The 55,595-nt window shown below is 67.5% G+C and carries 57 protein-coding genes and 1 tRNA gene (1 of these 58 running past the window's edge); 20 read left to right on the forward strand and 38 right to left on the reverse strand.

Features of this window, described 5'->3' with window-relative positions:
* Nucleotides 1–214 precede the first annotated feature (214 nt).
* From H7F49_RS10035 to H7F49_RS10075, 9 genes are all read right to left on the reverse strand, one after another.
* Entirely contained in the window at nt 215–400 is a 186-nt protein-coding gene (locus H7F49_RS10035; protein ID WP_185683465.1) for a hypothetical protein, read from the reverse strand.
* A complete protein-coding gene (locus H7F49_RS10040) occupies nt 397–1,179 on the reverse strand; it encodes an MBL fold metallo-hydrolase (RefSeq protein WP_185683466.1) in 783 nt (260 codons plus the stop codon). The genes H7F49_RS10035 and H7F49_RS10040 overlap by 4 nt, the downstream gene beginning before the upstream one ends.
* Nucleotides 1,176–1,973, reverse strand: a complete 798-nt coding sequence (locus tag H7F49_RS10045) for a TatD family hydrolase (RefSeq protein WP_185683467.1) — start codon at nt 1,971–1,973, stop codon at nt 1,176–1,178. The genes H7F49_RS10040 and H7F49_RS10045 overlap by 4 nt, the downstream gene beginning before the upstream one ends.
* Complete coding sequence (gene metG, locus H7F49_RS10050; RefSeq protein ID WP_185683468.1) at nt 1,973–3,538, reverse strand: methionine--tRNA ligase; 1,566 nt, start codon at nt 3,536–3,538, stop codon at nt 1,973–1,975. Before metG ends, H7F49_RS10045 begins: the two co-directional genes overlap by 1 nt.
* Before the next feature lie 62 nt (nt 3,539–3,600).
* Nucleotides 3,601–4,557 carry an AAA family ATPase gene (locus H7F49_RS10055; RefSeq protein WP_185683469.1) on the reverse strand — a complete coding sequence of 319 codons (957 nt, stop codon included), beginning with the start codon at nt 4,555–4,557 and terminating at the stop codon, nt 3,601–3,603.
* Between the two features lie 13 nt (nt 4,558–4,570).
* Entirely contained in the window at nt 4,571–5,200 is a 630-nt protein-coding gene (tmk, locus tag H7F49_RS10060; RefSeq protein WP_185683470.1) for a dTMP kinase, read from the reverse strand.
* Entirely contained in the window at nt 5,197–6,417 is a 1,221-nt protein-coding gene (locus H7F49_RS10065; RefSeq protein WP_235982073.1) for a D-alanyl-D-alanine carboxypeptidase family protein, read from the reverse strand. Before H7F49_RS10065 ends, tmk begins: the two co-directional genes overlap by 4 nt.
* A gap of 48 nt (nt 6,418–6,465) precedes the next feature.
* Entirely contained in the window at nt 6,466–7,416 is a 951-nt protein-coding gene (locus H7F49_RS10070) for a septal ring lytic transglycosylase RlpA family protein (protein ID WP_235982074.1), read from the reverse strand.
* A complete protein-coding gene (locus tag H7F49_RS10075; protein WP_185683529.1) occupies nt 7,400–8,356 on the reverse strand; it encodes a lytic murein transglycosylase in 957 nt (318 codons plus the stop codon). Before H7F49_RS10075 ends, H7F49_RS10070 begins: the two co-directional genes overlap by 17 nt.
* A gap of 263 nt (nt 8,357–8,619) precedes the next feature.
* Here H7F49_RS10075 and H7F49_RS10080 point away from each other — a divergent pair.
* Nucleotides 8,620–8,709, forward strand: a tRNA-Ser gene (locus H7F49_RS10080).
* Between the two features lie 175 nt (nt 8,710–8,884).
* Complete coding sequence (locus tag H7F49_RS10085; protein WP_185683471.1) at nt 8,885–9,382, forward strand: hypothetical protein; 498 nt, start codon at nt 8,885–8,887, stop codon at nt 9,380–9,382.
* A 15-nt stretch (nt 9,383–9,397) separates the two neighbouring features.
* Here H7F49_RS10085 and H7F49_RS10090 read toward each other — a convergent pair whose 3' ends face one another.
* The 4 genes from H7F49_RS10090 to H7F49_RS10100 form a co-directional block, all read right to left on the reverse strand.
* The gene (locus tag H7F49_RS10090; protein ID WP_185683472.1) at nt 9,398–9,640 is read right to left on the reverse strand and encodes a hypothetical protein; all 243 of its coding nucleotides are present in this window, start codon (nt 9,638–9,640) and stop codon (nt 9,398–9,400) included.
* 77 nt (nt 9,641–9,717) lie between these two features.
* Nucleotides 9,718–10,554, reverse strand: coding sequence for a PEP-CTERM sorting domain-containing protein (locus H7F49_RS10095; protein WP_185683473.1), 837 nt, complete (start codon nt 10,552–10,554; stop codon nt 9,718–9,720).
* Between the two features lie 79 nt (nt 10,555–10,633).
* Nucleotides 10,634–10,795: a hypothetical protein gene (locus H7F49_RS19965; RefSeq protein ID WP_407940303.1), complete on the reverse strand. Its 162-nt coding sequence runs from the start codon at nt 10,793–10,795 to the stop codon at nt 10,634–10,636.
* Nucleotides 10,752–11,345: a hypothetical protein gene (locus H7F49_RS10100; protein WP_185685414.1), complete on the reverse strand. Its 594-nt coding sequence runs from the start codon at nt 11,343–11,345 to the stop codon at nt 10,752–10,754. The genes H7F49_RS19965 and H7F49_RS10100 overlap by 44 nt, the downstream gene beginning before the upstream one ends.
* Between H7F49_RS10100 and H7F49_RS10105 the strand changes: the two genes are divergently transcribed.
* Nucleotides 11,344–11,607, forward strand: coding sequence for a hypothetical protein (locus tag H7F49_RS10105; RefSeq protein ID WP_185685415.1), 264 nt, complete (start codon nt 11,344–11,346; stop codon nt 11,605–11,607). The two genes, H7F49_RS10100 and H7F49_RS10105, sit on opposite strands and share 2 nt — an antisense overlap.
* A 205-nt stretch (nt 11,608–11,812) precedes the next feature.
* On the opposite strand, the gene H7F49_RS19335 is transcribed toward H7F49_RS10105, so the two are convergent.
* The 4 genes from H7F49_RS19335 to H7F49_RS10130 all read right to left on the reverse strand — a co-directional run bounded on the left by H7F49_RS19335 (nt 11,813) and on the right by H7F49_RS10130 (nt 16,566).
* Nucleotides 11,813–13,315: a class I SAM-dependent methyltransferase gene (locus H7F49_RS19335; RefSeq protein WP_214647754.1), complete on the reverse strand. Its 1,503-nt coding sequence runs from the start codon at nt 13,313–13,315 to the stop codon at nt 11,813–11,815.
* A 116-nt stretch (nt 13,316–13,431) separates the two neighbouring features.
* On the reverse strand, nt 13,432–14,847 hold the full coding sequence (gene lpdA, locus H7F49_RS10120; protein WP_185683476.1) for a dihydrolipoyl dehydrogenase: 1,416 nt from the start codon (nt 14,845–14,847) through the stop codon (nt 13,432–13,434).
* Between the two features lie 7 nt (nt 14,848–14,854).
* On the reverse strand, nt 14,855–15,235 hold the full coding sequence (locus H7F49_RS10125; RefSeq protein ID WP_185683477.1) for an acyl-CoA thioesterase: 381 nt from the start codon (nt 15,233–15,235) through the stop codon (nt 14,855–14,857).
* 23 nt (nt 15,236–15,258) lie between these two features.
* Nucleotides 15,259–16,566: a pyruvate dehydrogenase complex dihydrolipoamide acetyltransferase gene (locus tag H7F49_RS10130; RefSeq protein WP_185683478.1), complete on the reverse strand. Its 1,308-nt coding sequence runs from the start codon at nt 16,564–16,566 to the stop codon at nt 15,259–15,261.
* A gap of 125 nt (nt 16,567–16,691) precedes the next feature.
* On the opposite strand from H7F49_RS10130, the gene H7F49_RS10135 reads away from it, so the two are divergent.
* Entirely contained in the window at nt 16,692–17,147 is a 456-nt protein-coding gene (locus H7F49_RS10135) for a universal stress protein (protein WP_185683479.1), read from the forward strand.
* A gap of 17 nt (nt 17,148–17,164) precedes the next feature.
* Here H7F49_RS10135 and H7F49_RS10140 read toward each other — a convergent pair whose 3' ends face one another.
* From H7F49_RS10140 to radA, 9 genes are all read right to left on the reverse strand, one after another.
* Complete coding sequence (locus H7F49_RS10140) at nt 17,165–19,459, reverse strand: ribonuclease R family protein (protein ID WP_185683480.1); 2,295 nt, start codon at nt 19,457–19,459, stop codon at nt 17,165–17,167.
* Nucleotides 19,460–19,550: 91 nt separating this feature from the next.
* Nucleotides 19,551–20,897: a M28 family peptidase gene (locus tag H7F49_RS10145; protein WP_185683481.1), complete on the reverse strand. Its 1,347-nt coding sequence runs from the start codon at nt 20,895–20,897 to the stop codon at nt 19,551–19,553.
* 93 nt (nt 20,898–20,990) lie between these two features.
* Nucleotides 20,991–22,553 (reverse strand): aminoacyl--tRNA ligase-related protein, encoded by a 1,563-nt coding sequence (locus tag H7F49_RS10150; protein WP_185683482.1) that lies wholly within the window; start codon nt 22,551–22,553, stop codon nt 20,991–20,993.
* A gap of 66 nt (nt 22,554–22,619) precedes the next feature.
* The gene (gene phaR, locus H7F49_RS10155) at nt 22,620–23,195 is read right to left on the reverse strand and encodes a polyhydroxyalkanoate synthesis repressor PhaR (protein WP_185683483.1); all 576 of its coding nucleotides are present in this window, start codon (nt 23,193–23,195) and stop codon (nt 22,620–22,622) included.
* Between the two features lie 128 nt (nt 23,196–23,323).
* Nucleotides 23,324–24,388, reverse strand: a complete 1,065-nt coding sequence (gene alr, locus H7F49_RS10160; protein ID WP_185683484.1) for an alanine racemase — start codon at nt 24,386–24,388, stop codon at nt 23,324–23,326.
* Nucleotides 24,378–26,057, reverse strand: coding sequence for an MFS transporter (locus H7F49_RS10165; RefSeq protein ID WP_185683485.1), 1,680 nt, complete (start codon nt 26,055–26,057; stop codon nt 24,378–24,380). The genes alr and H7F49_RS10165 overlap by 11 nt, the downstream gene beginning before the upstream one ends.
* 34 nt (nt 26,058–26,091) lie before the next feature.
* Entirely contained in the window at nt 26,092–26,526 is a 435-nt protein-coding gene (locus H7F49_RS10170; RefSeq protein ID WP_185683486.1) for an iron-sulfur cluster assembly scaffold protein, read from the reverse strand.
* Complete coding sequence (locus H7F49_RS10175; protein ID WP_185683487.1) at nt 26,527–27,150, reverse strand: CvpA family protein; 624 nt, start codon at nt 27,148–27,150, stop codon at nt 26,527–26,529.
* Nucleotides 27,151–27,160: 10 nt separating this feature from the next.
* Entirely contained in the window at nt 27,161–28,528 is a 1,368-nt protein-coding gene (radA, locus tag H7F49_RS10180) for a DNA repair protein RadA (protein WP_185683488.1), read from the reverse strand.
* A gap of 70 nt (nt 28,529–28,598) precedes the next feature.
* Here radA and H7F49_RS10185 point away from each other — a divergent pair, with 70 nt between their 5' ends.
* Nucleotides 28,599–30,911 (forward strand): patatin-like protein, encoded by a 2,313-nt coding sequence (locus H7F49_RS10185; RefSeq protein WP_185683489.1) that lies wholly within the window; start codon nt 28,599–28,601, stop codon nt 30,909–30,911.
* Between the two features lie 51 nt (nt 30,912–30,962).
* Here the strand turns inward: H7F49_RS10185 and dnaJ are convergent, their stop codons facing one another.
* Entirely contained in the window at nt 30,963–32,096 is a 1,134-nt protein-coding gene (gene dnaJ / locus H7F49_RS10190) for a molecular chaperone DnaJ (protein WP_185683490.1), read from the reverse strand.
* A gap of 70 nt (nt 32,097–32,166) precedes the next feature.
* Complete coding sequence (gene dnaK / locus H7F49_RS10195; RefSeq protein WP_185683491.1) at nt 32,167–34,077, reverse strand: molecular chaperone DnaK; 1,911 nt, start codon at nt 34,075–34,077, stop codon at nt 32,167–32,169.
* Nucleotides 34,078–34,249: 172 nt separating this feature from the next.
* On the opposite strand from dnaK, the gene H7F49_RS10200 reads away from it, so the two are divergent.
* A complete protein-coding gene (locus H7F49_RS10200) occupies nt 34,250–34,741 on the forward strand; it encodes a copper chaperone PCu(A)C (RefSeq protein WP_185683492.1) in 492 nt (163 codons plus the stop codon).
* Nucleotides 34,731–35,246, forward strand: coding sequence for a vgr related protein (locus tag H7F49_RS10205; RefSeq protein WP_185683493.1), 516 nt, complete (start codon nt 34,731–34,733; stop codon nt 35,244–35,246). Before H7F49_RS10200 ends, H7F49_RS10205 begins: the two co-directional genes overlap by 11 nt.
* On the opposite strand, the gene H7F49_RS10210 is transcribed toward H7F49_RS10205, so the two are convergent.
* From H7F49_RS10210 to hrcA, 3 genes are all read right to left on the reverse strand, one after another.
* The gene (locus H7F49_RS10210; protein WP_185683494.1) at nt 35,222–35,479 is read right to left on the reverse strand and encodes a glycine zipper domain-containing protein; all 258 of its coding nucleotides are present in this window, start codon (nt 35,477–35,479) and stop codon (nt 35,222–35,224) included. The genes H7F49_RS10205 and H7F49_RS10210 overlap by 25 nt on opposite strands.
* Nucleotides 35,480–35,565: 86 nt before the next feature.
* Complete coding sequence (gene grpE, locus H7F49_RS10215; protein ID WP_185683495.1) at nt 35,566–36,120, reverse strand: nucleotide exchange factor GrpE; 555 nt, start codon at nt 36,118–36,120, stop codon at nt 35,566–35,568.
* Nucleotides 36,121–36,137: 17 nt separating this feature from the next.
* On the reverse strand, nt 36,138–37,181 hold the full coding sequence (hrcA, locus tag H7F49_RS10220; RefSeq protein WP_185683496.1) for a heat-inducible transcriptional repressor HrcA: 1,044 nt from the start codon (nt 37,179–37,181) through the stop codon (nt 36,138–36,140).
* A 101-nt stretch (nt 37,182–37,282) separates the two neighbouring features.
* Between hrcA and rph the strand changes: the two genes are divergently transcribed.
* From rph to H7F49_RS10240, 4 genes are all read left to right on the forward strand, one after another.
* Complete coding sequence (gene rph / locus H7F49_RS10225) at nt 37,283–38,008, forward strand: ribonuclease PH (protein WP_185683497.1); 726 nt, start codon at nt 37,283–37,285, stop codon at nt 38,006–38,008.
* A 3-nt stretch (nt 38,009–38,011) separates the two neighbouring features.
* Nucleotides 38,012–38,665, forward strand: a complete 654-nt coding sequence (gene rdgB, locus H7F49_RS10230) for an RdgB/HAM1 family non-canonical purine NTP pyrophosphatase (RefSeq protein WP_185683498.1) — start codon at nt 38,012–38,014, stop codon at nt 38,663–38,665.
* 386 nt (nt 38,666–39,051) lie between these two features.
* Nucleotides 39,052–40,203, forward strand: a complete 1,152-nt coding sequence (gene hemW / locus H7F49_RS10235; protein WP_185683499.1) for a radical SAM family heme chaperone HemW — start codon at nt 39,052–39,054, stop codon at nt 40,201–40,203.
* Nucleotides 40,200–41,096, forward strand: coding sequence for a tyrosine recombinase XerC (locus H7F49_RS10240; protein ID WP_185683500.1), 897 nt, complete (start codon nt 40,200–40,202; stop codon nt 41,094–41,096). Before hemW ends, H7F49_RS10240 begins: the two co-directional genes overlap by 4 nt.
* Nucleotides 41,097–41,110: 14 nt before the next feature.
* Here the strand turns inward: H7F49_RS10240 and H7F49_RS10245 are convergent, their stop codons facing one another.
* From H7F49_RS10245 to rsmI, 4 genes are all read right to left on the reverse strand, one after another.
* Nucleotides 41,111–41,710, reverse strand: coding sequence for a DedA family protein (locus H7F49_RS10245; protein ID WP_185683501.1), 600 nt, complete (start codon nt 41,708–41,710; stop codon nt 41,111–41,113).
* A gap of 90 nt (nt 41,711–41,800) precedes the next feature.
* Nucleotides 41,801–42,796, reverse strand: a complete 996-nt coding sequence (gshB, locus tag H7F49_RS10250; RefSeq protein ID WP_185683502.1) for a glutathione synthase — start codon at nt 42,794–42,796, stop codon at nt 41,801–41,803.
* Nucleotides 42,797–42,823: 27 nt separating this feature from the next.
* A complete protein-coding gene (locus tag H7F49_RS10255; RefSeq protein WP_185683503.1) occupies nt 42,824–43,174 on the reverse strand; it encodes a YraN family protein in 351 nt (116 codons plus the stop codon).
* The gene (gene rsmI / locus H7F49_RS10260) at nt 43,171–44,001 is read right to left on the reverse strand and encodes a 16S rRNA (cytidine(1402)-2'-O)-methyltransferase (protein ID WP_185683531.1); all 831 of its coding nucleotides are present in this window, start codon (nt 43,999–44,001) and stop codon (nt 43,171–43,173) included. Before rsmI ends, H7F49_RS10255 begins: the two co-directional genes overlap by 4 nt.
* Before the next feature lie 39 nt (nt 44,002–44,040).
* On the opposite strand from rsmI, the gene H7F49_RS10265 reads away from it, so the two are divergent.
* The 7 genes from H7F49_RS10265 (at nt 44,041) to H7F49_RS10295 (ending at nt 51,386) form a co-directional block, all read left to right on the forward strand.
* A complete protein-coding gene (locus H7F49_RS10265; RefSeq protein ID WP_185683504.1) occupies nt 44,041–45,189 on the forward strand; it encodes a penicillin-binding protein activator in 1,149 nt (382 codons plus the stop codon).
* A 95-nt stretch (nt 45,190–45,284) separates the two neighbouring features.
* Nucleotides 45,285–47,282 (forward strand): DNA topoisomerase IV subunit B, encoded by a 1,998-nt coding sequence (parE, locus tag H7F49_RS10270; protein ID WP_185683505.1) that lies wholly within the window; start codon nt 45,285–45,287, stop codon nt 47,280–47,282.
* A 328-nt stretch (nt 47,283–47,610) separates the two neighbouring features.
* Nucleotides 47,611–48,456 (forward strand): AAA family ATPase, encoded by an 846-nt coding sequence (locus H7F49_RS10275; RefSeq protein ID WP_185683532.1) that lies wholly within the window; start codon nt 47,611–47,613, stop codon nt 48,454–48,456.
* A gap of 2 nt (nt 48,457–48,458) precedes the next feature.
* Entirely contained in the window at nt 48,459–48,899 is a 441-nt protein-coding gene (locus H7F49_RS10280) for a GFA family protein (RefSeq protein ID WP_185683533.1), read from the forward strand.
* The gene (locus H7F49_RS10285; protein ID WP_214647755.1) at nt 48,889–49,323 is read left to right on the forward strand and encodes a GFA family protein; all 435 of its coding nucleotides are present in this window, start codon (nt 48,889–48,891) and stop codon (nt 49,321–49,323) included. Before H7F49_RS10280 ends, H7F49_RS10285 begins: the two co-directional genes overlap by 11 nt.
* A complete protein-coding gene (locus H7F49_RS10290) occupies nt 49,323–50,201 on the forward strand; it encodes a DUF817 domain-containing protein (RefSeq protein ID WP_185683506.1) in 879 nt (292 codons plus the stop codon). The genes H7F49_RS10285 and H7F49_RS10290 overlap by 1 nt, the downstream gene beginning before the upstream one ends.
* A 3-nt stretch (nt 50,202–50,204) precedes the next feature.
* Nucleotides 50,205–51,386, forward strand: a complete 1,182-nt coding sequence (locus H7F49_RS10295) for a vWA domain-containing protein (RefSeq protein WP_185683507.1) — start codon at nt 50,205–50,207, stop codon at nt 51,384–51,386.
* Nucleotides 51,387–51,433: 47 nt separating this feature from the next.
* Here the strand turns inward: H7F49_RS10295 and H7F49_RS10300 are convergent, their stop codons facing one another.
* The 3 genes from H7F49_RS10300 to H7F49_RS10310 all read right to left on the reverse strand — a co-directional run bounded on the left by H7F49_RS10300 (nt 51,434) and on the right by H7F49_RS10310 (nt 54,160).
* Nucleotides 51,434–52,303: a class I SAM-dependent methyltransferase gene (locus tag H7F49_RS10300; protein ID WP_185683508.1), complete on the reverse strand. Its 870-nt coding sequence runs from the start codon at nt 52,301–52,303 to the stop codon at nt 51,434–51,436.
* A 76-nt stretch (nt 52,304–52,379) separates the two neighbouring features.
* Complete coding sequence (locus tag H7F49_RS10305; protein ID WP_185683509.1) at nt 52,380–53,582, reverse strand: exo-beta-N-acetylmuramidase NamZ family protein; 1,203 nt, start codon at nt 53,580–53,582, stop codon at nt 52,380–52,382.
* Nucleotides 53,579–54,160 (reverse strand): DOMON-like domain-containing protein, encoded by a 582-nt coding sequence (locus H7F49_RS10310; RefSeq protein ID WP_214647756.1) that lies wholly within the window; start codon nt 54,158–54,160, stop codon nt 53,579–53,581. The genes H7F49_RS10305 and H7F49_RS10310 overlap by 4 nt, the downstream gene beginning before the upstream one ends.
* 45 nt (nt 54,161–54,205) lie before the next feature.
* On the opposite strand from H7F49_RS10310, the gene tyrS reads away from it, so the two are divergent.
* Together tyrS and H7F49_RS10320 are read left to right on the forward strand one after the other, a co-directional pair.
* Nucleotides 54,206–55,429, forward strand: a complete 1,224-nt coding sequence (gene tyrS, locus H7F49_RS10315; protein ID WP_185683510.1) for a tyrosine--tRNA ligase — start codon at nt 54,206–54,208, stop codon at nt 55,427–55,429.
* A 94-nt stretch (nt 55,430–55,523) separates the two neighbouring features.
* Nucleotides 55,524–55,595 carry the start of a PilZ domain-containing protein gene (locus tag H7F49_RS10320; protein ID WP_185683511.1) on the forward strand. 270 nt of this gene lie beyond the right edge of the window, so the window shows 72 of its 342 coding nt (coding positions 1–72); its start codon is at nt 55,524–55,526; its stop codon lies beyond the right edge, outside the window.

A 55,595-nucleotide genomic window follows, 5' to 3' on the forward strand; every position in this document is an offset into this window, starting at 1 on the left:
GCTCATCGCCAGCACCGTCATAGCCATGTCCTCCCGACCGACGGGAGAACCATGCCACCGTTGCTCCGCCAACCACGCCAGAGAGTGTCATCTCTATCTAGCGGAGGGGTGTCATTTCTATCTGGCGCTTACAACCTTTGAATGTGATAATGCACATTATGTTAAATATAACCCGGGGTGAGGCCGGGGGGGGCCAGGGTCTGTCCCCGCGGGCCTATTCGCCCAGCCGCGCGGCGATGGCTGCCACGAGACCGATGACCACGGCCCATATCGCGCCATAAAGCGCCTTGCGCTGGCCGCTCAAGCGCTGGAGCGCCGCGCTGCGCGACACCAGCGCCAGGCACAGGACAATCCCGAGCAGCGCCACCAGGGTGTCACCGTTCGGGACCGACGCCATCATGCCTCCAGCACCAGGCCGTCATAGCCGACCAGGACATGCGGCGGCACTTCGGCGCTGAGCGTGGCATAGTCCATCGACCGGTCCATGTGCGTCAGAACCGCCCGCTTCACCCGGCAGGCCTCGGCCAGTTCCAGCGACATGGCCAGGTGCGCGTGCGTCGGGTGCGGTTCGCGCTTGAGGCAATCGACCACCAGCAGATCGCAGCCATAGAACAGATCGACCATGTCCCGGTTGATCGCGCTGAAATCGGTGGCGTAGCCGATCGAGCGACCATCGCATTCGAACCGGAACGCGGTGCTCTGTGCCGGGCCGTGGTCCATCTGGCATGAGCGGACCCCGAAGCCGGCACACATCCGCAGGCGGTCGAGCGTGTCGATCGAGCAGATCGTCAGGTAGCCGTGCTGGCCGGCGAACACATAGCCAAAACGGTTGCGCAAGCGGCGCACGGTTTCCTCATGGCCATAGCCCGGGATCGGCGCGCCCCGGCCATAACGCATCGGGCGCAGATCATCGATGCCGTGCGTGTGGTCGGCATGGTCGTGCGTCCAGAACACGGCATCCACTTTGTCGATCCCGTTGGCCAGCAACTGGCTGCGCAGATCGGGCGACGTATCGACCAGCAACCGCGCGCCGGCCCGGTTTTCGACCACGATCGAGACCCGCGACCGGCGGTTGCGCGGCTCGTCCGGATCGCAGTCGCCCCAGTCGCCCCGTCCGTCCGCGCCGCCGATCCGCGGCACCCCGGTGGACGTGCCGCAGCCGAGCATGATCAGTTTCATGCGCCGGGTCCCTCGCTCGGCTGTTGCACCTTACGGAACAAATCATGAAAATTTCGTGTCGTCGTGGCCGCGAGGGCCTCGGGCGTGGTGCCGCGCAGCTCGGCAACGAAGCGCGCCGTATCGGCGACGAAAGCAGGCTCGCACACCTTGCCGCGATGCGGGACCGGAGCCAGGAACGGGGCATCCGTCTCGACCAGCAGGCGGTCCTCGGGGATGTCCCGGGCGATGGCCTGCAGGTCCCTGGCGTTCTTGAAGGTGACGATGCCGGACAGCGAAATGGTCAGGCCCAGCGCCAGCATGTCGCGGGCGAAATCGGCCGAGGCGGTGAAGCAGTGGATCAGCGCGGGGAAGGCCCCCTTCCCCATCTCCTCGGTAACGATGCGGGTGGTGTCATCCTCGGCATCGCGGGTGTGGATGATGAGGGGCAGACCCGTTTCGCGGGCGACGGCGATGTGCACCCGGAACAGGTCCTGTTGCACCTGCCGATCGGAGTGGTCGTAGTAATAGTCCAAACCCGTTTCGCCGATCGCCACGACCCGCGGATGCCGCGCGGCCTCCAGCAGCGCTTCCGCTCCGAGATCGGCGTGCTGGTCGGCCTCGTGCGGGTGGATTCCGACGCTGGCCCAGACGTCGCTCTCCCGCTCGGCCACGGCGATGATCTCGGCCCATTCGCTGCGGCGGGTCGAGATGTTGAGGAAGCCGCCGATGCCGGCTGCCCGGGCGCGTGCCAGCACCGCCGGCTGGTCCTCGGCCAGGCCCTTGTAATTGAGGTGGCAGTGCGAATCGATCAGCATCAGGCCGGTTCGTCCTCGGCGGGCAGTTCCAGCCGCGGGAAGGCCGGGCTGGGCTGGCCGAGCGGCTCGCCGGTGGCCACCCGGCGGGCGAACCATTCGGTGTCACCCAGGGCCGCCAGATCGCGTTCCCCGGCGGGAATGCCAAGCTGGTCCAGCACCTTGGCGGCAGCGGTGGGGACCACCGGGCTGATCGCGATGGTCAGGTCGCGGATCGCCATGAACAGGGTGAGCAGCACCGCGTCCATCCGGGCCGGGTCGGTCTTCTTCAGCGCCCAGGGAGCCTGCTCGTCGATATAGGCGTTGCAGGCGAAAACCGCGCGCATCCAGGCCTCGATCCCGGTCGAGAAGTTCAGCTCGCGGAAGGCCTGCGGGAGCTCGAGCGCACATGCGGTGCGCACCTTGCTGACCAGTTCCTGATCGGCCTCGGTCTCGGCGAAGGTGTGCAGCCTGCCGTCCATGTTCTTGAAGATCATGGAACACACCCGCTGCACCAGATTGCCGAAGCTGTTGGCCAGCTCGGCATTGGCGCGGGTGACGATCGCCTCGGGCGAATAGGACCCATCCTGACCGAAGGCGACCTCGCGCATCAGGAAGTAGCGCAAGGTGTCCACCCCGAACTGCCCGGCCAGCGCCAGCGGATCGGTGACATTGCCGAGCGACTTCGATTCCTTCTGCCCCCGATTGAGCAGGAAGCCATGGCCGAACACCTGCCGCGGCACGGGCAGGCCCGCGCTCATCAGGAAGGCCGGCCAGTAGACCGCATGGAACCGGACGATGTCCTTGCCGATCAGGTGGAGATCGGCCGGCCACCACTTGTCGACCGCAGCCTGATCATCGGGAAAGCCCAGACCGGTGAGGTAGTTGGTCAGGGCGTCGACCCACACGTACATGACATGGCCGTCGCTGCCCGGAACCTTCACGCCCCAGTCGAAGCTGGTCCGCGATACCGACAGATCGCGCAGTCCGCCCTCGACGAAGCGCATCACCTCGTTGCGACGACTGTCCGGCTGGATGAAGTCCGGGTTGTCACGATAGAGCGCCAGAAGCGGTTCGGCATAGTTCGACAGCCGGAAGAACCAGGATTCCTCGACGGTCCACTCGACCGGGGTACCCTGGGGGGAGAGCTTCTCGCCCCCTTCCCCGGTGACGATTTCGCCTTCGTCGTAATAGGCCTCGTCGCGGACCGAGTACCAGCCCTCGTAGCGATCGAGATAGAGGTCGCCCGCGGCCTCCATCCGGCGCCACAGCTCTTGCGTGGCGGCGTGATGGCGGTCTTCGGTGGTGCGCAGGAAGACATCGTAGGACACGTTGAGGGCGTCGCACATATCGATGAAATGCTGCGACATCTCGTCGGCCAGCTGACGCGGGGTAATGTCCAGCTCGCGGGCCTTCTGGGCCATCTTCAGGCCATGCTCGTCGGTTCCGGTCTGGAACCGCACCTCGCGCCCGGCCAGCCGCTGGAAACGGGCGATGACGTCGGCGGCGATCGCTTCATAGGCGTGGCCGATGTGCGGCTTGCCGTTGGGATAGGAGATCGCGGTGGTGATGTAGAAGGGGTCGCCCATGTCCGGCCTGTCTGGAGAAATCGGTCTGGAGAAATCGGTCTGCAGGTGTCTGTCTGACGGTGTCAGGCCGTCTCTCTAGGCAGGGCGACCGAGGCGAGCAACCCGCCGATTTCCATCGCGAGCAGCCCGGGGTCGTAATTGTAGGTCGGCGCCTGCCCCGTCAGCATGGCCAGGCTGGCGTGAGCCTCGATGATCCGGGCCTGCTGCAGGCCAGGCGCGGAGCTCACGGCCCCGGCGAGCACCGCCCGCGCCAGATCGAGCGTGGCAAGCAGCCGCTCACGATCCGGCCGTGCGCCAATCTCCGCCGCCAGTTCGCCACGCAGGGTGAAGTGTTCGTCGCCCTCCCGGATCAGCCGCAGCATGGTGGCGTGCAGCGGGCCGAGTTCCTGTTCGACAAAGCCCAGCGCGATCCCGGGTGAGCCATCGGCGGCGGCGATCGCGGCGGCCCGGGTCGCCGCATCGGCCCGCGGGGCCAGCCGTGCCAGGATCTTGTCCATGTCCTCGCCCCGCAGCGCGGGGAAGCGCACGGTGCGGCAGCGCGAGCGGATCGTGGGGAGCAGCCGTCCGGGACGGTGCGTGACGAGCAGGAAGAAGCTGCCGGTCGGTGGTTCCTCCAGGCTTTTCAGCAGGGCGTTGACCGCGCTTTTTTCCAGATCGTCGGCCGGATCGATGATGATCGCCCGCCGTGCGCCGAGGGTGGGGCGGGTGGTCAGGCGATGCTGGATCTGGCGGACCTGATCGACCGAGATGTTGCGCTTGGTCGCATAGGGCTTGCCCTCTTCTTTGCGGCGGGCATCGTCCTCGGTGGCGGGCAGGGGTTCGACCAGCAGGATGTCGGGGTGCAGCTCGGGCTGCGGCACGCCCGGTTCGGCGACCAGTTCGCGCGCGGCGGCCCTGGCAAAATGCGCCTTGCCGAGCCCCTGCATCCCCGCGAGGATCCAGGCATGATGCATCCGCCCCGACGCCATGGCGGCCCGCCATTCGCGCCAGGCTTCGTCGTGGCCCACCAGCGCCGTCATGTGTTCTGGCCCGTCATGGATTGAGCCCCAGTGCCTGCATGATCAGGGCGTGGGTTTCGCCGGGAGTGCCATTGCCGTCGATGCGGATGAACCGTGCGGGATCAGCGTCAGCCATGGCGGCGAAGCGGGCCGCCACTGCGGCGTGATATTCGGCCGGACGTCCCCCGATGCGGTCTGCGACATCGCCGTCGCGGGCGGCCAGGCGTTCCGTCACCAGCGCCGGACTGACCGTGATGAGCAGCGTGGCATCGGGCAGCAGGCCGCCGCTGCCGATGCGGTGCAGTGCCAGGATATCCTGATCGTCCAGCGCGCCGCCGCCGCCCTGATAGGCGCGACTGGAATCGACGAAGCGATCGCAGATCACCCAACGCCCGGCGGCAAGCGCGGGACGGATCAGGCGCTCGACGTGATCGGACCGGGCCGCCGCGAACAGCAGCGCTTCGGCGCGCGGCCCCCAGCCCTCGCCTTCGGTGGACAGCAGCAGCCGGCGGATCGTCTCGGCGCCGGTCGTTCCGCCGGGCTCACGCGTGACAACGGCGTCGATTCCGCGCGCCGCCAGCGCCTCGGCCAAGAGGCGGCACTGGGTCGACTTGCCCGCCCCTTCCCCGCCTTCGAGAGCAATGAACCGGCCCGTCCCCGTCATGTGAACAGCCCCAGCAGGCCGTTGCGGAGGCGCGCCAGCAGCCCCGCCCGCGGCACGTCGGTGCCTGCCGCCAGCGGAACGCGGTGCCCGGTCCGGTTGCCCACGGTGATCTCCAGTTCGGCGACGATATCACCTTTCCGCACCGGCGCTTCCAGCGGACCGGCATAGACCACCCGCAGCCGCACCGGCGCGCGGGTGCCGCGCGGGCTGGCGGCGGAGATCGGTCCCGGGGCGACCAGCGGCAGGCTGCGCGCCTCGCCCTGCTGCACCGCGGCCGTGCCGACCTGTTCGCCCGCGCTGAACAGGGTGCGGCTGTCGAACGCGGCAAATCCCCAGTTCATCAGCGCCTCGGCGGCCTTGGCCCGGTCCTTCGGGGTGTAGGCCCCGCCGATCACCATCACCAGCCGCCGCCCATCGCGGATCGCCGAGCCGAGGAAGCCATAGCCCGCCTGGTTGGTGAACCCGGTCTTGATCCCGTCGGCGCCTTCCAGCTTGCCCAGGATCGGATCGTGATTGCGCTGGGTGATGCCGTTCCAGGTCATCGTCGGGTGGCCGATATAGGTGCGATACAGATCGGGATGCCGCACCAGCATGGCCTGGGCCAGGGTGGCGAGATCGTGGGCCGAGACATAGGTCTGCCCTTCGTCCATCCAGCCGTTGGGCGTGCCGAAATGGCTGTCCTTCATCCCCAGCCGGCGCGCCTCGGCGTTCATCAACGCCAGCCAGTTGGGCACGCTGCCCGCCGCGCCCTCGGCGAGGACGATGCAACCGTCGTTGGCCGAGACATTGGCGATGCCCATCAGCAGATCGTGAACGGTGACGTCGTGCGCCCGATCCAGGAACATGGTCGAGCCCACCGCATGCCAATCGCGGTAGGCGCCTTCGCTCATCCGGAAGACCTGCTCGGGCCGCAACTGCCCGCGCGCGAGCAGCTCGAAGGCGACATAGAGCGTCATCACCTTGGTGATCGAGGCGGGCACAAAGCGGCGGTCGGGCTCTTTCGCATAAAGCACCTGACCCGATCCCAGATCGACCAGCAGCGCCACCGGCACCGGGGCGAGCTCGGCCGGGGGGAGGTTCGCGTCGGAGAGGGGCGACGGCACGGACGAGGCGGCGCCCATTCCCTGTCCGAACACGCCCTGCCCGACGACGGCGTCGAGCGGCAGGGTGGTCAGCGGCAAGGCTATAGCCAGCAGGACGGCAAGCGAGCGTTTCAAGGAGGCTCCGGTCAGCGCGAGAGCGCGCCGGCCGGATCGCGCAGGGGATCAGTCGGCGTGCTGGATTCGGGCTTCGCTATAGCCCGCTGCCTTGGCCTTGGCGAGGGCGGCGCCGGCCTCCGCGGCCGTGGCGAAGCCACCGATCCGGACGCGGAAGAGCCGCCCGGCCGGGCTGACCGCGCCCCCCACCCGCGCCGCCACGGCAGCGGCCGCCGTCCGGCTTGAAAAGGCACCGACCTGGACAACGACCTGGCCGCCGCCGACCGGGCGCGGCGCTTGGGCCGCCCTGGAGACCGGGGTCGGCCGGGGTTCGGTCATTGTGGCCGGTGCGGGCCTTTGCACGGACGGCATGACGGCGGGCCGCTTGGGTCCGGACGGCGCGGGCGCCGCCGGCGGCGGCGCCGCAACCGGTGCGGGAACGGGAGCTGGTGCCGGGGGCATCGGTGCCGCGTTGGGGTCAAGCCGGCGCATCAGCACGCCGACCAGCGACATCGGGGTATCCATCCGCTGGGCGGCGGGTTGCCCGGACCGCAGCAGGGCCCGTTCCGGCTCTGCCGGGTTGACGCGGCGAATGCGGATCGGGGTCCGGGGATCGCCGGTGCCGAGCTGTTCGGCGGCCCCGGGCGACAAGGCGATGATCGCGTTGCCGCTCATCGGTCCGCGCCGCTCGACCCGGACGAGGATGGTCCTGCCCGTGCGGAGCGAGGTGATCTCGGCATAGCTGGGCAGCGGCAGGGTGCGGTGGGCGATGCTGATCCCCTGCCCCAGCGCGGGATCGATCACCGCGTAGCCCACCTTGTCATAGTTCAGGGTATCGGCCGGGGTGTACGTCACCCCGTCGACCGTGAACGGCGCGCCCAGCACCATCGGGTAATCGGCTGCAGGGCCGGTCGGCGGGGCGGGCGGCAGCTTGTCCCGGGCTACCGCCGTCGCCAGGGTTCCACCCAACAGCATTCCGGCCATAAACCAGCGCTTGAGCCTGTCAGCGCGCAATTTCATCGGCAAGCAATCCCACGGACAAGGCATAGAAGTTCGAGCAGTTGTATTCCAGGATGACCCGATAATTCCCGGTTAACAGGTAGGCGGTCTGCCCCGGCCCGTCTGGTTCGATCAGGCTGGCTAGCACATCATCCGCAATAGCGCCTAGGGGCACCACGCCGTTTGTCCGCCATTCCGCCACGGTCTGCCAGCGGGCGTGGCGGGCATGGACCCGCGGACATTCGGGCGCGGTCAGGCGGCTGGTCACGCCGGCGCGGTCGAACCCGGGCGGGACCTGCGCGGGAACGCCCCAGGGCTGCCCGGTGCGCCAGCCCGCATCGTGGAAGTAGTTGGCGATCGACGCCAGGGTATCGGCCCGGCTGGTCCAGATGTCGCGCCGCCCGTCGCCGTCGCCATCCACCGCCAGCCGCAGGTACATGCTCGGCAGGAACTGGGGATTGCCAAAGGCTCCGGCCCATGATCCCTTCAACTGGGCACGGGGCACTCCGCTGTCCGCCATCTTGAGCACGGCGATGAATTCCTGCGCGAACAGCTCGCGCCGACGTCCCTCGTAGGCGAGCGTGGCGAGCGAGCGCGCCAGATCGAAGTCGCCGGTGTAGCGCCCGTAGTTGGTCTCGTGCCCCCAGATCGCCAGCAGGATCGGCGCGGGCACGCCATAGCGCGCCTCGATCCCCGGAATCATCGGGGCGGCGCTGGCGTACATTGCCCGCCCCGCCCCGATCCGCGCGGCATCGACATGGGTTCGCCGGTAGGGGGCAAAGGCGGGAATGGCGGACGGGGTCGATCCCGGCTGGGCCCGGTCCAGCGCGATCACTTTGGGATTGGGCGTGAGGCCCGCGGTCATCGCCTGAATGGTGGATTCGCGAATCCCCTCCCCCCGCGCCCGCGCGCTCAGGAGCTGGAGATAGGCGGAGAAGCCGTTTTCTGCCTGGCCGGACATCGGCTCGGGCACCAGTTGCGGCACCGCCTGCCCGGGAGGGCGTGGCTGGTCGGACTGCGCCAGCACCGGGGCGATCGTCAGGGCCACACCCCAGGCCAGGATCTTGCGGACTAGGCGAAACGAAAGCGTCATCGCCCAGGTCTTCGCACAGCGGGCCGGCCTTGCAAATCCGGACTGCCGCAAATTCAACGGTAACGGTCTCGCGTCTCGTGCGGACGCGGGGGTGACAAGCGCCGCCGGGAACGCTAGCGCGCATCAGGCGCGGACAGGTGGCCGAGTGGTTTAAGGCAGCGGTCTTGAAAACCGCCGTGGGTGCAAGCTCACCGTGGGTTCGAATCCCACCCTGTCCGCCAAGTTTCCAATACAATCAGCCGGTTATCGCGCGTTTTTCTCTCTTGCCCATGACTAAGCCCACTTAAAGCGGCTGGTTGGCATCGAACGGCTGCGCACTAGCCTGGACCGTTACAGCTTTGCGCGAGTGGGGAAGGTCGGTTACTTTGCCTGGCAAAGCTTCAATGTGGGGGCAGAATGAAACGCGCGCTTATTGTGGTTTGTGGGTTTAGTGTAATGTGCTCGGCTTCGGCGGGTGCGCAGGCCAAGATCGATTTTGCGTTGTACGAAGGAAAGCCGGTCGTCCGGACCGGCGAAGGTGGCACCAAGATCACAAAGAACGGAATTGATTACTGGACCAGCGGGGAACCTCCGCGCCGGTATCAGGTAATTGCGATGGTGCAGGACAAGCGCGACGAGTTTTGGGATGGCGGCCATGCAGTCGGAAGCCCATCCATAGCAGCCAAGGTCAAAAAGGCTGGTGGCGATGCCGTCATCATTCAAAGCGAGAATGAGGCGGGACATGGGGGCGGTTACAGCAGCACCACTGGCAGCGCCTCTGGTGGGCTAGGCTGGCTTTTTGGGTTTGGCGCATCGGGCGGCAGCAAAACCATTACAAGGATGGTGGTTGTAAAGTACCTCCCGGACATTGCTGATCCTGCTTCACCGCCATCTCCCTCGAACCCGACGCAATGACTTTGCCCCACTGCCTTAGTCGTTGCCCATAGTTGGGGGGATCGAATGCGCAACACCATCCCGCGTCGGCACCGCTTCAATGTCCAGCGAATCCCACCCTTCGGTAATGAATGCGACCAGCGCCTCCCGGGTAGCGTCTCGCTCATGAGGCCGCACCTTAGGTTCCCACAGCAGCCGAAACAGGTGCTTTGGCGCAACCGCTAGCCGCAGGGCTAGGCGCAATCGCAGATCGGCCGCATGCAGCTTTGTTCTTCTCATGTTCCCATTTGGGATTGGATGGCCCGATTTGGCAAGAGTCGGATGCGAGGTATGTGAATAGCCTCTGCCGTCTCTTCTCAGGCCGTACAGCTAGGCTTGATATGATGTCGGCCTCTGGCGCCTCGCAACGCAATACCGATCAGTGCCAGGCCCGTCATCATGCAAGCCCACGTCGAAGGCTCTGGCACGGCGGAAACGGACACCAGCGGGACATAAGGAGTGATGACAGGCCTAGGGCCAGTCCAAACCCCTTCAGCAACGGACATAGATGTCGTGTAGAACGATCCGTACGCATATTGCTGGAAAGTCCATGCACCGAGCGTGTTGTCGGTGGTGGAGATTTGGAAACCTCCCCCGCCGCTCACCATTCCAGAAAATGGTCCCGTTAGTGCGGCTGGCAAACGGTTCGATTGTTCTGAAACACCGTTCTGGATTAGATTGACTATCTGAAAACGAGAATCTTCAAGCCGATCCCAAACGTTTGAGCTTTGTCCAGAATAAATCAAACCATCAGATGGAGAAACCTGATTGTAGGCATTAAGGGAAGAAAGAAAATTGATATTGTTTAAGGTGACTGTTCGCCCATTGATTATTATAGATGCAGTGATTCCTGGACCTTGTCCCCATGAGCTTGGATCAGTACTAACTAGGTTGTAAGTTGCAGTCTGAACCAAATATGGTGCTATCGCGGTGTCGAAGACATATGTCGTCCTAAAGGACAATCCATCTAAGGCCGTGTTGCTGGCGCCAAAGACCCCGGTGTAATCGAATCCACTTTTGACGGTGCCTTCATAGGTAACATTCACGATCGCGCCATTGGCTACGTCGGAAACGGCCAGCGTTGCGACGGTAGCACCGACCAGTGCCAAGCAATAACGCGCAAAATTCATGGCGTGCCCCGGATCAAAAACCACCGGATTACGATAGCCACCTAAGCAGTTCCGCGAAATCGTGCGCGCCGAAGGCGATCGTTCCGAAACGAGACTGAGCGGTTCAAACCTCCAGGACATCAATCATCCGGCATAGCTCGCGAACCCGGGCCAGGGCATCGATCGTCTCGGCCGATCGCCCACCGTGTCGCCATGCATTGCGGTTGCCCATCGGCGCGCCACTACCCTTGCCGCCGTGCATCCGGCACCGCTTCGCACCCTTCACGGCTGGCGATCGGCACGCCGTTCCCGCTCGGGTTCGGGCATGGCAGCGCGGGGCCTGTGCCAGCCGCGCCGGTTCCGGTTGCATGGGGTTGTCCGCACAGGCTTCCATTTTCTCTACCCCCCTGGTGGTGGTGGAATTGGTCGGCGATCACGGCTTGCCCGCCTTCGTTCACGTGAACGTGTCGCACGGTTTGTTCGCGGGGCTGGTGAAGCTTCGCCAGCGCCTCAATCGCCTGTCGGCTTCCGGCCTGTGCCTTCACGGCAATGCGGGCATAGGTTTCCGTCGCCTGTAGATACTCGCCCATGTTGCAGGCCATGCGCCGCGCCATCTCGGTAAAGATCGCGTCCAGTGTCATGGCTTGGGCCGCAAGCGTGCGGCTGGCGAACGACAGGTCACCTTTCGCGGCCTTGTCGGTCGCCTCCTTCACCGCGTCGGCATAATCCCCGAGCCCGGGGGCTATGTCCGAACCTCTAACATGCGATGCATAAACCTGTGAGGTTGTCTGCCCGCTTGCTGCATTTTTGATTTGGGCTGGAGCGGTTCGCATCATGCGTCCGAAAACCGATGGTGGTGCAATAGCAATCGGCTGCTCCACTTGGCTCTTGAGCTTCATGGCGGCCCTGTTGTTCATATCCTTCAGTGGAATGCAGCTTTATGGCTTCCATTCCGATGAGCCGTGGAGTTGGGCAGGCTGGTTCGTACTGTTCATCTCTCCGATTGGCCTTCCGTTGCTGTTCGGCGCGCCGATGGTCATTGTTCTGAGACTACTGGTTATGTGGTGGAAGCACATCACCGTCAGACGCAATCAATAACTGGTGTGGGTTGGCAATAGACAGCCTTGCTACGCCTCTGACCTAAAGCGGCGTTCACCGGATGGGTACTTTAGCCATCGGTTTAGGAAAATGCGGAACGCGGCCCAGCCATCCGGTTCTCCCTTCTGGCTTGCCCGCCGCTGGGCGGGACCCTCCCTCCCCCTGTTCAGGCCGCCCGTTCAGGCCCCCCGTTCAGGCCCCCCGTTCAGGCCTTGATGAGCAGCCCTTGCCCGGTCGGCAGCGACAGAACCTGCGTTCCCTTGCTGCGGGCGAACTCGTCCATCGCCAGTTTCTGTGAGCGGTAGCCTACGAAGGCATAGTCATCGAGCAGGATCAGCCCGCCGCGCACCAGCCGCGGCCAGAGAAATTCGGCGGCGGCAACCTCGGGCGGGGCACAGTTCATGTCGATGTGGGCGAAGGCAAAGCAGTGCGAATCGATCTGCGCCAGGGTGTCGGGCACCGGCCCCTGGATCACCCGGGCAGCCGGCCATTGCGCGAAGTTGGCGCGCACTGCGTCGACATCGAACGTGTAGAACCCGATATCGATGTCGTGCCGGTTGCGTTCGATCACCCCGATCGCGCGGTCATCATCGTTGATGTAGCGCTCATCGATCCCGGCGAAGGTATCGAGCAGGTAGAACCGCCGGCCAGTCCCGTTCCAGTCCAGCAGGTGCATGATCGCGGAGCTCATGAAGCCGCGGTTGACCCCGAACTCGGCGAAATCGCCCGGAAGCTTCGCCGCCATGCGCGCGGCCCACAGGCCGGTGTGAACCCGCCAGTGCCAGCCATAGTCCGCCCCTGCGGCCTTCACCCCGCGGGCATAGGCGGCCTGGAACTCCGGATCGTGCATGAATTCGTGATTGTGCCGGCTGCGCAGCCCGTCCTGATCATAAACCGGATCCGCATCGTCGGCTTCAGCGGTTGGCTGCGGCGGCGGCACCTCTGTCTCGGCCGGAGCCGTAGGATCAGGCACCGGTTGAGCCGCACTGGTTGCGGGGGTGGCCGGCACCGGCCGGGCGTCGGCCCAGGCCGTGATCGCGATCGCATCGGGAAAACGCACCGCGCTGATCGCCACGCCGCGAAACCCCGCGGTCAGGACCATGGCCCAGACATCGGCACCGAACTCGGTATGAACCAGATAGTCCCCCCGCCCTTCGGCAGGATCGCCATGATAGCTGGGGGCCAGGCCGGCGCGGTTGCGGGTCAGGCGGCCGTGGATCGTCGGCACGGTGAAGCTAAGCTGGCCGCCGGGGGCCAGCAGTCGCCGGCACTCCTCGAGCGCGACGAGCGGGTGTTCGACATGTTCCAGCGTGTCCGAATGCAGGATCAGGTCGAAGCTGCCATCGGCAAAGGGCAGCCTGCGCATGTCATATTCGGGATAGTCGGCGCGAACATAGCCGGGAAGTGCAACCAGCGCCGCCGAGAGCCCGTCGGCGCCGTTGCAGTCAAGCACGCGCCAGCCGTCGAGCATGCCGTCCGCGATCGCCATGCGCAGCGGCAGCGCCGTACCCGCCCGCGCACGGATCGCATCGGCCAGAGCAATGATCCGCAGGTTGGCACCGCAGCCCTCGCACAGGCAGCCCTGCTGCCGGTCGATGGTGTCGCGCTCGGCCTCGGACAGTTGCCATTCGGCAATCAGTTCCGGCCACAGCACCTTCTGCTCACGAAAGGATGTGCCGCCGCATACCCCGCAGTGCAGATCGTGCATCGTTGGCTCCATCTGCCGGAGGCCCCGCCCGGCGCCTGACGGCGTTCAGCCTAGCCGGCTGGCGGCAAAAGACAATTGCGCGCCGACAGGATATCCCGCCGACGCGCTTGCCGGGATCAGATGTGGATGGCCCGCCCGTAGGCCTGCAACACGCTTTCGTGCATCATTTCCGACAGGGTCGGGTGCGGGAATACGGTCTGCATCAGCTCGGCTTCGGTGGTCTCCAGCGTGCGGCCGACGACATAGCCCTGGATCAGCTCGGTCACCTCGGCGCCGACCATGTGCGCGCCCAGCAGCTCACCGGTCTTGGCATCGAACACGGTCTTGATCAGCCCCTCGGGCTCACCCAGCGCGATCGCCTTGCCATTGCCGATGAAGGGGAACTTGCCGACCTTGAGCTCGTGCCCGGCCTCCTTTGCCTTGGCCTCGGTCAGGCCGACGCTGGCGACCTGCGGGTGGCAATAGGTGCAGCCGGGGATGTTGCGCCGGTCGAGCGGGTGCGGATGCACGTCCTTGTTGCCCAGCTCCTGCGCGATGGCCTCGGCGGTGGTCACGCCTTCATGGCTGGCCTTGTGCGCCAGCCACGGGCCCTCGACGACGTCGCCGATCGCCCAGACGCCCTTGACGTTGGTGCGGCCATAGGGGTCGGTCTTGATGTGGAACCGCTTGTCCGGTTCGATCCCCAGCGTTTCCAGTCCGATGTTCTCGACATTGGGCACGATGCCCACGGCGACGATCACATGGCTGAAGGTTTCGGTGGTTTCCTTGCCGGCGCCGTCCTTGATCGTTACCTTGACCCCGTCCGCCCCGTTGTCGACCGCGCTGACGCCGGCCTTGGTCAGGATGCGGATGCCCTGCTTGGTCAGGGCCTTCTCCAGGAAGGCGGAAATGTCGGCGTCTTCCACCGGGACGATCCGGTCCATCATCTCCACCACGGTCACCTCGGTGCCCATGTCATTGTAGAAGCTGGCGAATTCAATTCCGATCGCGCCGGACCCGATGACCAGCAGCTTGCTCGGCAGTTCCGCCGGGACCATGGCGTGGCGATAGGTCCAGATCCGCTTGCCGTCCGACTTGGCGAACGGCAGCTCGCGCGCGCGGGCGCCCGTGGCGATGATGATGTGCTTGGCGGTCAGCACTTCGCTGCCCTTGTCGCCGGTCACCTCGAGCTTGCCCGGGGCGACGAGCTTGCCCATGCCCATGTGCACCGTGATCTTGTTCTTCTTCATCAGGCCGGTGACGCCCATGTTGAGCTGCTTAGCCACCCCGCGCGAGCGGGCGACGATCGCCTGAAGATCGGCGGTGATGTTGTCGGCGGCCAGACCATAGTCCTTGGCGTGCTTCATCTGGTGCAGCACCTCGGCCGAGCGCAGCAGGGCCTTGGTCGGGATGCAGCCCCAGTTGAGGCAGATGCCGCCCAGGTTCTCGCGCTCGACTATCGCGGTCTTGAGGCCCAACTGGGCGCAGCGGATCGCGGCGACATAGCCACCGGGGCCCGAGCCGAGGACGATCACATCATACTGGTCAGCCACGTCGTATCTACTCCTGTCCCACGGGACGGGGTCTGCCGTCCTCGTCCACGGCGACGAAGGTGAAGGTTGCTTCCGTCACCTTGTGCGCCACGTCCTGGTGGCGGTTGCGCCGCCAGGCTTCGATTGCAATCACCATCGAGCTGCGGCCGACCCGGCCGAGCGAGCCATAGACCGAAACCTCGTCCCCGACCTTGACCGGCAGCAGGAACTGCATGCCGTCCATCGCCACGGTCACCGCGCGGCCACGCGAATGGCGCGCCGCGATCAGCCCTGCCCCCATGTCCATGAGGCTCATCAGCCAGCCGCCGAAGATATCGCCATAGGCATTGGCATCGGCCGGCATGGCGGTGACGCGGATCACGGGTTCCTGCGAGGGCGGGGAAGACATGGTTGGGTCCTGCTCCGCCGATGTCAGGCCAGCAGCGCCAGCGGGCTTTCCACCAGCTCGCGGAAGGCGGCCATCAGCCGCGCCCCATCGGCCCCGTCGATCGCGCGGTGATCGAAGCTGCCCGTCACGGTCATCGCCTGGGCCACGCCCAGCGTGCCGTCCGCCATCACCCAGGGCCGCTTCTCACCCGCGCCAACGGCCAGGATGGTCGACTGCGGCGGGTTGATTACGGCGGTGAACTGCTTGATTCCCATCATGCCCATGTTCGAGATGCTGGCGGTGCCGCCCTGATACTCGCCGGGCTGAAGCTTGCCTTCCTTGGCGCGTTGGCCAAGATCCTTCATCGCCGTCGCGATCGAGCTCAGGCTGCGGCCGTTGGCGTCCTGCACGATCGGGGTGATCAGCCCGTTGGGAATGCTCACCGCCACGGAGATGTCGGCGCGCTCGTAATGGATCATCTCGTCACCGGCGAAGGTCACGTTGCATTCCGGCACGCGGATCAGCGCCTTGCCCAGGGCCTTGATCAGCATGTCGTTGACCGACAGCTTGATCCCGTCCTTCTCCAGCGCGGCGTTGAGCTCGGTGCGCAGCGCGAGCAGCTTGTCGAGCTGGACATCGACCGTCAGGTAGATGTGCGGAGCCTGCTGCATCGACTGGGTCAGCCGCTTGGCGATGGTCTTGCGCATGGACGACAGCGGCTGGATGCTGTGCGGGATGCGATCGTCGAGCAGGCTGGCGGTGCTGGCTGCTGCCACCGGTGCCGCAGCGGGCGCCGGTGCGGCGGCCCGAGGGGCCGGCGCCGCGGCTGCCGGGGCGGCCGCTGCGGGAGCGCCAGTCGACTGCGCCGCTTCGATATCGGCGCGAACGATCCGGCCATTGGGTCCGGTTCCGACCACATTGGCCAGGTCGATCCCCCGTTCGGCGGCCAGGCGGCGGGCCAGCGGCGAGGCCGAGAGGCGCGCCGCATCGGCCGATGCCGGGCTCGCAGGGGCAGCGGTGGCCGGCTTGCTCGGTGCGGGCGCGGCAGCCGGGGCGGCGACAGCCGGCGCCGAGGCCTTGGCCGGTGCGGCGCTCGGCGCGGCGGCCTCGCCGTCACCGGCGATGGTCGCGATGACCGTGCCGACCTTCACGCCGGGGGTACCGGCCTCAACCGAAATCGAGGCAATCGTCCCTTCGTCGACCGCTTCGTACTCCATCGTTGCCTTGTCGGTCTCGATCTCGGCCAGGATGTCGCCCGGGCCAACCTTGTCGCCGACCTTGACCAACCACTTGGCGAGCGTACCCTCTTCCATGGTGGGGGAAAGGGCCGGCATCTTGATCTCGATAGGCATCGCTGCGCTCATGCTCCCGGAGTTATCTGATCGTGGCCTGCGGTTTTGGGCGGATGCCCGGCGAAGGCAAGCGACAATGCAGAGGTTTTGCCATATTGGCACTCTGAATTCGTTTCGGGGGTGAAATGAGAACCTATCTGGTAATTCTCGACGAGACAGAGGAAGCCCGGGCGGCCCTGCGCTTCGCCTCGCGCCGCGCCGCCAAGACCGGTGGGGCCCTGCACCTGCTGGCGGTGGTGCCCCGCCAGGAGTTCGTCGCCTTTGGCGGTGTCCAGGCCACGATCGAGGAGGAAGCCTATGCGCGGGCCGAGACGCTGGTCACGTCGCTGGCCGGCAACGTCTTCTCCGAAAGCGGCAAGATGCCGGTCATTGCCGTGCGCCAGGGCGAAGCGATCAGGGTCGTGACCGACTATCTGTCCGACCACCCCGAAGTGGCCGCGCTGGTGCTCGGCGCGGGGGCGGACGGGACACCGGGGCCGCTGGTCACCTGGTTTGCGGGAAGCGGCATGGGGACCCTGCCCTGCCCGCTGTACATCATCCCGCCGACCCTGGACGAGGCGCGGCTCGACACCCTGAGCTGACCCCGGCCGGCCAGCGCCTACTTGCGCCGTCCCTGATGGCGGATGTTGGCCGGTCGCCCGCGTCGGCCGACCAGGTGACCGCCGCGCTTCTTCAGCGCAACCGGGCGGCCACGCGGCTCGATCCGCCCGCCTCCGTCGACCAGTTCGAACTTGAGCGCGCCGGTCAGCGGGTTGGCCTCGGCCAGCCGCAACTCCTGCATCTGCCCGATGGCATATCGCACTCCGCTTTCGATGCCTTCCAGCACCTGGGCCTTCTCGTCATAGGCGAAGTGCTCGTCGCCCAGGGTGGAGACCGGGACCAGCCCGTCGCCGCCCAGCCCGACGATCGTGGCGAAGAAGCCGAAGCTGCGCACCCCGGTGATGCGGGTGGTGAACACCTCGCCCACCCGGGCGGAAAGCCAGGCGGCGACATAGCGGTCGATCGTCTCGCGCTCGGCCATCATCGCCCGCCGCTCGGCCGCGCTGATCGCCTCGCTGATCCGGGACAGGTCGGCGCGGTCGCGCTCGGCCAGGCCCGAGTGCGCGGGGAGCCCATCGCCCGGGGCCGGTTGCTCCAGCGCGAAGGCATCGACCAGGGCGCGGTGGATCAACAGGTCCGAATAGCGCCGGATCGGCGAGGTGAAATGGGCGTAGGAGCCCAGCGACAGGCCGAAGTGGCCGGCATTGCGCGGGCCGTAATAGGCCTGGGTCTGGCTGCGCAGCACGGCCTCCATCACCAGCGCCTTCTCGGCCTCGTCGGTGATGTCCTTGAGCATGCGGTTGAACAGCCCGGGGGTGATCACCTGCCCCAGCGCCAGCTTCTTGCCGAAGGTGGCGAGGTAGTCCTTGAGCGCGACCAGCTTCTCGCGGCTCGGCGGCTCGTGGATGCGATAGACCACCGGGGCGGTCCGACTTTCCAGCGCCTTGGCCGCGGCGACATTGGCCGCGATCATGAAGTCCTCGACCACGCGGTGCGCGTCGAGCCGTTCGCGCACGGCGATCTCGGTGATGCGGCCCTGCTCGTCGAGCTTGACCCGCTGCTCCGGCAGCTCCAGCTCCAGCGGGTCGCGCGCGTCCCGGGCCTTGGCCAGCAGGCGCCAGGCGTCCCACAGGTGGCGCAGGTGCGGCTCGGCGCGGTCATCATCGATCCGCGCCTGGGCGTCCTCATAGGCGATCACCTCGGCAATCCGGACCAGCGCGCGGGTGAAGCGGAAGTCCTTGACCCGCCCATGCGCGTCGATGGCCAGGTGGCAGGCCATGGCCGCCCGATCCGCGCCGCTGCGCAGCGAGCAGACATCGGCGGACAGGACCTCGGGCAGCATCGGCACCACGCGGTCGGGGAAATAGACCGAATTGCCGCGCTTGCGTGCCTCGCGGTCGAGGGCCGAGCCCGGCCGCACGTAGAAGCTGACATCGGCAATCGCCACCACCGCGCGGAAGCCGCCCTCGCCGTCGGGTTCGGCCCAGATCGCGTCGTCATGGTCGCGCGCATCCGACGGATCGATCGCCACGATCGGCAGGGCCCGCAGGTCCTCGCGCCGATCCTCGGTCAGCGCCACGGCGGCGGCGCGCTGGGCCTCGTCCAGCACCTCGCGGGCGAAGACATGGGGGATGCCGTGCTTGTGGATCGCGATCAGGCTGAACGCCCGCGGGGCCAGCGGATCGCCCAGAACGGCGGTCACCTTCACCCCGGCGCGCGGGCTGCGCCCGGCCGGCTCGGCCAGAACCAGTTGCCCCGGCTCGGCCCCGCCAAGATCGGCAATCGGCACGGCGTTGCGCACCCGCTTGTCCACCGGGGCGAGCCAGCCCTTGCCCGCCGCGTCGACCTCGACCACGCCCAGCACCTGCTCGTCCTCGGTGGCGAGCTTCTTCATCGGATGCGCGATCCATCCGGTGCCGGTCTCTTCGGTCCGGGCCAGCACGCGGTCCCCCGGGCGCAGCGCCGGGCTGCGCGCGGCGCCCTTGCCGCGGGCTTCGATCAGCCGCAGCCGTGGCGGTGGGGTGGCATCGTCGGGCTGCCAGGTCGCGGGAATGGCGATCGGTTCGCCATCCTCGATCTCGACCACGCGCAGCACGGTGACCCGCGGCACCCCGCCCAGGCGGTGGAATGCCGTGCGGTTGCCATCGATCAGCCCTTCATCCGCCATGTCGCGCAGCAGGGCCTTGAGCTGGATCTTCTCCTGCCCCTTCAGCCCGAAGGCGCGCGCGATTTCCCGTTTGCCGGCGGGCTCTTCCGACTGGGCGATGAAATCGAGCACCTGCTGGCGCGAAGGCAGGCCTTGCGGGAACGCAGGCTTGCGAAGGGGGGGCTTGCGAAGGGGGGGCTTGGTCATGTCGCGGTCGTCCTTGGGCCCAAAGCGGCCCAAAGACAATCCGCCCTGCGCGCGACCGGGGCCGGGCTTGGGACTGGGACCGGGACCGGAATCAGGGGGCGAGCGGCGTGAACTGGCCACCCGGCAGCGCCGAGGAGATCGGGCTTTCGCTGCCGTCCGCAGCGCGGGCACTGACCCCGAACACCCAGTCATCGCCCCGCAGCCCGTCGAACCGGGTCGTCGTCGCCGGCGCGGCGACGATCACCGGATCGGCATCCCAGGTGCCGGCATCGGTGCGCCGCCGCCAGACCGCATAGTGCGTCGCGCCGTCCACCGGTTGCCAGGACAGGTCGGTGTAGGTCTTGACCGCGAAGTCCGCCTTGGCGACCGGGGGCATCGGCGCCCGGGCCAGGGCCGCGAGGGCCGCCACGTTCAGCTCGGTCACCCGGCGCAGATAGGGAAAGTCCATGGCCTCGGGCAGATCGCCATAGGGCGTGCCGTTGTCCTCGCGCACGTCCTGGTGCTGCCGGTGGAAGTTTTCGACCGCCACGGTGAAGCGGATCGCCGGATAGCCCATCTCCTCGAACGGCAGATGGTCGCCGCCGCGCCCGGCCCGGTCCGCGCGCCAGATCTGCCGCACCGCGAAGCCGTCAGCCCGCTGGCCGGCGAGGGCCGCGACGTAGCGGGAGAGATTGCGGCTCGGGCTGTCGTTCTCGCCGCCATAGGCCCGCTGCGCCTTGCGGGTCTTGTCATCGAGGTCGGCCCGCGGCCCTTCGGAGAACACCCGGACGTGCCGGTCATCGACATAGCCGTCCGATCCCCGCGAATTGCCGACGATATCGTTGTTGAGCACGGCCTTGACGGTCCAGCCCTGGGCCTTGGCATATTCGGCCAGCAACCGCCCGCCATAGAGCCCCTGCTCCTCCCCGCTCAGCACGGCATAGACGATGGTGGTCGGGAAGGTCCGCTTGGACAGGACCCGGGCCGCCTCGAGCACCAGCGCCGTACCCGATCCATCGTCATTCGCACCCGGGGCATCGCCGGTGAAGTCCATCTCGTTGCTGCGGCGCGAATCGATGTGTCCCTGGACGATCACCACCTCGTTCGGCCGCTCGGTCCCGCGCTGGATCGCCAGCACGTCGACCAGATTGACCGGCTCGGGGATCCGGTTGCCCGAGACCACCTTGGCCGGCAGCGCGATCTCCAGGCAGTTGCCGCAAGCCTTGCCGGTCTTGCGGAACTCGGCCTCGGCCCAGGCCCGCGCGGCGCCGATGCCGCGCTTGGGGTCGGTCTGGCTCGACAGGGTGTGCCGGGTGCCGAAGGCGACCAGCCGGTCGACATCGGCGCGCAGCCGCGCTTCGGACACGGTGCCGGACGCCGGCGCCTCGGCGGCGTGGACCGGGGCATGGGCCGTGGTGGCCAGGATGAGCGGAGCGATCAGGAGCAGGGGCTTGGTCATGCGCCGGTTGTCGGCCGCACGACCGGCGATTTCAAGACCTTCCGTGCGTGGCCCGGGCCTGTCTTTTCGGGACAGGCCCGATGCCAGCACCGGTCAGTAGGACCGCGCGACGTAAATCGTCTCGACCGCCGGCTCACCGGTGAAGGGACAGGTCCCCTGCGGCGCCGGAGCCCCCATCGGGGTGTTCCGGATCGTCAGCTTGAGCGCCTTGAGCTGGGCCACCACGGCGTCCAGCGCCGCGCCGGTGGGTCGGGACCAGCCCAGCTCGACCCAGCCCGGGTAGCGGTTGCCCTCGGCGAAGTAGGTGGCCACCCCTTCCAGCGTGGTCACGCCGCGCTCGATCTGGCCGTCGCGCCGGGCGGTCGCTTCGGCATGGAGGCTGCGCTGGATATCCTCCAGCTCCGCCGCCGCCGATGCCACGAAGTACTCGCGCGACTGGGCGACGAACTGGACCTTGCCGTCCTCGCGCCACAGCCGGTCGCGGCGCAGGGCCGAGACCTGGCCATTGGCGGCATCGCGTCCGCCGATCTCCAGGATCAGCGGCACGCCCTTCTTGACCCAGCCCCAGCGCTTCTGGGTGGCCTTGCCGGGGCGCTTGTCGAGCAGCACGCGGGTGCGTTCCCCCAGGGCGGTCAGCCTGGCCAGTTCGGCGCGAAGGTCCTCGCAATAGGCCAGCAGCGCGGCATCGCCGTCATCCTCGCGCAGCATCGGCAGGATCACGATCTGGTGCGGCGCGATCGCCGGGGGCACACGCAGTCCGTCATCATCGCCGTGGGTCATGATGACCCCGCCGATCATGCGGGTCGAGACCCCCCAGCTGGTGGTGTGGCACAGCGTCTGCTGGCCCTCGCGGTCCTGGTAGCGGATGCCCGCCGCCTCGGCGAAGGCGGTCCCCAGGTAATGCGAGGTGCCGGCCTGCAGCGCCTTGCCGTCCTGCATCATGGCCTCGATCGAATAGGTCGCGACCGCGCCCGGAAAGCGCTCATTCTCGGGCTTCTCGCCGGCGATCACCGGCATGGCCAGCACCTCTTCCGAGAAGCTGCGGTACATTTCGAGCGCGCGCAGCGTTTCGACCATGGCGTCCTCGCGGTCGGCGTGGGCGGTGTGCCCTTCCTGCCAGAGGAACTCGCTGGTGCGCAGGAACATGCGGGTGCGCATCTCCCAGCGGACCACGTTGGCCCACTGGTTGGTGAGCAGCGGCAGATCGCGCCACGACTGGATCCAGCGCGACATGGCGGCGCCGATCACCGTTTCCGACGTGGGGCGCACCACCAGCGGTTCTTCCAGCCTGGCTTCCGGATCGGGCACCAGCCCGCCCTTGCCGTCGCCGACCAGCCGGTGGTGCGTGACCACCGCCATCTCCTTTGCGAAGCCCTCGACGTGCTCGGCCTCCTTGGCGAAGTAGGACAGCGGGATGAACAGCGGGAAATAGCAGTTCTGGACGCCGGCATCCTTGATCCGGGCATCCATGATCTGCTGGATGCGCTCCCAGATGCCATAGCCCCACGGCTTGATCACCATGCAGCCGCGAACGCCCGATTCCTCGGCCATTTCGGCTTCTGATATCACCTCCTGATACCATGCCGCGAAATCACGGTCGCGGGTGACGGTCAGGGCGTGCTTGATCGCGGACGGCTTGGTGGCGGGCTGATTCATGGCCGCGCTGTTAGAGCATCGGTCCGGCCGGTGGGAACCCGTTATTTTCCGCAGTCGGCGAAGGGCCTACTTGGCGAGCTTGTCCAGCATGCGCTGCATCTCGGCCATCTGGGCCTTCAGCGCGGCCAGATCGTCCGTCGGCTTGTCCTCGGCCGGAGCCTCCCTGGCGGGCTGCGGCGCGCTGCCGTCGATCCCGGGCATGAAGGCGGCAGCGGCAGCCTTGAACATTTCCATGTTGCGCTGCGCGATCGCCGCCAGCGGATTGTTGCCCAGGCTTTCCTCGAAGGCCTTGCGCAGCTTGAGCTGGTTCTCGCGGAAATGATCCATCGAGGCTTCGAGGTAGTGCGGCAGCAGCGATTGCATCGAATTGCCGTACATCGCGATCAGCTGGCGCAGGAAGTTCACCGGCAGGATCTGCTCGCCGCCGTTGGCTTCCTCTTCCATGATGATCTGGGTGAGGATCGAATGGGTGATGTCGCCGCCGGTCTTGGCATCGACCACCTTGAAGTCGATCCCCTCGCGGGTCATCTTGGCAAGGTGGTCAAGCGTGATGTAGCTGGACGACTGGGTGTTGTAGAGCCGCCGGTTGGCGTACTTCTTGATGATCACCACATCGTCCTGATCGGTCGGCTTGTTGCCCATTTTGCGATTCCCCGCTGCCCGATTCGGCAATCCTCAGGGCCTAGCACCAGACTTGTTTGCAACGCAACACGGGCCATGCTGCGCAGCAAAAGGCGCAAGCCCGCCCCGGGCGGACCGGGGCCGCGAGGTCAGGGGCGCGCCAGCCGGGCGCCGAGTGTCGTCAGCAGCTCGTACTGCGACAGGCCGGTGATGCGGGCGGCGTCCGGAAGGTCGTAGTCGACCGTCACCCAGTCGCCTTCGCGGGCCTCCGGCGCCCGGGCCAGATCGATCACGGTCATGTCCATGGAGACCCGCCCCAGCACCGGCAACCGCGCCCCGCCCAGGGTGACCGAGCCCTTGCCCGACCAGGCCCGCAGATAGCCATCGGCATAGCCCAGCGCGATCACCCCCACGGTCATGGCGGCGGGGGCGACGAAGGTGGCGTTGTAGCCGACGCTGTCCCCGGCGGCCAGGTGGCGGACTTGCAGGATCGCCGCCTGGGGGCGGATCACGGGACGGATATGGTCGGCCAGGGCGGCGCAGGGCACGCCGCCGTAAAGGGCCAGGCCAGGCCGCGTCACATCGCCGTGATAGGCGCTGCCCAGGGCGATGCCGGCGCTGTTGGCCAGGCTGGCGCGCCGGTGCGGCAGGGCCCGGCGGGCGTCCTGCCAGCGACCGAGTTGCCGGGCGTTGAGCGGCGTGTCCTCCTCGGCCGAGGCCAGGTGCGACAGCAGGATGTCGATCTCCAACCCGTCCAGCGCGGGATCGCCCAGATCGGACAGCGGCAGGCCCAGCCGGTTGATGCCGCTGTCCACCATCAGGTGGCACGATCCCCCGCCGCATTCCCGCCAGCGCTGCACCTGGCCCAGCGAGTTGAGCACCGGGCGCACGCCGCTGGCCCGTGCCCAGTCCGCATCCGCCCTGGTCAGCGGACCATGCAGCACGGCAATGCTGGCCGGATCGACCAGGTCGGCGATGGTCGCGGCTTCCGCCCAGTGCGCCACGAAGAAATCACCGCATCCGGCGTCGGCAAGTGTGGCAACCGCCCGCCGGGCGCCCGTGCCATAGCCGTCCGCCTTCACCGCGGCCCCGGCCTGGGCCGTGCCCGAGAGGCGATCGAGCGCGCGCCAGTTGGCGGCCAGAGCCTCGCGGTCGAGCGTCAGGCGAAGCGGAGGGGGTGGGCAGCTCGGGTCGCTCGCTCGGTCAGCCGGCATCGGCGGCCCGGTGGTATGGGCTGTGGTCTGGGCTGTGGTCTGGGCTGTGGTCTGGGCTGAAGTCGCTCGGCTTGCCGCCCTTGAGTCCCCACAGGGCGACGATCAGCGCCACCAGCACGACACCCCACGTGTACCACAGGCCGTTGTAGGGGTTGCCGGTCTTGGCGACGATGTAGGTGGCAATGAACGGCAGGAACCCGCCGAAGTACCCGGTCCCGATGTGATAGGGGATTGACAGCGAACTGTAGCGGACCCGCGCCGGGAACATCTCGGCGAGCAGGGCAGCGACAGGGCCGTAGGTTGCTCCTGACAGGGCCATCAGCAGCAGCAGGGCCGCGACGATCCGCAGCGACTGGCCCAGGCTTGGCCGGATCTTCTCGGCGGTGAAGACCTTCTCCCCGGCCAGCGCGTCGATCGCGGCCTTGCGCGCCTTGGCGTCGGCCCAGTCGAGGTTGGCGACCGGCAAGGGCTTCCCGTCCATCGCCAGCCCCACGCTCGGGGCGGCGACCAGGCGATAACCCAGACCGGCGCCGGTGAAGTCCGCCATCAGGCGGGCACAGGGGCTTTCCTGCTTGGCGGCGAAGGCGCTGTAGGCGCAATCGGGGCCGGAGATGGTCCATTGCCGCTCGCCACCTTCGCGCGCCGTGCTGGCGCCCAGCAGCCAGTAGGCCGGGAACAGCAGCACCAGGGTCATGGCATAGCCGACGACAATCGGCAGCTTGCGGCCGACCCTGTCCGAAATGTGGCCGAACAGCAGGAAGAAGCCCATGCCTAGCGCCGCCGAGATCCCGACCAGGATTTCGGCCGTGGTGTCTTCCAGGTGCAGCGTGCCCTTGATGAAGCCCAGGCCCGAAAACATCGCCGTGTACCAGATGACCGTCAGCCCCGCGGCCACCCCGAACAGCGCGACAAAAATGCGTCGCGGATTGCCCGGATAGGTGAAGCTTTCCTTGAACGGGTTGCCGGCCACTTCCCCGGCTTCCTTCATCGCCTTGAACACCGGGCTTTCCGACAGCTTCAGGCGCATCCACAGCGACACGGCGAGCAACACCAGGCTGAGCAGGAAGGGCACGCGCCAGCCCCATTCCGTCCAGGTCTCCGCCGGCATCAGCGCCTTGCAACCGAGCACCACGACCAGGCTGAGGACGAAGCCCCCGACCACGCTGGCCTGGATGAAGCTGGTGTAGAAGCCGCGCCGGGCAAACGGCGCATGTTCGGCCACATAGATCGCGGCGCCGCCGTATTCGCCGCCCAGGGCGAGGCCCTGGAGGATGCGGAAGCCGATCACCAGGGCCGGCGCCGACCAGCCGATCGTCGCCGCCGAGGGCACCAGCCCGACGCCGGCCGTGGCCACGCCCATCAGCGTGACGGTGACCAGGAACGTGTACTTGCGGCCGAGCCGGTCCCCCAGATAGCCGAACACGATCGCGCCGAGCGGGCGGCAGCCGAAGCCCACCGCGAAGACCAGCCAGAACAGCAGCAGCTCCAGCGTGGGATTGCCCGAGGGAAAGAAGGTCTTCGACAGGATCGTGCTGAGCGTGCCGTAGATGAAGAAATCATACCATTCGAACACGGTCCCGGCCGAGGACGCGGCGATCACCAGACGCATGTCCGAGGCATTCGGCTCGTGATGGTCGTGGCCTGCCGTCTGACCTGCTGATGCGTTCATGCCTGTTCTGTCCTCCCCGTGGGCGCGGTGCGTTCTAGCGGCGGTTTGCCGACCGGGAAAGAGCGTCGAGCGCGGCATTCCAGGGCAGCAGGATCGCGCCGTGCCGCCCCGGAAAGGCCCGCGCCGGATCGAGCAGCGCCAGCCCGGGCCAGTCCGGCATCGCCCCCTCACCCGCCAGCCATTGCTCCAGCGCGGCCCGTGTCGCATCAAGTTCGGCGCGGTCGCGCCCCTTGACCCCGCGCAGGAAAAGGGCGGCGCTCGCCTGACCGATGGCGCAGGCCTGGGCGCGGGCCCCGCTCGCCACGACCCGTTCCCCCTCGCCCAGATCCAGCGACAGGTCCAGCGTGCTCCCGCAACTCGCCGAGCGGGCCCGACCCTGCCAGGGCATCGCGGGATCGAGCGGAGCGCCGGCCAGTTCTACCGCCAGGGCGAGGATTTCCGGCGTGTAAAGCCGGGTGACCGCGCTCATTCAGTCCGGCCGCGTGGGCTTGCGCCGGGCCTTGCGCGCGGGCCTGTCGCCGGCGGGCCTGTCGCGGGCGGGCTTTTCGGTTTCCAGATCGCCGTCGTCGGCCACGTCCCGGCTCGCAGCCTCGGCCGCCTCGCGCCGCCGTTCGCCGATCATGGTCACCAGCGCGTCGCTGCTGGCGTTGATGAAGGGATAGGTCCGCGATTGGGTGATCCAGTCGGGGCGACCATCGACGCCCCAGACCGTGTCGTAGCCCAGGACCAGGATGGAAAAGCCGATCACCGCGATCAGCATGCCCTTCACGGCTCCGAACCCGAAGCCGATGACCCGGTCGACCGGACCGAGGAACGAATTGCGGCTGGCCTGGCCCATCTTTCCGGCAATGAGCTTCACCACAAGATAGGGCACCAGCAGCAGCAGGGCGAAGGCCAGCACGGCATTGGCACCCATCCGGTCGCCCACATAGTCGATCAGCAGGCCGCTCAAGGGCGTGTGCAGATAGTGGATCGCCACCAGCGAGACAGCCCAGGCACACAGCGCCAGGACCTCCTGCACGAAGCCGCGCATGAAGCCCATGATCGCGCCGAAGCCCACCAGCACCAGCACGAAGATGTCGAATCCGGTCATGTCGCGGAACCTAGGTGCCGCCCATGATCCGGTCAACGAGCCGTGGCAGCATGGCGATATCGTAGCGGCGGATTCCCGATACTTCCGGGCCGCTGTCGACCGGGGCATAGGCGCTCTCGAAGCCCAGCTTGGCAGCCTCGCGCAGCCGGATGCCGCCATGCGCCACGGGGCGCACCTCGCCCGCGAGCGAGACCTCGCCGAACCAGGTCGAAGCGGCCGGGAGCGGCCGGTCGGCAAGGCCTGAGACCAGCGCGGCGGCGACGGCCAGATCGGCGGCGGGATCGCTCAGCCGATAGCCCCCGGCGACGTTGAGGTAGACCTCCGCAGTCGAGAAGTTGAGCCCGCAGCGCGCCTCGAGCACGGCAAGCAGCATGGCCAGCCGACCGCTGTCCCAACCCACCACGGCGCGGCGCGGGGTCGCCCCGCTTTGCAGGCGCACGATCAGGGCCTGGATCTCGACCAGGACGGGCCGCGTGCCTTCCATCGCCGGGAACACCGCCGATCCGGGGACCGGATCCTCGCGCCCCGACAGGAACAGCATCGAGGGATTGGACACCTCTTCCAGTCCCTGTCCCGCCATGGCGAAGACCCCGATCTCGTCGACCGGACCGAAGCGGTTCTTCAGGCTGCGCAGGATGCGGTACTGGTGGCTGCGTTCGCCTTCGAAGGCCATGACCACGTCGACCATGTGTTCCAGCACGCGCGGCCCGGCGATCGATCCGTCCTTGGTGACGTGTCCGACCAGCACCAGCGCGACGCCGTTCTCCTTGGCATAACGGATCAGCTCGAAGGCGCAGCCACGCACCTGGCTGACCGTCCCGGGGGCGCCCTCGATCTGGTCGGAATGCATGGTCTGGATCGAATCGATCACCAGCAGCGCCGGGGCATCCATGCTGCCCAGCGTGGTCAGGATGTCGCGCACCGAGGTGGCCGAGGCCAGGCTGATCGGAGCGCTGGCCAGGCCCAGCCGTTCGGCGCGCAGGCGCACCTGCCCGGCCGCCTCCTCGCCGCTGATATAGACCACCAGCCCCCCGCTCCGGGCGATCCGGGCCGAGGCCTGGAGCAGCAGGGTCGACTTGCCGATCCCCGGATCGCCGCCCATCAGGATCGCCGATCCGGGGACCAGCCCGCCGCCCAGGGCCCGGTCGAATTCGGCAAGACCCGTGGTGCGTCGCTGGGGCAGCATCCCCGGCGCGTCGAGCGGTTCGAAGGCGATCGGGCGCCCTCCCGACGACAGATCATGCCTGGTCGAGAACACCGTCTGCGGCGCGTCCTCGGTCAGGGTGTTCCACTCGCCGCAATCCGCGCATTGGCCCTGCCAGCGCGTGGCGACACTGCCGCAGGCGGAACAGACGTAACGGCGTTTGGGTTTGGCCATGCCCGGGCTGTAAACAGAACGTAATGGGAACGCAATTGCGTTCCGCCACGTTCCGGTCCATGTCCTAGCCATGCGGCAGAAGGAACTGCGGATCGCGCTGGTTTGCTACGGCGGAGTCAGCCTGGCGGTCTACATGCACGGGGTGACCAAGGAGCTGTGGAAGCTCGCCTGCGCCAGCCGTGCCTACCACGCCCGTGAGCCTCAGGCCGATGACAGCCAGCGCGTCTACCGCGCCTTGCTGGAGCACCTCGAAACCCGGCACGGCCTGCGCCTGCGGGTTCTTGCCGATATTGTCGCCGGGGCCAGCGCGGGCGGGATCAACGGCGTGTTCCTGGCCCAGGCGATCCATTCGGGGCAGTCGCTCGAACCGCTGACAGGCTTGTGGCTGGACAAGGCCGATGTCGACGTGCTGCTCGATCCGTCGGCCAAACCGGGCTGGCGCTTCGCCAAGTTCTGGGCTGCTCCCCTGATCTGGTTCGCGCTGAAGCGCCCGGGCAATGTCGTGGCGGAAAGCGTCGCGCCCGAAACCCGGTCCGAAGTGCGGGCCAAGCTGTCCCGCCTGATCCGTTCCCGCTGGTTCGACGCGCCGTTCGGCGGAATCGGATTTTCCCGCCTGATCGCCGATGCGCTTGACGCCATGGCCCGCACGACCGGGGCGGCTCCCCTGCTGCCCGCCGGCCACCCGTTGGACCTGTTCGTCACCGCCACCGACTTCAAGGGCCATGCCGAGACGATCACGCTGCACTCCCCCGCCCGGGTCGAGGAGCCGGAGCATCGCGTCTCGATCGGCTTTCGCGCGCCGACCCCGGCCGCGCCCGGCGGTGCCCTGGCCAATCCGCTCGAACTGGTCTTTGCGGCGCGGGCCACCGCCAGTTTCCCCGGGGCCTTTCCCGCGCTGCAGGTGGCCGAGCTTGATCGCCTGGCGGAGGAACGTGGGCGCCCGTGGCCCGGACGTGAGCCGTTCCTGCGGCGCCTGCTGCCCGGACGCGATGCCGAGGCCGACTTTGCCGGGCTGGCCCTGATCGACGGGTCCGTGCTGGTCAACGCGCCCTTTGCCGAAGCCATGGGCGTGCTGCGCGATCGCCCGGCCCAGCGCGAGGTCGATCGCCGGTTCGTCTACATCGACCCCCACCCGGATCGGGTGGGTGGCCTGCGTCGGGACGATCCGCGCCCGCCCAGCTGGTTCTCGGTGATTTTCGGTTCGCTGTCCTCGATTCCGCGCGAACAGCCGATCCGCGACAACCTGGATGTCCTGGCGATCCAGTCGCGCGAGATGGCGCGGCTGCGCAGCATCGTCGAGGCCCTGCGTCCCGAGGTCGAGGAGGCGGTCGAGCGCCTGTTCGGCCACACCCTGTTCCTGGATCACCCGACCGTGCGCCGCCTGGCCGCCTGGCGCGACAAGGCGCACGAGGCGGCGCGGCGGCAGGCGGGATTCACCTGGCACGGCTATGTCGAGCTGAAGTTCGCCGGGATCGTCGAGGCCCTGGCCGCGAACGTGGTTCAGGCGGTGCCGGCCCTGACCCAGGAGACCGCGGCCGGGGCCCTGATGGATCACTTGCGGCGCCAGGGCATGGGCCGCCTGGCCTCGTCCGAAGGGTTGGTGACACCAGCCGCGGTGGCGTTCCTGCGTGCGCACGACCTGTCGTTCCGGATCCGCCGCCTGCGTCTGCTCGCCCGCCGTCTGAGCGAGGACTGGGAGGATGATCCGACCATTCCGGAAGACGCCCGTCACGCCGCCCGCGATGCGATCTATCGCGCCATGTCGCTGTACTTCGACAAGGACGGGATCAGTGCCCTGGGGGATGATTTCGCGGCCCATGCCGCGCGGGTGGCCGAAGATCCGGGGGCGGTGCTGGACCTGATCGCCGCCCGCCGCCAGCTCGTCGCGGCGGACATGGTGGCCGACGCGATCCTTGCCGAGGCCATGGCGGTGATGCCCAAGCCGCTGCGCCGCAAGGTGCTGCTGACCTATCTCGGCTTCCCCTATTTCGATGCGGTGACCCTGCCGCTGATGCGCGGCGAGGGTCTGACCGAGTTCGATCCGGTCAAGGTCGACCGGATCTCGCCCGAGGACTGCCTGTCGATCCGGGCCGGAGGCGCCCAGGCGACGCTGCGGGGGGTGGAGTTCTACAACTTCGGCGCCTTCTTCAGCCGGGCCTATCGGGAGAACGACTATCTCTGGGGCCGTCTGCACGGTGCCGAGCGGATGATCGATCTGGTCGCCTCTGCCCTGCCCCCCGCCAACGCGCTCGACGAGGGCGAGGTCCGGCAGTTCAAGCGCGCGGCCTTCCTGGCGATCCTCGACGAGGAGGAACCGCGTTTGCGCGCCGATCCCGGGCTGGTTCCGGCGATCCGGCGCGAGGTGGAGGCGCGGATGGCGTGATGGAGGGCAGCCCGGGCGGAACTGGCACAGTCCGCGAACCGGGCTCGCCCCCTACTCCGTCAGATCGCTCCAGGCATCCTTGATCCGATCGAAAAAGCCGCGTGATTGCGGGCATTCCTCGCCGGTCTCGGTGGCTTGCAGCTCGCGCAGCAGTTCCTTCTGCCGGGCGGTCAGGCGGGTCGGCGTTTCGACCAGAATCTCGATGATCAGGTCGCCGCGGCCGCGTCCCTGCAGCACCGGCATGCCGGCGCCACGCTGGCGCAGTTGCTTGCCCGACTGGATACCGGCGGGGATCGAGATGGCCAGCCGGGCACCGTCCAGCCCGGGGATCTCGATCTCGCCCCCCAGGGCCGCGGTGGTGAAGCTGATCGGCACCCGCGTCAGCAGGGTGGTGCCGTCGCGCTCGAACACCTTGTGCCGCCGGGTGTGGATGAAGATGTAGAGGTCGCCCGGGGGCGAGCCGAAGGGCCCCGCCTCGCCCTTTCCGGCCAGCCGGATGCGGGTGCCGGTGTCCACGCCCGGCGGGATCTGCACCTCGACCGTCTGCGGCTTGTCGACGCGCCCCTCACCGCCGCATGACCGGCATGGGCTTTCGATCACCTCGCCCCGGCCGTGGCAGGTCGGGCAGGTCCGCTCGACCATGAAGAAGCCCTGCTGGGCGCGCACCTTGCCGTGGCCGCCGCACAGGTTGCAGCGGCGGGTGCCGGTGCCCGGCGTGGCGCCCGATCCGCCGCAGGGATCGCAGGGCGAAGACACCTCGATCTCGATCGCGGCGGTCTTGCCATGGAACGCCTCATCCAGGCTGATTTCCATGTCATAGCGCAAATCGGCGCCGCGCCGCGCCTGCTGGCGTCCGCCTCCGCCGCCAAAGGCATTGCCGAAGATCGTCTCGAAGATGTCGCCGATGTCGGAGAAGCCTTCCCCTCCGCCAAATCCGCCGCCGCCGGCCCCGCCCTGCTGGAAGGCGGCATGGCCATAGCGATCATAGGCGGCACGCTTCTGCGGATCCTTGAGGCAATCGTAAGCCTCGTTGATCTGCTTGAAGCGCGCCTCGCTCTCGGTGCAGCCCGGATTGCGGTCCGGGTGGAACTTCATCGCCAGCTTGCGATAGGCGCTTTTCAGCGTCGCATCATCGGCGGTCCGCTCAACCTCGAGCAGTTCGTAATAGTCGATTTCGGCCGACACGGTCAGTCCCCCCGAACCTTCCCGTCACCGCCGCGGGGGCGGCGATGACGGGCATGGATCGTCCTGTGCATCAGGCCTTGTTGTCGTCGACTTCCGAGAACTCGGCGTCGACCACGTCGTCATCGCCCTGCGGCGCCTCGGCACCCGGCGAGGCCGCCGCGGCCTGTTCCTTCTCGTAGATCGCCTGGCCCATCTTCATGGCCACTTCGGTCAGGGCCTGGGTCTTGGCGGTCATCTCGGCCGGATCGTTGCTCTCGATCGCGGTCTTGGCCGCGGCGATCGCGGCCTCGACCTCAGCCTTCAGCCCGGCGTCGATCTTGTCGCCGTTCTCCTCGAGCTGACGCTCGGTGGCATGGACCAGGCTGTCGGCGTTGTTGCGCGCCTCGGCCGCCTCGCGCCGCTTCTTGTCTTCCTCGGCGAAGCGCTCGGCATCCTTGACCATCTGGTCGATGTCGGCGTCGCTGAGCCCGCCCGAGGCCTGGATGCGGATCTGCTGTTCCTTGCCCGTGCCCTTGTCCTTGGCGCTGACGTTGACGATGCCGTTGGCGTCGATGTCGAAGGTCACCTCGATCTGCGGCACGCCGCGACGGGCCGGCGGAATGCCGAGCAGATCGAACTGGCCCAGCAGCTTGTTGTCCTGCGCCATCTCGCGCTCGCCCTGGAAGACCCGGATCGTCACCGCCTGCTGGTTGTCCTCGGCGGTCGAGTAGATCTGGCTCTTCTTGGTGGGGATCGTGGTGTTGCGGTCGATCATCTTGGTCATGATGCCGCCCAGCGTCTCGATCCCCAGCGACAGCGGGGTCACGTCGAGCAGCAGCACGTCCTTGACGTCACCCTGCAGCACGCCGGCCTGGATCGCCGCGCCCATCGCGACCACCTCGTCCGGGTTCACGCCGGTGTGGGGTTCCTTGCCGAAGAACTCCTTCACCGCATCGCGCACCTTGGGCATGCGGGTCATGCCGCCGACCAGCACCACGTCGTCGATGTCCGAGGCCTTGAGGCCCGCGTCGGCCAGCGCCTTGCGGCACGGCTCCATGGTCCGCGCGATCAGGTCGGCCACCAGCTTTTCCAGGTCGGCGCGGGTGATCGTCTCCACCAGGTGGAGCGGCGTGGTGGCGCCGCCTTCCATGCGGGCGGTGATGAACGGCAGGTTGATCTCGGTGGTCTGGGCCGAGGACAGCTCGATCTTGGCCTTCTCGGCGGCCTCCTTCAGCCGCTGCAGGGCCAGGCGGTCGGACTTCAGGTCCAGGCCTTCCTTGGCCTTGAACTTGTCGGCCAGGTACTCGACCAGCTTGGTGTCGAAGTCCTCGCCGCCCAGGAAGGTGTCGCCGTTGGTCGACTTCACCTCGAACACGCCGTCGCCGATCTCGAGGATCGACACGTCGAAGGTGCCGCCACCCAGGTCATAGACCGCGATGGTCTTGCCGTCGTTCTTCTCGAGGCCATAGGCGAGCGCGGCCGCCGTCGGCTCGTTGATGATGCGCAGCACTTCCAGACCCGCGATCTGCCCGGCGTCCTTGGTCGCCTGCCGCTGCGCGTCGTTGAAGTAGGCGGGCACGGTGATCACCGCCTGGGTGACGGTCTCGCCCAGATAGCTCTCGGCGGTTTCCTTCATCTTCTGCAGGGTGAAGGCCGAGATCTGCGAGGGGCTGTAATCCTGCCCGCCGGCCTGGACCCAGGCGTCGCCGTTCTTGCCCTTGACGATGTGGTAGGGGACCAGCTCGGTGTCCTTCTGGGTCACCGGATCGTCATGCCGACGGCCGATCAGGCGCTTCACCGCGAAGATCGTGTTGTCCGGATTGGTGACCGCCTGGCGCTTCGCCGGCTGGCCGATCAGACGCTCGCCGTCCTTGGTGAAGGCGACGATCGAAGGCGTGGTGCGCGCGCCTTCCGAATTCTCGATGACCTTCGGCTTGCCGCCATCCATGACGGCCACGCAGCTGTTGGTGGTGCCGAGGTCGATGCCGATGACTTTACCCATTATACCCCATTCCTCACGTCGCTAGGTGACACCGCGCAGATGGTCTCCCCGGGCTGGGCAAGACCCCTCGGCGGCTCGTTGACGGGGGCGATATAGGTGTGCTTTCGCTCGGCACAAGAGCCGCCCGGTTTGAGTCGGGCCAACACCATCGCATGCCCTGAAAGGTTGTCTCATGCGCTCCTGCGTCCGCGTTCTGCCGCTTGTCCTTGTCGCCGCGCTGTCGGCCTGCGGGGATGGCAAGCCGGTCGCCCCGCAGCCAACCGGGAGCGCCGCGGTTGCGCCCGAGGCCAAGCCGGGTCTGGCCCTGACCGGGGGCAGGCTGGTCCTGCCCGCGGTCAAGGGCAATCCCGGCGCGGTCTACTTCGTGCTGCGCAACGGATCGGACAAGCCGGTGACCCTCGCCGCGGTCGACGTGGCGGGCGCCGGGATGGCGATGCTGCACGAAACCACCCAGGCCGACGGCCATTCCACCATGGCCGAGCTGAAGGATCCGGTCATCGCCCCGGGGGCCACCCTTGAGCTTGCCCCGGGGGGCAAGCATGTGATGCTGGACGGCGTCCCGGCCGACTGGAAGCCGGGAGGCACCGCCGAACTGACCCTGGTCTTTGCCGACGGGGACAAGCTTTCAGCGCAGCTCAAGGTCGAAGCGCCGGGTGGCGACTGATCGGGACGGCCATCGGCTCGCCCGGGGGGAGGTCCGACCGCTGACAGCGGGCGAAACCGCCCTGGCACGGGACATTTTCGGCAGCGCCCTCGAACCCGCAGGCGTCACGGTCCGTCGCCGCAAGTGGTTTCCCTTTCAGCCGCGGCAGACCGTTATGGCCCCGTGCGGGCACATCCATTTCCATCCCGCGGGAAGCCTCTACTGCGATGACTTTTCCACCGCCGGGCCGTCCGCCCAAGGGCTGTTCGTCCACGAGCTGACCCACGTCTGGCAGACCCAGCGACACGGTCGCTGGTGGCTGCCGCTGCGCCGCCACCCGTTCTGCCGCTACGATTACACGCTCAAGGCCGACTGGCCGATCGAGCGCTACGGCATCGAGCAGCAGGCCGAAATCGTCCGCCACGCCTGGTTCAGCCGCATGGGCTGGCGGATCCCGGATGATCACTCGCCCGAGATCCTGGATTGTCTGCTGCGCTCGGTTCAGCAGCGCACGCGGCGCTCGTAACCGTCTCGGTCGATCCGGTAACAACGGCCGTTCTTCTTCACCACCGAGCCGACCGCCGCGCCCGCTGCTGCGCCGATCGCGGCGCCGGTGGCGACGTCGCCCCCGGTCGCGGCACCGATCACGGCACCTCCCACCCCGCCGGCCAGGGCGCCCTCACCGGCGTAGTTGCCGGCGCAGCCCGACAGGGCCATGGCTCCAACGGCGGCCACGGGAAGAAACTTGCTGATAGGCATGGCACAATCTCCTGGTTCGTCGCGCAGGCAACGAGCCGGGAAAGTGCCGGGTTCCCGCACCCGCCGCGACCGGGCGGGTGGCAGGCTCAGTCGGGCTTCTTGGCCACCGCCACCATGGCCGGACGCAGCAGGCGGTCCTTGATCATGTACCCGGCCTGCAGTTCCTGCAGCACGGTGCCCGGCTCCGCATCGGCCGAGGGGACCTCGATCATCGCCTGGTGCTGGTTGGGGTCCAGCGGCAGCCCCATGGCGGCGATCCGCGTGATGCCGTGGCTGGCGAACACCTTCTCGATCTCGCGCCCCGTGGCTTCGAGCCCGGCGACCAGGTTCTTGAACTTGTCGTCCTCGCGCATGTCGGCGGGGATCGCCTCGAGCGCGCGCGACAGGTTATCCGCCACCGAGAGGATGTCGCGGGCAAAGGCCGTCGCGGCATAGGCGCGGGCATCGGCGATGTCCTTTTCCAGCCGGCGCCGGACGTTCTGCGTTTCAGCCTTGGCGTAAAGCACGTCCTGGCGCGCGGCTTCCAGATCGTTGCGCAGCGCATCCAGCGCGGCTTCCAGCGTTTCTCCGGCGGCTTCGGCGGAGTGGGTCGTGTCCTCGGCGGCCGCCGGGTTATCCTGCGGCTTGGTGTCTTCGCTCATGTTCCGTGATGTTCCAGCTATCCGATCAGCTTGCCCAGGGACTGGGCCGTGAAGTCTACCATGGGGACGACTCGCGCATAATTCAACCGCGTAGGACCGATTACCCCCACCACTCCGATCACCCGGCCTTCGCGATCGCGATAGGGTGAAGCGATCACGGCCGAGCCGGAAAGCGCGAACAGCCGGTTCTCGGCGCCGATGAAGATGCGGGTCGCCTCGGCCTCGCGCGCGGCCTCGAGCAGTTCGGCAACCGACTGCTTGTTCTCCAGATCGTCCAGCAGCGAGCGGACCCGCTCCAGATCGTCCAAGGCCGCCGGATCGAGCAGGTTGGCCTGCCCCCGCACGATCAGCACCGGGCGCTGGCTGGCGTCTTCGCTCCACACGGCCAGGCCGCGTTCGACCAGATCGCGGCTCGCCGTATCCAGCGCGGTGCGCCCGGCGGCGATGTCGGCGCGGATCGCCGCGACCGCCTGGGCCAGGGTGCGACCGCCCAGCCGGGCCGAGAGATAGTTCGACGCCTCTTGCAGGGCGCTGGCGGTCACGCCCGGGGGAATGTCGACCACCCGGTTCTCGACCGCGCCATCCTCGCCGACCAGGATCGCCAGGGCCCTTCCCGGCGCCAGTGCCACCAGTTGGAGGTGCTGCAGCACGGGCTCGCGCCGGGGCACCATGACCAGCCCGGCACAGGCCGACAGGTCCGACAGCAGCGCCGAGGTGGCGGCCAGGGCGGCTTCGACCGGCCCCGGCGCCGTAAGCCGCCGGACGATTGCCGCGCGCTCCTCGGCGGTCGGCTCGGCCACCTGCATCATCCCGTCGACGAACAGGCGCAGGCCCACTTCGGTCGGCATGCGGCCGGCGCTGGTGTGGGGCGCCGCCAGCAGCCCCAGCATTTCCAGGTCGTGCAGGACCGACCGGATCGAGGCCGGGGACAACTTCAGCCCTCCGGCCCCGGCCAGGGTCTTCGAACCGACCGGCTGCCCCGATTCCAGATAGCCTTGCACCGCCAGACGGAAGATCTCGCGGGCACGGTCGGTCAGTTCGGTGATGGGCACAGTGGGCATTTTTCCAGTCCCCTATTTAAGCTGTGCTCTTGCAGCCTCAAGCCCGAAGCGCCAAACGCGCGGGCGATCATCCGTTCCATTCCCTTGCGAGGACTTCTCCGATGCGCCCTTCCGGCCGTGCGCCCGACGAAATGCGGACCCTGTCGTTCGAACCGCACTACACCAAACATGCCGAAGGATCGGTGCTGGTTTCCTTCGGTGACACGAAAGTGATCTGCACCGCCAGCGTCGAGGAGAAGGTTCCGCCCTTCCTGCGCGGCAAGGGCGAAGGCTGGGTCACGGCCGAATACTCGATGCTGCCCCGCGCCACGCACACCCGCGGCAGCCGCGAGGCGGCGAAGGGCAAGCAGTCGGGCCGGACCCAGGAAATCCAGCGGCTGATCGGCCGGTCCTTGCGCGCCGTGTGCGATTTTAAGAAGCTGGGTGAGCGGCAGATCGTGCTCGACTGCGACGTCATCCAGGCTGACGGGGGCACCCGCACCGCCTCGATCTCGGGCGCCTGGGTGGCGCTGCGCATCGCGATCGACAAGCTGATGGCCCAGGGCCTGATCAAGGAAGACCCGATGACCGCCAAGGTCGCGGCGGTGTCTTGCGGCATTCACCAGGGCACCCCGGTGCTCGACCTGGACTACATCGAGGACAGCGCGGCCGACGCCGACGCCAACTTCGTTCTGATCGAGGGTGGCAAGATCGCCGAGGTCCAGGCCACGGCCGAAGGCGCGACCTACGACGAAGAGGGCCTGCTGCGCCTGCTGCGCCTCGCGCGGATCGGCTGCGAGCGGATCTTCGCCGCCCAGGCCGAGGCCGTGGCCCGGGCCAAGGGCTGAGCCATGGCCGCGACCGCGGGGCACAGGCTCGCCGGCAAGCTCGTCATCGCCACGCACAACGCGGGCAAGCTGCGCGAAATCTCCGCCCTGCTGGCGCCCTATGGTGTTGACTGCGTTTCGGCTGGCGAGCTGGGTCTGCCCGAACCGGCCGAGACCGGCACGAGCTTTGTCGAGAATGCCCTGATCAAGGCGCGGGTCGCGGCCGAGGCGGCGGGCCTGCCCGCGCTCGCCGACGATTCGGGCCTTTGCGTGGTCGCGCTCGGCGGGCGCCCGGGGGTCTACACCGCCGACTGGGCGGAACGGCAGTGGTTCGAGGGCGAGCCGGGCCAGGACTGGCAGGGTCGCGACTGGTACATGGCGATGGGCAAGGTCGAAGGGCTGCTGGCCGAGCAGGGGCCCAGCGTCGATCGGTCCGGGTGGTTCGCCTGCGTGCTGGCGATCGCCTGGCCCGACGGGGCGAGCGCGGTCTATGAGGGCCGGGTCGACGGCACGCTCACCTGGCCGCCGCGCGGCGCGCTGGGGTTCGGTTATGATCCGGTGTTCGTTCCCCTGGGCGGAACCCTGACCTTCGCCGAGATCGACCCCGCCGACAAGCACCGCATCAGCCACCGTGCGGATGCCTTCGCCAAGCTGGTCGCGGACCAGTTTGCGGACTGACCTGTCCTACACCCCTGGGCCGTGTCATGCTGCGCACGGCTCTTTCCCATCGTCGATCCGCCACGGGTGTCGCGATCCCGCACCCGGAACGTTTGGCGATCGGGTCGTTTGCAAACTCGACTGTTGAGCCCCCTCCCCGCTGCGACTAGCCCCACCTGCGGCAGGGCAAGTCTCGCTCCCCTCCCCGTTGGGGAGGGGATGGGGGTGGGGGTTCCAGGCTTGTGTTTGCAATCCACCCAATCCCCAAACTTTTGCCATGCTTTCTGTGGGTGATCTTTGTGAAGTTCGCGGTCTTGCATCCCCCCGCTCCCTGCCGGAGGGTGATCGGGACAGGGGCGCGCTTGAAACGGGTTTTGGAACGGGGCTTGGTGCGATAGGGGATCACGATGGCCCGAGCGCTTTACATCCACTGGCCGTTCTGCCTGAAGAAGTGCCCTTACTGCGACTTCAACAGCCATGTCCGTGACAGCGTCGACTACGCCCATTGGCAGGCGGCGCTGCTGGCCGACATGCGGCACGAGGCATTGCTGGCCGGGGGTGAGCCGCTGGAGAGCATCTTCTTCGGCGGGGGCACCCCTTCGCTGATGCCCCCGGCGCTGGTCGCCGCCCTGCTGGCCGAGGCCGAGCGGCTGTGGGATTTTGCCCCGGGGATCGAGATCACGCTCGAAGGCAACCCCTCGTCGGTCGAGGCCGGACGCTTCGCCGATCTGGCCGTGGCCGGGATCAACCGGGTATCGCTCGGGCTGCAGGCGCTCGACGATGCGGCGCTGCGGTTTCTGGGCCGCCTGCACGGCGTGGCCGAGGGGCTGGCCGCACTGGACGTGGCCCAGCGCCATTTCGGGCGGGTCAGCTTCGATCTGATCTATGCCCGGCCCGACCAGACGGCGGCACAATGGCAGGCCGAACTGGAGCGCGCGCTGGGCTTCGGCACCGGTCACCTCTCGCTCTACCAACTGACCATCGAGCCGGGCACCCGCTTCGCCACCATGGTCCGCGACGGCGCCTTCACGCCGCTCGACGATGACCAGGCCGCCGACCTGTTCGACCTGACCCGGGCCATGACCGCCGCCCGCGGGCTTCCCGCCTACGAGATCAGCAACCATGCCTGCCCGGGTGAGGAGAGCCGCCACAACCTGACCTACTGGCGTTACCAGGACTATGCCGGGATCGGCCCGGGCGCCCATGGCCGGCGCGGGGGACGGGCCACCGTGCGCCATCGCAAGCCGGAGAACTGGCTCGCCGCCGTGGCCGGGCAGGGCCACGGCGTGGCGGAGGAGCGCGCGCTGCCGCTGGTCGAGCAGGCGAGCGAGGCCCTGCTGATGGGACTGCGTCTGACCGAGGGGATCGATCTGGCCGCGCTCTCCCGGCGCTGCGGACTGGCCGAGGCGGACCTGATCGACCGCGACCGCTTCGCCTTCTACCAGCGCCAGGGCCTGGTCTGGGCGGCCGGGGAGCGGATCGGGGTCGCGCCGGGCGGGGTCTCGGTCCTCGATGCCCTGCTGGGCGAGCTGGTTCCGGCCGGGCTGGTGGCCTCGTGAGCTCCCGGGCCGAGCTGCTGGAGGCCTGGCACGGGCATCTCGCGCACGGCCGCCGCCGCTCGCCGCATACGGTTCGCGCCTATGTCGCCACGGCGGCCCGCCTGCTGGACGGACGGCCCGACGCGGACTGGACCGATCTGGCGACCCTTGACGGCCCTGCCCTGCGCCAGCACCTCGCGGCGCGCCGTGGGGACGGGTTGGCCAATATCTCGGCCGCCCGCGAACTCTCGGCGCTGAAGGCCTTCCTCGCCTTCGCCCGGGCCCAGGCCGGGGTGCCCGAAGCCCAGGCCCCGCGGGTCCGTGCGCCCCGGGTGAAGAAGAGCATCCCCCGCCCGATCACGCCCGATGACGCGGTTAGCCTGGCGGCCATGGTCCATGACGAGGCGAACGCGGAGTGGATCGGTGCGCGCGATCGCGCCGTGCTGCTCCTGCTCTATGGCAGCGGCCTGCGCATTGCCGAGGCCCTGGCCCTGACCGGTGCGGCCCTGCCGCTGGGTGAGACGATTGTCGTCACCGGCAAGGGCAGCAAGCAGCGGATGGTCCCGGTCCTCCCCCTCGTGCGCGAGGCCGTGGCCGACTACGTCGCCAAGTGCCCCTGGCCGATCACGCGGGAGACGGCCCTGTTCCGCGGGGCCCGGGGCGGTCCGCTGGCGCCGGGACTGGTGCAGAAGGCGGTGGCCCGCGCCCGGATCGCACTGGGCCTGCCCGACAGCGCGACTCCGCACGCCCTGCGGCACAGCTTCGCCACCCACCTGCTGGGCGCGGGGGCGGACCTGCGCAGCCTGCAGGAACTGCTCGGCCACGCCAGCCTGGGCTCGACCCAGATCTACACCAGGGTCGATGCCGCCACCCTGCTCGACGTCTATCGCCATGCCCACCCGCGTGAACAGTAACCGTCAGTGCCGGCTCAGTCGCGCGGGCGCCAGGTGATCACGCGCCACAGATACCACACGACGAACAGCCCGGTCAGGCCGAGCACGGCATAACCGATCACGTCCTCGAAGGCGGACAGGTACTGCGCGACCAGCCGTCCGCCGTGGATCAGCAGGGTATTCCACACCGCCGCCCCGGCGAAGGTGAACAGCAGGAAGCGGCCATGGCGCATGTGCGCGAGCCCGGCCGGCAGCGAGATCATCGTGCGCAGGAACGGTGAAAAGCGCATGGCGAAGACCACCCACTGGCCATGGCGCTGGAAGAAGGCGGTGGCCCGCTCCACGTCGTGCCAGTCCATGGTCAGCCATCGGCCCCAGCGCCCGACGATCGGTTTCAGCCGCTGGTAACCGAAGCGGTCACCCAGCAGAAACCAGACGTAATTGCCCAGGGTCGATCCGGCCGTGCCGACAAACAGCAGCGGCCAGAAGCGCATCGAGCCATGGGCCACGGCAATTCCCCCCATGCCCATGATCAGCTCCGATGGGATCGGCGGGAACACGTTCTCCAGCACCATCAGCACGAAGATGCCAGCGTATCCGCCCTGTTCGATCAGGTGGATGATCCAGTCGTTCATGTCGCTCCGGGCCGGAATTGCGCGTGGCCTTCGACAGGCTCAGGCTGAGCGGGATATGGGTCTGGACGGTCCCAGCGCGGCCTGGTTCCATTACCCCCGGAGCATCGCCGCATGGCGGGTCTCGATCGCATCCCAGATCAGGCCGCCGGTATCGCTGCCATTGAACCGGTCGATCGCGACGATCCCGGTGGGACTGGTGACGTTGATTTCGGTCAGCCACTCGCCGCCGATCACGTCGATCCCCACGAAGACCAACCCCTGCTGCTTCAGCACCGGCCCCAGAGCGGCGCAGATCTCCTCCTCGCGGGCGGTCAGATCGCAGGGCTCGGCGGATCCGCCGACCGCCAGGTTGGAGCGAAACTCCCCCTCGCCCGGCTTGCGGTTGATCGCCCCGGCCACCTCGCCATCGACCAGCACGATCCGCTTGTCACCTTTGGCCACGCCGGGAAGGAAAGGCTGGACCATGAACGGTTCGACCCAGGCATTGTGGAACATCTCGATCAACGCGCCCAGGTTGCTGCCGTCGGCCGGGATCCGGAACACGGCCTTGCCGCCATTGCCGTGCAAGGGCTTGATCACCAGATCGCCACCCAGGCCCTGAGCGATATTGCGCGCCTGAAACGCTTTCACATCCTCGATCCGCCGGGCCACCAGGGTCGGCGGCATGAACCGGGCGAAGTCCAGCACCATGACCTTCTCCGGCGCATTGCGCACCGACACCGGATCGTTGACCACCAGTGTCTCGCCAGCGAGCCGCTCAAGGATATGGGTTCCGGTGATGTAGCCCAGGTCGAACGGGGGATCCTGGCGCATCAGCACCACGTCGATCTCGGCGCCGAGATCGATCTTCCGATAGTCCCCGCGCTGAAAGTGATCGCCCGCAACGCGCTGGACGGTGACGGGAGCCGCCCAGGCCGTCACGCGCCCGCCCGCACCGCTCATCGTATCATAGGCCAGGCTGCCAACGTCGTAGTGCCACAGTTCATGCCCCCTCGCCTGCGCGGCGAGCATCAGGTGGAAGCTCGAATCCCCGTTGATATTGATCGTTTCGAGCGGGTCCATCTGGACCGCGACGCGCAGGGTCATGGGCATTCCTGTTCCGATCGAGGGCGCTCAGGCGAGCGAGGCGTTGGCGATGTGGCGCGGCCAGCGGCCGGGTGCAAGCAGGATCGCATCGATCCGCACCGTATCGCCCGCGCCGGCATAGCGGGCGGCAACGGCCTCGGCACAGGCCACCACCCGGCGCAGACGGTGCTGGTCGAGCGCTCCGGCCAGCTCATCGGCGGTCCGCCGCCACTTGACCTCGACGAAGGCGACCACCCGGCCGCGTCGCGCCACCAGGTCAACCTCTCCCCGGGCGGTTCGTACCCGCCGGGCGACGATGCGCCAGCCCTTCAGGCGGAGGTACCAGCCGGCAAGAACCTCGCCGCGCCGTCCTGACCGCTCCGCCGCCTGCCGGGTCACTTCAGCTCCAGCGCCCGGGCGTAGAGCTGCTTGCGGTCAAGACCGGTGGCCTTCGCGACCTGCCCCGCCGCCTGCGAGGGCTTGCCGGTGGCCAGGGCGGCGCGCAGCAGCGCGTCGACATCGGCCTCGCCGGGCGGCTCGGCCTCGCCCGGCGGCGCGACCAGCAGCACGATCTCGCCCCTGGCTGGGTGCGCCTCGTAGTGAGCGATCAGGTGCTGCACGGTGCCGGTCCGGCAATCCTCGAAGCGTTTGGTCAGCTCGCGCGCCACGGCCACCTCGCGGCCCGGCAGGGTGCGCCCGATCGCAGCCAGGCTGTCGATCAACCGTGGCGCGGTTTCGTAGAACACCAGGGTGGCCCGCACTGCGGCCAGCTCCTGCAGAACATCGCCGCGGGCCTTGTCCTTGTTGGGCAGGAAACCGGCGAACAAAAAGCGGTCGCTCGGCAGCCCGGACAGGGTCAGCGCCACGGTCGCCGCGCTCGGCCCGGGGATGCTGGTCACGGCCACTCCACGCGCCCGGGCCTCGCGCACCAGGCGATAGCCCGGATCGGAGATCAGCGGGGTGCCGGCATCACTGACCAGGGCCAGGGGAGAGGTGGCTGCGATCTGTAAAAGATGGTCTCGCGTGGCATCGCTGGCGTGATCGTCGTAGCGGATGAGCCGCTGCTTCAGGCCCAGCAGTTGAAGCAGTTTTCCAGTAACCCTCGTATCCTCGCAAGCCACCGCGGCGACGGAACCGAGTGTGTCCTTCGCGCGTTGCGACACGTCGCCCAGATTGCCAATCGGCGTGGCGACGATGTAGAGCCCGGGTTCGAGAGGCGTGGCCATGATCGCGCTCATGGACCACGATAGGAGGGTGCGGCAAGGATGTTCGGCGGGAAATTCGATCGGCGCGGCCTGCTCGTCAGCGGTGCCCTGGCTCTGGTGGCGGGCTGCACCGTTGTCCCCAAGGCTCCCCCCGTCGCTCCCGCGCCGGAACAGCCGAGCGCCACGACCCTGCCGGCCGATCAGCAGCGCCACCGGGTGGCCTTGCTGGTGCCGCTGTCCGGCCCCAACGCGGCGGTGGGGCAAAGCCTTGCCAATGCCACGACCATGGCCCTGCTCGACACCGGTGCGGGCAACCTGCGCCTGACCACTTACGATACCGCAGCCGGCCCGGCCGTGGCCGCCACGCGCGCGATTGCCGACGGCAACAAGCTGATCCTCGGCCCGCTGATGGGGGACGAGGCCACGGCCGCCGCTGCCGTGGCGCTTCCCGCCCGGGTGCCGATCATTGCCTTTTCGAACGATATCGGGGTGGCCTCGCCCGGCACCTTCATCATGGGCAGCCTGCCCGAACAGTCCATCGCCCGCACGGTGCGCTTCGCCCGGTCGCGCGGGCTCAGCCGGTTCGCGGCCCTCGTGCCCGATGGCGAGTATGGCCAGCGCGCCGCCGCCGCGTTCCACACCGCGGTGCTGGAAGCCGGCGGCACGGTCGTCGCCACCGAAACCTATGCGCGGGGCAACACCTCGGTGGTCAGCGCGGCCCGCCGGCTGCGCACCCGCGGGGCCTTCGACGCCGTGCTGATCGGTGACAGCGGGCGGTTCGCGGCGCTCGCCGCGCCGGCCTTCAAGGGCGCAAAGACCCCGGTGCGGCTGCTCGGCACCGAACTGTGGAGCGGCGACGGCGCCGCGATCGGCGGCGCGGCCCTTGCCGGGGCGTGGTACTCCGCCGTGCCCGACGGGCGTTTCCTGCAATTCGCCGACAGCTACCAGTCGCGCTTCGGCGCCAAGCCCTACCGCATCGCGACCCTGGGCTATGACGCGGTGCTGCTGACCTTGCGGGTCGCACGCGAATGGAAGCCGGGCTCGGTCTTTCCGACCGGGCGGTTGGGCGACCGCGGCGGGTTTCTTGGGCTGGACGGTCCGTTCCGGTTCGCCGAGAACGGCCGGGTCGAGCGCGCGTTCGAGGTGAACGAGGTGCGGGTCGGTGGGGTCACGACGGTCAGCCCTGCCCCGGCGCGCTTCCAGGATTGACCCGGTCGGCGGAACCGGCCTGGCCCCGTCAACCCTGACGATAACCCCCACCGGACGCTTGCGCCCGGAATCACCCGGCCCGTATAGTCCGGCCCATGTCCGACGATCTGTTCGAGAAGCTGCCTGCGGGCTCCGGGGAAACCTACGACGGTTCGGCCATCGAGGTCCTCGAAGGGCTGGAACCGGTGCGTCGTCGCCCGGGCATGTACATCGGCGGCACCGACGAGCGGGCCTTGCACCACCTGGCCGCGGAGGTGCTCGACAATGCCATGGACGAGGCCGTTGCCGGGCACGCCAATCGGATCGAGGTGACCCTGGAGGAAGGCAACCGCCTGACCATTGCCGACAACGGCCGTGGCATTCCGGTCGACGAGCATCCCCGCTATCCCGGCAAGTCGGCTTTGGAGGTGATCCTCACCACGTTGCATTCCGGCGGCAAGTTCTCGGGCAAGGCCTATGCCACCTCGGGCGGTCTGCACGGTGTCGGCATTTCGGTGGTCAACGCCTTGTCGACCCTGACCCGGGTCGAAGTGGCGCGCAACAAGGAGCTTTACGCCCAGGAGTTTTCCTGCGGCCTGCCGACCACCCGGCTGGAAAAGATCGGCAATGCCCCCAACCGGCGCGGCACCACGGTGACCTTCGTGCCCGATCTCGAGATTTTCGGGGTCGACGCGAAGTTCAAGCCGGCCCGCCTGTTCAAACTGGTCCGGTCGAAGGCTTACCTGTTCGCCGGGGTCGAGATCCGCTGGAAGTGCGCGGCCTCCCTCGCCAGCGAGGAGGTTCCGGCCGAGGCCGTGTTCCAGTTCCCCGGCGGCCTGGCCGATCACCTTGCCGAACAATTGGGCACGCGCGAGTGCGTGACCAGCGAGTTCTTCCGGGGGTCGCAGGATTTCCCGGCCAATGACCGGGGCGAGCAGCAGGGTCGGGTCGAATGGGCCATCGCCTGGCCGCTGTGGTCGGACGGGGCCTTCAGCTATTACTGCAACACCATTCCCACGCCCGACGGCGGCACGCACGAACAGGGGCTGCGGGCGGCCCTGACCAAGGCGGTCCGGGCCTTCGGCGAGCTGGTCGGGCAGAAGAAGGCCAAGGACATCGCTCCGGAGGACGTGATCACCGGCAGCGAGGTGATGCTGTCGGTCTTCATCCGCGATCCCCAGTTCCAGAGCCAGACCAAGGACCGCCTGACCAGCCCCGAGGCGGCCCGACTGGTCGAGAACGCGGTGCGCGATCATTTCGACCACTTCCTGTCGGACAATCTCGAGCGCGGCAAGGCGCTGCTCGGCTATGTGATGGAGCGCATGGACGAGCGGCTGCGCCGCAAGGCCGAGCGCGAGGTCAAGCGCAAGACCGCTACCAATGCCCGCAAGCTGCGCCTGCCCGGCAAGCTTACCGACTGTTCAGGCGAAGGCGATGGCGAGACCGAGCTGTTCATCGTCGAAGGCGATTCGGCCGGGGGCAGCGCCAAGCAGGCGCGCGATCGCAAGACCCAGGCGATCCTCCCGATCCGTGGCAAGATCCTGAACGTCGCCAGCGCGACGGCCGACAAGATCCGCGCCAACCAGGAAATCGCCGATCTGCTGCTCGCCCTCGGTTGTGGCAGTCGCAAGGACTGCAACCCAGACGCTTTGCGCTATGACCGCATCATCATCATGACCGATGCCGACGTCGACGGCGCCCATATCGCCACGCTGCTGATGACCTTTTTCTTCCAGGAGATGGCCGAGGTGGTCCGGCGCGGGCATCTCTATCTGGCGCAGCCGCCGCTCTATCGCCTGACCAGCGGTTCGGTCAGCGCCTATGCCCGCGACGACCTGCACCGCGCCGAGCTGGAGGCGACCAGGTTCAAGGGCAAGAAGGTCGAGGTGTCGCGGTTCAAGGGTCTGGGCGAGATGAACCCGCAGCAGTTGCGGGAGACCACGATGAGCCCGGCATCGCGCTCGCTGGTGCGTATCACGCTGCCCCCCGAGTACGAGGGTCGGGCCGCGGTGAAGGACCTGGTGGACCGCCTGATGGGCCGCAACCCGGAACACCGCTTCATGTTCATCCAGAACCGCGCGGGCGAGATCGATCCCGAACTGATCGACGCCTGATGGCTTGATGCGGGTAAAAGTCATCATTTTTTGCGTGATGACGAATTTGTCCAATTAATGTGCCGACGAAGCCCTAGGGTGGAGGTCAGCGGTTGCGTAAGGACGGCCCGGGTCGGCGCCCGAGCCGCATTCGCTCGAGAAGCCCGCAGAGGCTCTCGTCTCTGATCACGTGTTTCCCGGTGGGGTGATCGCCCCGTTTGTGCGGCGATCACCTTCACCCGACCATCGGTCACCCCACACCAGCCCATCCGACGATCCGTTCGATTGGGACTTGCCGCTACCGTTGCCTGGCCATAGCCTGCGGGCTCGATGGGCAGTGGACTGAATGATGCATCGGTTTGAAGGCACGAAGGATTATGTGGCGACCGACGATCTCAAGGTCGCGGTCAATGCGGCGGTGCTGCTGCGCCGACCGCTCCTGGTCAAGGGCGAGCCGGGCACCGGCAAGACCGTCCTGGCCCATGAGATCGCGCGCGCCGTGGGGGCGCCGCTGATCGAATGGAACGTCAAATCGACCACCAAGGCCCAGCAGGGCCTTTACGAGTACGACGCGGTGGCCCGGCTGCGTGATGGCCAACTGGGCGACGAGCGGGTTCACGACATTCGTAACTACATCAAGAAGGGCAAGCTGTGGGAGGCCTTCACCAGCCCCCAGCTCCCGGTCCTGCTGATCGACGAGATCGACAAGGCCGACATCGAGTTTCCGAACGACCTCCTGCAGGAGCTCGATCGGATGAGCTTCGACGTCTACGAGACCCAGGAACGCATCGCCGCCAAGGACCGGCCGATCGTCGTGATCACCTCGAACAATGAGAAGGAACTGCCCGACGCCTTCCTGCGCCGCTGCTTCTTCCACTACATCAAGTTCCCCGATCGCGAGACCATGCAGGCGATCATCGATGTCCACTTCCCCGGCATCCAGAAGGTGCTGGTCAGCAAGGCGCTGGAAATCTTCTACGAGGTGCGCGAGGTCCCGGGGCTGAAGAAGAAGCCCTCGACCAGCGAACTGCTCGACTGGCTGAAGCTGCTGCTGGCCGAGGACATGCCGCTCGACGTTCTGCAGAACCGTGACCCGACCAAGGCCATCCCGCCGCTGCATGGGGCCTTGCTGAAGAACGAACAGGACATCATGCTGTTTGAACGTCTGGCCTTCATGGCGCGGCGGGGGGCTTGACCATGGCGCACGAGGGCGGCTGCCTGTGCGGCAGGGTTCGCTTCAGCATTTCGGCAGAGCCGGTCGGAGCACGGATGTGCTGGTGCCGGGATTGCCAGCGCATCGCCAGCGGATCGCCGACCGTCAATGTGCTGTTTCCGGAAGAGGCTGCGGCCTTTGACGGTGGGCTCGGTACGTTCCGGATGACAGCCGACAGCGGCAATACGGTGGAACGGGGATTTTGCCCCACCTGCGGAGCGCAGATTTACAGCCGGACGGTCGAGCCCCCCGCAACCCAGCCGATCCGGATCCGGGCGGGCACTCTGGACGATCCCGGCCTCATGGCCCCGACAGCCTATATCTGGGCAGCCAGTGCCCCGCACTGGGCGCCCTTCGATCCTGCGCTACCACGATACGCTCAGGGACCGGGGTCGCCCATGATGGAGCCTGGCGATGACCTATAGCGGACGATGCGCTTGTGGCGCCGTAACCCTGCAGATCAAGGACGCACCGGTCGGGACGCGCCAGTGCTGGTGCCTCCAGTGTCAGCAGATCGCGGCCGGTGGGCCGAGCCACAATGCGATCTTCCCCACTGAGGCCGTCTCCATCGCCGGGCCTTTGCGGCATTCGACATGGACCGCGGCGAGCGGCAACACCCTCACGCACCACTTCTGCCCGTCATGCGGCACACAGGTCTACGCCCAAAGCTCGGCGCGGCCGCATCTGATGACCGTCCGTTTCGGCGTGATCGACGAGCCCCACGGCCTGCGTCCCGAAGTGGTGATCTGGACCGATGAGGCGCCGGCCTGGGCCTGTATTGATCCGGCGCTGGAGCGTTGGCCCGGGCAACCTCCCGCCCCTGCTCCGCCCCCCCCGCCTGCCGGGTGATGGCGCCGGAGTTCGGGTCCGGTCCGGAACCCCGGGGCAAGGCCCTGGCCGGAACCCGGCTGGCCGCCATCCGCGCCCGGATGGAGCGGTTCGAGCCTCGCCCCGGGCCCATGGCCTGGCTTTACGAATTTGTCCTGTTCGGCATCAAGCAGGCCTGGGCCTGCCTGTTCGGCGGGTTGATGCTGGCGCTGCTGCTGGCCACTCACCTGTGGTATCCGCCACAGGCCGCCCTGGCCCGCTACGATGCCCTGACCCTCGCCGCCGTGGCGATCCAGTGCGGGATGCTGGCCCTGCGGCTCGAAACGCTGGACGAGGCCAAGGTGATCCTGGCCTTTCACGTTGTCGGCACGGTGATGGAGCTGTTCAAGACCGCGGTGGGATCGTGGCACTATCCCGAACGGGCAATGCTCAGGATCGGGGGCGTGCCACTGTTTTCCGGGTTCATGTATGCCGCCGTGGGCAGCTACATCGCCCGGGTCTGGCGCATCCTCGACTTTCGGTTCAGCGGCTTTCCACCGCTGGGATGGGCCTGGATCCTCGCCGTGGCGATCTATGTGAACTTCTTTGCGCACCACTGGATCGTCGATCTGCGCCTGGTCCTGTTCGCCGCCCTCGGCCTGATCTTTGCGCGGACGCGCATCCATTTCACCGTGTGGCGGGTGGAACGCTGGATGCCGCTGCTGCTGGGCTGGCTGCTGGTGGCCCTGTTCATCTGGTTCGCCGAGAATCTGGGCACTTTCTCGCGCGCTTGGCTCTATCCGGACCAGCGTGAAGGCTGGCACCTGGTGTCATGGACCAAGCTGGGCGCCTGGTATCTGCTGATGTACATCTCGTTCATGCTGGTGTCGGCCGTCCACGGCATCCGGCGGGAAAGCTGACCGATGTTCCTGACCTTTCTCGATGAACTGCGCTCCGCCGGAATTCCGGCCTCGCTCAAGGAGCACCTGATCCTGCTCGAGGCGCTCGACCGCGAGGTCATCGGACGCTCGCCGGAGGAGTTCTATTACCTGTCGCGGGCCGTCTTCGTGAAGGATGAGGGCCTGCTCGACCGCTTCGACCAGGTCTTCGCCAAGGTCTTTCGCGGGGTTCTGACCGACTATGGCCAGCAGCCGGTTGAGATCCCGGAAAACTGGCTCAAGGCCATCGCCGAGAAGTTCCTGACGCCCGAAGAAATGGAACAGATCAAGGCGCTGGGATCATGGGATGATATCATGGAGACGCTCAAGCAGCGGCTCGAAGAGCAGGAAGGCCGGCACCAGGGCGGAAACAAATGGATCGGAACCGGCGGCACCAGCCCCTTCGGCAATTCCGGCTACAACCCGGAAGGGGTGCGGATCGGCGGGGAGAGCCGCCACAAGCGCGCGGTCAAGGTGTGGGATCGGCGGGATTTCCGGAACCTCGATGCCACGCGGGAGCTCGGCACGCGGAACATCAAGGTCGCGCTGCGCCGCCTGCGCCGCTTCGCCCGCGAGGGTGCCGCGGAAGAGCTTGATCTGGACGCCACGATCCGTGGCACCGCGCGGCAGGGCTATCTGGATATGCACATGCGTCCGGAGCGGCACAACGCGGTCAAGGTCCTGCTGTTTCTCGACGTGGGCGGATCGATGGACCCGCACATCAAGCTGGTCGAGGAGCTGTTCAGCGCCGCGACCAGCGAGTTCAAGAACCTGGAGTTCTTCTACTTCCACAATTGCCTGTACGAAAGCGTGTGGAAGGACAATCGCCGCCGCAGCTCGGAACGCACGCCGACCTGGGACCTGCTTCACAAGTACGGTCACGATTACAAGGTGATCTTCGTGGGCGATGCGGCGATGAGCCCTTACGAGATCGCGCAGCCGGGCGGCTCGGTCGAGCACTTCAATCCCGAGGCCGGAGGGGTGTGGCTGCAGCGCGTCGTCAACACCTATCCCGCCAGCGTCTGGATCAACCCGGAGCCGGAACGGTCATGGGGCTACAGCCAGTCGAACCGGATGATCCGCGACCTGTTCCATGACCGGATGTATCCGCTGACGCTGGGCGGCCTGGACGAGGCAATGCGCGAGCTGACCCGCAAGCGGGGCTGATCCGGCCTGATACACCTGGCCTGCCTGGCCCGGCTTTTATGGCCCGATCAGGCCGGCTTGCGCGCCGCGATGTAGAACCAGTCCCCCATTCCCACAAGCGGGCCCAGCTTGGCGAAGGGGGCGAAGACCATGGCGTAGGCGAGCCGCTGCGGCATGCGCAGCAAGGCGGGGAACTGGCCGAAGGTATAGCTGAGATCGATGTTGCAATGGCGGACGGGACCGGGCTCGAACCCGGCCGTGCGCAGCATGGCGCTCAGCGTCGCCACGCTGAACTGGTAGAGGTGATGCGGGGGTTCCGGGTGGGGCCAGTGCCCCAGGACCCCGGCCAGCGGGAACGACAGGCGCGGAAACAGCCCATCGATGTTGGGGGTGGACAGGACCAGCCAACCGCCGGGCTTGAGCAATCCGTACATCCGGGCCAGATCGTCAGCCGGATCGGGAACGTGTTCGATCACGTCGAAGGCGCACAGCACGTCCAGCGATCCCGGCGCGACTGAACTGTCGGCCAAGGTTCCATGCTCCACCGGGCACCCCGTCATCTCTGCGGCAAAGTGGGCGGAGTCGCGGGCATATTCGATCCCGCTCGCCTCGAAGCCCGCAGCCTTGGCCTTGCCCAGAAAAGCCCCGGTCGAACATCCCAGGTCGACCAACCGCCCGGTCGTGGCGACGGTGCGGACAAAGTCCAGATGTCGCTCGGCGATCTGCGCCATGCGCGCCACTTCCGGGTTCGCGGGATCGCGCAGTTGGGCGTGATAAGTGCCCCCGCCCTCTGCGGCATAGAGTTCGGCCAGTTCGGCGGCCGAGGGGGGATTGGCGATGTAGGCCAGCCCGCAGCCGCTGCAGCGGACCAGGCGATAGCCCTTGTGAACGAACAGCTGATCGCTGCTGGTGGCTTGGCAATGAATGCAGCCCGACATGTGCGGCCTCGGCTTGTGGAGTGCCGCAGCTTACAGCACGACTTTCTGAACTCCGCGTAAAGCCGGCATCACGCGTTCAGTAGATTCGCAGATCGCGGGTTGTTTCCGCCCATTCCGCTTCGTCATGCCCGGTCAGGACGTCGAGGTCAGCGGGCTCTGCCGATGGATCATCGACCCACTCGCGCAGGCCGGGGCCACCGTTGATCACATCGATCGCCAGCCGTTCGAACTCGTATTCGTAGGGGAAGTCGCGCCACAGCGGATAGTCAGGGTAGAGCTGACGGATCGCCTTGAACGCCAGCGCCTGCAGCCGCCAGGGGCGGAACCGGTGGTGATCGTAGAAGGCGCCCTCGGCATGGATCATCAGCGCGCTGCACAGGCTCTTGGCATGCTTGTGGAAGGTCGGTTCGAACCAGCACTCGCGCAGGGCGCAGCCCGCCAGCCAATCCGGGGCCAGCTGTTCCATCACATGGCGAACCGCACGGGCATCGACATCCGGCGCGCCGAACAGCACTTCGAGCGGCCGGGTGGTCCCCCGGCCTTCCGACAGCGTGGTTCCTTCCAGCATCACCGTGCCGGCATAGGCCCGCGCCATGTTGAGATTGGCGGCATTCGGGCTCGGGTTGATCCACAGCCGACTGTCGGGCCAGCCCCAGCCCGGGCCAGCCTCGGGCTGCCAGCCTTCCATCGCGATGACCCGGTAATCGACATCAAGGCCGAACTGACGGATGAACCAATGCCCCATTTCGCCCAGGGTGAGCCCGTGCCGCATCGGCATCGGCCCGGCCCCGACAAAGCTCTCCTGTCCCGACCGCAGGGTCAGGCCTTCGATCGGACGCCCCGCCGGGTTGGGCCGGTCGAGCACCCAAACGCTCTTGCCGTGCCGCGCCGCTTCCTCAAGCAAATAGAGCAGCGTGGTGACGAAGGTGTAGATGCGGCAACCCAGGTCCTGCAGGTCGAACAGGAAGACATCGGCCGTATCCATCATTGCCGCGGTCGGGCGGCGAACCTCGCCGTAGAGGCTGAACACCGGCATCCCGTAGAGCGGATCGCGCTCGTCCGGGGTCTCCACCATGTTGTCCTGCTTGTCGCCCTTGAGGCCGTGCTGCGGTCCGAACGCGGCCGACAGAGCCACATCGGGGCAAGCGGCCAGCGCATCAAGGGCATGGACCAGCCGATCCGTCACCGATGCCGGATGCGCCACCAGGGCAACGCGCTTGCCGGCCAGCGGCCGTCGCAGGTCTGGGTCCGCCAACAGGCGGTCGATGCCGAACTTCATGCCTCGGGCGGTGCCCCAAGCCGCGCCGCGAAGCAAGCGGGGGCGTGGAAATCGGGCGCCCCGGCCGGATGGCGCAAGGCCCAGAACGATCGGACGGTGCGCACCTCGCCCATGGGACCATCCGCCTCCGCATCGGCCACGGCCTCCTCGATTACGGCCGTCAGTCCGAACTGCCACGGCAGCGGCGGCAGGGCGGCCATCGGGATCGACGCATCGAAGATCATCAGGTCATTGGCCCCCCGGATCGTGCAGTCGGGATCGCGCGGCATCGGCCGGTCGGCCATGCCGGCACGGTAGGCGGAAAAGTCGTAGGCGGCCCAGCGCTCGGACGGGCTGAGATTAAGCTCGACATAGCCATCCTCGCCCGGCTGGCGCAGGAACAGCTCGAAGCAGGTCTGCTGCCACAGCCCGTCGGTCCGGCCCTTCCCCGCGAACGGCGGGACCAGCACGGCGCCGGCGCCCTCGATCCGCCAGCGCAACCGCAACCAGTATGGGTCAAGACCGATGACGGCGGCCTCGATCGCGCGAACCCGCAGCGGCGGATGATCGGCATGGGGCGCCAGGGTCAGCGTTCCCAAAGCGACAACTCCATGCTAGGCGCGCCCGCCTGAACGGGAACCGACATGACCTACACCTCCTCGCTGCTCCGCCTGCTCGACGAACGTGGCTACATCCACCAGCTCACCGATCCCGCCGGGCTCGACCAGCTGGCCGCGACCCAGATCGTCCCGGGCTATATCGGCTTCGATGCGACGGCGCCATCGCTCCACGTCGGCAGCCTGGTGCAGATCATGATGCTGCGCCGCCTGCAGCAGACCGGGCACAAGCCGATCGTGGTGATGGGCGGCGGGACCACCAAGATCGGCGATCCCTCGGGCAAAGACGAAAGCCGCAAGATGCTGACGCCGGAGGGCATCGCGGCCAACATCGCCTCGATCCACACCATCTTCGAGCGGTTCCTCAGCTTCGGTGATGGCCCGACCGACGCGATCATGGTCGATAACGACGAATGGCTCAGCCAGCTGGGCTACATCGATCTGCTGCGCACCGTGGGGCCGCATTTCACGATCAACCGCATGCTGACCTTCGATTCGGTCAAGCTGCGGCTCGAGCGGGAACAGCCGCTGAGCTTTATCGAATTCAACTACATGATCCTGCAAGCTTACGATTTCCGTGAGCTGGCCCTGCGCCATGGCTGCCGCTTGCAGATGGGCGGATCGGACCAGTGGGGCAACATCGTCAACGGGATCGAGCTGACCCGCCGCATGGAGGGCCGCGAAATGTTCGGCCTCACCACGCCGCTGCTGACGACCGCGGACGGGGCCAAGATGGGCAAGACCGCCGCCGGTGCGGTCTGGCTGAATGACGAAGCCCTGCCCGCCTATGATTTCTGGCAGTACTGGCGCAACGCTGACGATCGCGACGTGGGCCGGTTCCTGCGCCTGTTTACCGATCTGCCGCTTGACGAGATCGCCCGGCTCGAGGCCTTGCCGGGCAGCGAGATCAATGCCGCCAAGGTCGTGCTGGCCAACGAGGTGACCAAGCTGTGTCGTGGAGCAGAGGCGGCAGCGGCCGCCGAGGCCACGGCCGCGGCGACCTTTGCCGGTGGCGGGCTCGGCCAGGACCTGCCGGTGCTGGACCTGCCGGCCGAAGGGCTCACCATTGTCGATGCCCTGGTGGGAATCGGGTTTGCCGCCAGCCGGGGAGAAGCGAAGCGGCTGATCGCCGGGGGCGGGGCCAAGGTTGATGGCGAGGCCGTGGCCGATGAGGCGTTCCACATTGCCGGGGGTGCCGAGCGGCGGATCTCCTCGGGCAAGAAGAAGCACGGAATCCTCCGCCCGAATTAGGGTTTATCCGGCAAATCTTTGCCGGTCAGTTTACCGTTTTTTCGGCATTTTCCGGCAATGTTCTGCCGTCCGCCAACGGGAAAGCAGGCCGGTTATGGGCTTAGGTGCACAACTTTCCGTCACCGACTTGCGTCGGTCGAGTCGCCATCCGGTCGACTTCCGCCTG

It is taken from the genome of Novosphingobium aerophilum (assembly GCF_014230305.1).
GTDB classification, from domain to species: domain Bacteria; phylum Pseudomonadota; class Alphaproteobacteria; order Sphingomonadales; family Sphingomonadaceae; genus Novosphingobium; species Novosphingobium aerophilum.

Coding starts and splice junctions, on each gene's coding strand:
- H7F49_RS19335 (WP_214647754.1), bottom strand. CDS start 13,315: ATGCACGATCTGCACTGCGGGGTATGCGGCGGCACATCCTTTCGTGAG.
- H7F49_RS10150 (WP_185683482.1), bottom strand. CDS start 22,553: ATGAATCAGCCCGCCACCAAGCCGTCCGCGATCAAGCACGCCCTGACC.
- parE (WP_185683505.1), top strand. CDS start 45,285: ATGTCCGACGATCTGTTCGAGAAGCTGCCTGCGGGCTCCGGGGAAACC.
- H7F49_RS10035 (WP_185683465.1), bottom strand. CDS start 400: ATGATGGCGTCGGTCCCGAACGGTGACACCCTGGTGGCGCTGCTCGGG.
- H7F49_RS10300 (WP_185683508.1), bottom strand. CDS start 52,303: ATGTCGGGCTGCATTCATTGCCAAGCCACCAGCAGCGATCAGCTGTTC.
- H7F49_RS10125 (WP_185683477.1), bottom strand. CDS start 15,235: ATGTCTTCCCCGCCCTCGCAGGAACCCGTGATCCGCGTCACCGCCATG.
- H7F49_RS10145 (WP_185683481.1), bottom strand. CDS start 20,897: ATGACCAAGCCCCTGCTCCTGATCGCTCCGCTCATCCTGGCCACCACG.
- alr (WP_185683484.1), bottom strand. CDS start 24,388: ATGCCGGCTGACCGAGCGAGCGACCCGAGCTGCCCACCCCCTCCGCTT.
- radA (WP_185683488.1), bottom strand. CDS start 28,528: ATGGCCAAACCCAAACGCCGTTACGTCTGTTCCGCCTGCGGCAGTGTC.
- H7F49_RS10170 (WP_185683486.1), bottom strand. CDS start 26,526: ATGAGCGCGGTCACCCGGCTTTACACGCCGGAAATCCTCGCCCTGGCG.
- grpE (WP_185683495.1), bottom strand. CDS start 36,120: ATGAGCGAAGACACCAAGCCGCAGGATAACCCGGCGGCCGCCGAGGAC.
- H7F49_RS10055 (WP_185683469.1), bottom strand. CDS start 4,557: ATGACGGCGCTGGTGGGCCACGACGAAGCCTGGCGCGAATGGCGGGCC.
- rsmI (WP_185683531.1), bottom strand. CDS start 44,001: ATGGCCACGCCTCTCGAACCCGGGCTCTACATCGTCGCCACGCCGATT.
- H7F49_RS10040 (WP_185683466.1), bottom strand. CDS start 1,179: ATGAAACTGATCATGCTCGGCTGCGGCACGTCCACCGGGGTGCCGCGG.
- H7F49_RS10265 (WP_185683504.1), top strand. CDS start 44,041: ATGTTCGGCGGGAAATTCGATCGGCGCGGCCTGCTCGTCAGCGGTGCC.
- H7F49_RS10085 (WP_185683471.1), top strand. CDS start 8,885: ATGAAACGCGCGCTTATTGTGGTTTGTGGGTTTAGTGTAATGTGCTCG.
- H7F49_RS10045 (WP_185683467.1), bottom strand. CDS start 1,973: ATGCTGATCGATTCGCACTGCCACCTCAATTACAAGGGCCTGGCCGAG.
- rph (WP_185683497.1), top strand. CDS start 37,283: ATGCGCCCTTCCGGCCGTGCGCCCGACGAAATGCGGACCCTGTCGTTC.
- H7F49_RS10075 (WP_185683529.1), bottom strand. CDS start 8,356: ATGTCCGGCCAGGCAGAAAACGGCTTCTCCGCCTATCTCCAGCTCCTG.
- H7F49_RS10245 (WP_185683501.1), bottom strand. CDS start 41,710: ATGAACGACTGGATCATCCACCTGATCGAACAGGGCGGATACGCTGGC.
- H7F49_RS10165 (WP_185683485.1), bottom strand. CDS start 26,057: ATGAACGCATCAGCAGGTCAGACGGCAGGCCACGACCATCACGAGCCG.
- metG (WP_185683468.1), bottom strand. CDS start 3,538: ATGGGCGACCCCTTCTACATCACCACCGCGATCTCCTATCCCAACGGC.
- tmk (WP_185683470.1), bottom strand. CDS start 5,200: ATGACGGGGACGGGCCGGTTCATTGCTCTCGAAGGCGGGGAAGGGGCG.
- H7F49_RS10280 (WP_185683533.1), top strand. CDS start 48,459: ATGGCGCACGAGGGCGGCTGCCTGTGCGGCAGGGTTCGCTTCAGCATT.
- hrcA (WP_185683496.1), bottom strand. CDS start 37,181: ATGCCCACTGTGCCCATCACCGAACTGACCGACCGTGCCCGCGAGATC.
- dnaK (WP_185683491.1), bottom strand. CDS start 34,077: ATGGGTAAAGTCATCGGCATCGACCTCGGCACCACCAACAGCTGCGTG.
- H7F49_RS10090 (WP_185683472.1), bottom strand. CDS start 9,640: ATGAGAAGAACAAAGCTGCATGCGGCCGATCTGCGATTGCGCCTAGCC.
- H7F49_RS10275 (WP_185683532.1), top strand. CDS start 47,611: ATGCATCGGTTTGAAGGCACGAAGGATTATGTGGCGACCGACGATCTC.
- H7F49_RS10130 (WP_185683478.1), bottom strand. CDS start 16,566: ATGCCTATCGAGATCAAGATGCCGGCCCTTTCCCCCACCATGGAAGAG.
- H7F49_RS10100 (WP_185685414.1), bottom strand. CDS start 11,345: ATGATGCGAACCGCTCCAGCCCAAATCAAAAATGCAGCAAGCGGGCAG.
- H7F49_RS10200 (WP_185683492.1), top strand. CDS start 34,250: ATGCGCTCCTGCGTCCGCGTTCTGCCGCTTGTCCTTGTCGCCGCGCTG.
- H7F49_RS10105 (WP_185685415.1), top strand. CDS start 11,344: ATGCGTCCGAAAACCGATGGTGGTGCAATAGCAATCGGCTGCTCCACT.
- H7F49_RS10135 (WP_185683479.1), top strand. CDS start 16,692: ATGAGAACCTATCTGGTAATTCTCGACGAGACAGAGGAAGCCCGGGCG.
- rdgB (WP_185683498.1), top strand. CDS start 38,012: ATGGCCGCGACCGCGGGGCACAGGCTCGCCGGCAAGCTCGTCATCGCC.
- H7F49_RS10210 (WP_185683494.1), bottom strand. CDS start 35,479: ATGCCTATCAGCAAGTTTCTTCCCGTGGCCGCCGTTGGAGCCATGGCC.
- H7F49_RS10185 (WP_185683489.1), top strand. CDS start 28,599: ATGCGGCAGAAGGAACTGCGGATCGCGCTGGTTTGCTACGGCGGAGTC.
- H7F49_RS10290 (WP_185683506.1), top strand. CDS start 49,323: ATGGCGCCGGAGTTCGGGTCCGGTCCGGAACCCCGGGGCAAGGCCCTG.
- tyrS (WP_185683510.1), top strand. CDS start 54,206: ATGACCTACACCTCCTCGCTGCTCCGCCTGCTCGACGAACGTGGCTAC.
- H7F49_RS10285 (WP_214647755.1), top strand. CDS start 48,889: ATGACCTATAGCGGACGATGCGCTTGTGGCGCCGTAACCCTGCAGATC.
- H7F49_RS10140 (WP_185683480.1), bottom strand. CDS start 19,459: ATGACCAAGCCCCCCCTTCGCAAGCCCCCCCTTCGCAAGCCTGCGTTC.
- H7F49_RS10305 (WP_185683509.1), bottom strand. CDS start 53,582: ATGAAGTTCGGCATCGACCGCCTGTTGGCGGACCCAGACCTGCGACGG.
- H7F49_RS10070 (WP_235982074.1), bottom strand. CDS start 7,416: ATGAAATTGCGCGCTGACAGGCTCAAGCGCTGGTTTATGGCCGGAATG.
- hemW (WP_185683499.1), top strand. CDS start 39,052: ATGGCCCGAGCGCTTTACATCCACTGGCCGTTCTGCCTGAAGAAGTGC.
- H7F49_RS10295 (WP_185683507.1), top strand. CDS start 50,205: ATGTTCCTGACCTTTCTCGATGAACTGCGCTCCGCCGGAATTCCGGCC.
- H7F49_RS10175 (WP_185683487.1), bottom strand. CDS start 27,150: ATGACCGGATTCGACATCTTCGTGCTGGTGCTGGTGGGCTTCGGCGCG.
- phaR (WP_185683483.1), bottom strand. CDS start 23,195: ATGGGCAACAAGCCGACCGATCAGGACGATGTGGTGATCATCAAGAAG.
- gshB (WP_185683502.1), bottom strand. CDS start 42,796: ATGACCCTGCGCGTCGCGGTCCAGATGGACCCGCTCGAAACGATCAAT.